This is a genomic window from Gilliamella sp. B2911 (assembly GCF_026536965.1).
In the GTDB taxonomy this organism is placed as follows: Bacteria; Pseudomonadota; Gammaproteobacteria; order Enterobacterales; family Orbaceae; genus Gilliamella; species Gilliamella apicola_E.
This window is the reverse complement of sequence record NZ_JAFNNA010000001.1, coordinates 346,028-403,698: the sequence shown is the minus strand read 5'-3', so window position 1 is coordinate 403,698 and position 57,671 is coordinate 346,028. Positions and strand designations below refer to the sequence as shown.

Here is a 57,671-nt window from a genome sequence, read left to right as displayed (position 1 = left end):
CCTCATCAGTCAACAACAAATTGGTAAAAAAATGGATTTTGACACCGACATAATGGTTCGACTATATTGGCAAGGTACTGATTCTATTTTTGTACCAACACATGTCACTTATCCCGCTGATGGTGTTTCTCACTTTAACGCATTCAAAGATAACCTATTAATTACTTGGATGCATACTCGACTATTTTTTGGCATGTTGCCACGAATTCCAGCATTAATAAAACAAAACCGACGTAAGAAAAATAAAGATAGTCACTGGTCTCAAACTGACGAACGCAAAGGTTTAATGGGGATCAAGTTAATTTTAATGCTTTATCGCCTTCTAGGAAGACGTGTTGCTCAAATGTTCATGTTCCCAGTTATCAGTTATTTCTGGTTAACAGGGAAAAAACAACGACAAGCATCCAAAGCATATTTAGAAAAAATCCTTAAACAATATCCTAATGTGCCATTGATTGAAAAGAAAAAATTAACCTCTTTCCGACACTTTCAACAATTTGGTGAGTCTCTGTTAGATAAACTAGCCAGTTGGCAAGGCGATATTAAGCTTGATGATATCTATTCACCAAACAAAGGCGAATATTTAAGACTAATTTCTGAAAAAAAGGGGATTATCTTAATTTGTTCACATTTAGGTGATATTGAAATGTGTCGAGCACTAGCAGAACTATCCCATAATGTGACAATAAATGCTTTAGTGCATAAAGGTAATGCTGTACGATTTAACAAAGTATTAAAACAGGTTAATCAAAATTCAATAATCAATCTAATAGAAGTTGCTACATTAGGAGCGGATACTGCCATAATACTACAACAAAAGCTAGAAGCTGGTGAATGGGTAGCTATCATTGCTGACAGAACATCAATTAATCCTTACCAAAGAGTGCCAGAAAATGCTATTGTTTGGGCCAATTTCCTTGGTAAACCTGCACCTTTTCCTAAAGGGCCATTTATACTATCTTCTGCATTAAAGTTCCCCGTTTACTTTTGTTGGGGATTAAAACCCAATGGTCGATTCCAAATATATCTAGAACATTTTACTGATGAGCTAAAGTTATCTAGAAAAAATAGACAAGCGGAACTAGAACAAACCATTGAGTATTATGCCAATCGATTAGAATATTATTGTTTACAATCACCACTTGATTGGTTCAATTTTTTCGATTTTTGGCAATTTAATCCACCTGAAATAACGAATAATAAAAATGAATAATTTTAATCACTGTCATATCACCATCGACTATAAACCATCTTTCCATGACACAGACGCCATGGGCGTGGTTTGGCATGGTAATTATCTTAAATTTTTTGAAAAAGCTCGCGAAGCATTATTTCGAAAATTTAATTATGGTTATAAAGAAATGGTTGATTCGGGTTATATTTGGCCTATTGTCGATGCAAGAATAAAATATACAGCACCCGCCCTTGCAGAACAAACTTTAGAAATCTTTGCCAAACTAGAAGAATATGAGCATCGCATAAAAATTAGCTACCTAATAAAAGATAAAAAAACTGGTAAAAAAACAACTTCTGGCTACACAACTCAAGTTGCGGTCTCTACAGATACCAAGGAAATGTGTTTTGTTACACCTGATATATTTTTGAATTGCTTTGGATTAATTAAATGAACAAATGCCTAGTTGCTTTCGCAACAACACTATTATTAACTTTCTCAACAATAACGAGTGCAATCACGCTAAGTGATATACAACTGCTATTTAGCAAAAACCAAGTTGTTCGAGCTGATTTTACCCAAGATCGCCATATTAATGGTTTAACCTCACCCATCCATTCAACGGGAAAGATGATAATATCTAAGGAATTAGGTCTATGGTGGCAACAAAATACACCATTTGCTATGACATTGAAAATGAATCAACAGCGAATGGAACAACGCATAGAAGACCAAACTCCAGAAATAATAACTGCAGAAAAACAACCTCAGCTATTTCAGTTCAATCATTTATTAACGGCAATTTTCACTGCAGATAAAGAGATGCTTGAAAATAATTTTGATATAACAGTCACCGAACAAAATAATATTTGGACATTAACGCTAAAACCTAAATTAGCACCGCTAAATAAAATTTTTAAACAAATTATTCTTAGTGGAGAATCCTATTTAGAAAAAGTCACTATTAATGATATGCAAAATGACAAAACAGAGCTTACATTCAAAAATCATAAAACGACAAAATTAAATCAAGATGAACAATTGCTATTCAGATAATCAATTAACATTAAAAAGAAGAGCAATCTTATGGTTGATGATGGTCGCTTGTCTGATTCTTGCTGCTTATTACCTTTTAGCTAATAGTAAAATCAACAGTAGTGTTTTATCTCTATTACCTAAAGAGCAAACCAACAATGTTCCTACTGAACTTATTGATGGTTTTCAAAATCGATTAGATAGACAACTTGTCTGGTTGATTAAGCCCACTAATGGCGAATTAGAACCAGTTAATTGGTGGTATCAAACCCTAAAAAAACTATCTTTTATTAGCCAAGTGAACGGTTATTTTGATGAAACATTTCAAAAAAATTGGGGAAAATTTGCTTTTCAATATCGTTATCAGCTACTGGACTCAAAAACTAGTGAAAGATTAAAAAATGGCACTCAGCTGAATTGGATAAAAAGCCAGCTATATTCTCCTTTTAGCGGAATAAGTGCAACTGAATTGGAAAATGATCCATTATTATTAACTCGTTCATCTCAATTAAATCAACTGGCTAACTCAGGTGGGTTGACCATTCAAAATAATTGGTTATCAGGACAAGATGACCAAGGCAATCAATGGTACATGATTTTTGCTGAGTTAAATAATTCATCATTTAACATGAGCCAATCTCACCAAATTACCACACAATTAAATGAACTTACCAAACAATTACATGAAAAGTGGCCAAATGTTGAAATTTTAAAACGAGGCGTGCTTTTTTATAGTGATTACGCAAGCAGTGAAGCTATAGATGATATAACAACCATCGGTAGCTTATCAATTATAGGCATTATCATATTGATAATTAGTGTATTTCGATCGATAAGACCAATTATTTTATCGATACTATCAATTTTTGTTGGAATTATTTGTGGTTTAGTGGCTGTTTTAAGCCTATTTGGTGAAATTCACATAATGACAATTGTTATGAGTACTAGTGTAATAGGAATAACTGTCGACTATTCACTGCACTACTTAACTGAACGACTGCTACATGGTAATCAAGAATCACCTTATGCAAGTTTAAAAAAACTCATTTCAACTTTGACGTTAGCGTTATGCACAAGTTTTATTGCTTATCTAATCTTATTAATTGCGCCGTTCCCGGGCTTAAAGCAATTATCAATATTTGCAGTTTTTGGTCTACTCGGTGCTTTTTTAACTGTAATATGCTGGTATCCTCTGCTCGTTAACAAATTACCAGTACGTGAAGATGTTGGTTATAAGTTACTAAGTAGCTGGCTAAATTTATGGAAAAATAAACAGATGCAATTGATAATGGTATCAATCGCTCTATTATTTATCGGTTATGGGTTTATTAATTTAAAAGTTGATGACGATATTGCCAAACTACAAGCATTGCCAGAACAATTACAACTACAAGAACAAAAAATTATCAGTATTACCCGTCAAACAACAGATCAAAAATGGTTTGTTGTTTTTGGTGATACAGCTGAACAAACCTTACAACGACTTGAACAATTTTTACCTAAACTTGAACTTGCAAAATCAGAAGGTTATTTTGAACAATATCAGAGCATAAACTTACCTTCATTCCAAAAACAGCAAGAAAATATCGAATTTGTTAAACAATATAGTCCTGAAATTATATCCTCTTTAACACAAATGGGAATTAAGGCTAACTTACCTACTTTTGAACAACCAATTATTACACCAGAACTATGGCAACAAAGTGAACTTAGCCAAGGTCGAAAACTACTTTGGTTAACCTTACCAACGGGAAAAAGCGCGACTTTAATTCCAATAAATGGAATTAAAAATATCATTGAAATAAAAAAATTATCGGAAGTAGATAAAGGAATCTATTGGCTTGATCGCCGTGAAGAATTTAACACTATGTTTGCCCATTACCGAATACAATTATCCCAGCTGATTGCTGGTGCTGTGATTCTTATTTGCTCTTGCTTTATCTTCTATCATCGCAAATATGGTTTAAAAGCTGCATTAAAAAGCACATTACCTACATTATTATCAACAGGTATAGCATTAGCTATTAATGGCATAACCAATCAAACTCTTAATTTATTTTCAATGTTAGCACTAATTCTTGTTATTGGTATTGGTATCGACTATAGTCTATTTTTGAGCAACAATAAAAGCCAAAACCAAAGTGCATTATTAGCAGTAAGCATGGCGGCATTGACTACTATATTATCTTTTGGGTTATTAATAATAAGCCATACCGTTGCCATAAAAGGATTTGGATTAGTATTAACTGGCGGTATTTTTACAGCATTTTTATTTGCACCACTAGTCATCAATAATAGACAAGAAATATTAGGGACAAAAGGATGAAGAAATATTTATATTTAACTTTTTTATTATTAAGTATGTTGATTTCAGCCTGCTCGTCCCAACCTAAATCAGAAGCTTGGTTAACCAAAGAAACCAAAGTTAACTTGCCTAAGATAAATCTAACTCAAGACTATCACGATCAACAACTATTAACCTTTAAATATAACAATCAAGAAAACTCGGTAATAGTAATCGTTGATATCAAAGATAACCAATTGAAAGTAATTGGGTTATCCACTATAGGTATTCGTTTGTTTGAAATTGAATACGACGGTAGTAAAGTTAAAGCAAAACAACATATATTTGTTAAGCAACTTCCCCCTCCTGAGCAAGTATTATCAGACATAATGCTAAGCATATTACCAACAATTTCATGGCAAAACGTATTACCGGCGAATTGGCAACTCATTGATAACGACTTATTTAGGACCCTTGTCAATGATAAAAAACAAACAATCATTAAGATAACTTATAACCAAAAATCTTCAACAGACATTAGAAAACCAATTAAAATTCAACATACTATATTTGGTTATCAAATTACAATTAAGAGTATGGAATAGATGATTTATGTTGCTGCGCTTGGCGCGATAAACACATTAGGACACGACAAACAACAGATAATCAATAATTTATCCCAAAATTATTGTGCAAAGCACTACTTGACTCAAGAAAAGGGTTGGTTATTAAATGGCCAAAATACTTGGTTAGGTAAAGTAACGGGGGAGCTTCCCTCCATTCCTCACAATTTGACGCAATATGCGACAAGAAATAATCAATTACTTTATGCTGCATATTTACAAATTAAACAGCAGATACAACAAGTTATCGAAAAATATGGACCAAAAAGAATTGCGGTTATAATGGGTACTAGTACTTCTGGAATACACGAAGGCGACGTTAACATTGAGCACTATTTAAAGACACATCATTGTCAACCCCATTTCTATTATCACCAACAAGAACTTGGTAATCCATCGTGTTTTTTAACAGAATTACTCAATTTACAAGGTCCTAGCTATACCATTTCCACTGCTTGTACATCTAGTGCAAAAGCCGTAATAAGTGGCCAACGACTGATTGAATCAGGATTAGTTGATGCTGCCATTGTCGGTGGTGCTGACAGTTTAAGCAGAATGCCAATAAATGGTTTTAATGCGCTTGAAGCACTATCGAATAATCCCTGTATGCCATTTGCACAAGACCGTAACGGCATAAACATTGGTGAAGCCAGTGGGTTGATGTTAATAACTAAAGAAGAATCAAGTGATATTGCATTATTAGGTGTAGGTGAATCATCCGATGCTTATCATATCTCCTCCCCTCATCCAGAAGGAATAGGAGCACAAGTTGCGATGGAAATGGCATTAGAAAATGCAAACTTAAAACCAAATCAGATTGGCTATCTTAATTTACATGGCACGGCAACGGTGCTTAACGACCAAGCTGAAAGTAGAGCTGTTTATCGATTATTTGAGCAAAACTTACCTTATTGTAGTTCAACAAAACATTTAACAGGACATACATTAGGTAGCGCAGCTATTACTGAATTGGCAATTAGTTACTTATTACTTAAACAAAATATTAATTTACCACAGCAAGATTTTTCAGTATCACCTTATGATAAAAATCTAGATAAAATTAATATTGTTACAGAAAAAATGATGCTACAAACACCAATCATTATGTCAAATTCTTTTGCTTTTGGTGGCAATAATGCATCTCTTATTATTGGAAAAGTATAATGCAATATCAATCAGCAAGTTACTATTTGCCACACAGAACTCCCATGATCATGATTGAGAAAGTTCATTTAGTCGATGAAAAACAATGCATTTGCAGTGTTCAAGTTACCAAAGATGGCATACTTTCTCCATTTTTAACTGATAATTATCAGCTACCCAATTTTTATGCTATCGAATTAATGGCACAAACTATTGGTGTTTGGAATGGATATCATGATTCCAAAAAAAATCACTCACCACAATTAGGCATGTTACTTGGAGGGCGAGCAATAAAAACCAATTTACCTTCATTTGAGCTAAATAGTGAATTAATTATAACCGCCAATTTAGTTCTTTTTGATTCTAAACTAGCTAACTTTGATTGTGATATCAGTATAAATCAACAATGTGTTGCATCAGGTAAATTAAATGTTTATGAACCTGATCCTAGTGAATTAGACCAACTTTTTGGTTCCCAGCGATTAAAAGGATAACAATTATGAGTCGAACAGTACTTGTAACTGGAGCAAGCAAAGGAATTGGCAAAGCAATTGCCTGTAAACTAGCGTCCGATGGTTTTGATATCGTCATACATTATCATAGTGACAAAAAAGGGGCGATTGAAACTCAAAAAATTATCGAACAAACCGCCCAAAAAGCTAGACTAATTCAATTTGATGTAAGCAACACTGAGCAATGTCAGCAAATGATAGAAGCAGATACTGAACAATATGGAGCTTATTACGGTGTTGTTAATAATGCAGGTATTATCCGTGATGGTGCTTTCCCTGCTTTAACACAAGATGATTGGAAAGCTGTAATTCATACCGATCTTGATAGTTTTTACAATGTATTACATCCTTGTATTATGCCCATGATTGGACTTCGTAATGGTGGAAGAATTATAGTTATATCATCAGTTTCTGGCATCGTTGGAAATCGTGGTCAAGTCAATTACAGCGCGGCCAAAGCAGGCGTAATTGGTGCAACCAAAGCGTTGGCACTTGAATTAGCTAAACGAAAAATTACCGTCAATTGCATTGCCCCGGGTCTAATAGACACGGGTATTTTAGATATGGAACCAATCGCTTTAAAAGAAGCAATGAACATGATCCCTCTTAAACGAATGGGGCACGTTGACGAAGTCGCAGGACTTGCAAGTTATTTAATGTCAGATAATGCGGGATATATAACAAGACAAGTCATTTCTATTAATGGAGGAATGGTATGACAAAACGAGTAGTCATAACTGGCGCAGGTGGCGTCACCGCATTTGGTAATGAATGGGATGATGTTGAGCTCAAACTAAAACAACTTCAAAATGCTGTTCGATATATGCCAGAATGGGAAATTTACGATGGATTGCATACCAAACTTGGTGCCCCAATTGATGATTTTGTTTTACCAGACCACTATACACGGAAAAAAATTCGTTCAATGGGCAGAGTATCATTACTCTCAACCAAAGCAACTGAAATCGCATTAGAAAAGGCAGGATTACTAGATGAACCTGAACTAACTAATGGAGATACAGGTATTGCATTTGGGTCATCAACAGGTAGTACTCAACCCGTTGCATCATTTGCAACCATGTTAAATGAAAAGCATACTAACAACATCACCGCAACGACCTATATCCAAATGATGCCACATACAACTGCAGTTAATACAGGTTTATTTTTTGGTTTAAAAGGTCGATTAATTACCACATCAAGTGCTTGTACATCTGGAAGTCAAGCTATAGGTTATGCATATGAAGCTATAAAATACGGTATGCAAAAAATCATGGTAGCAGGTGGAGCCGAAGAGTTATGCCCTTCGGAAGCAGCTGTTTTCGATACCTTATTTGCTACAAGCCAACTTAATGACACACCAAAGTTATCACCAAGACCATACGATCGGGATCGCGATGGGTTAGTTATTGGTGAAGGAGCCGGTGCATTAATTTTAGAGGAATATGAACACGCCATGGCTCGAGGAGCAAAAATTTATGGTGAGATTATAGGCTTTAAAACTAACTGTGATGCGAGTCATATTACCCAACCAAGGCAAGAAACAATCCAATATTGCATTGAACAATCACTCAAAGATGCAGGTTTAGATCCAAGCCAAATTGGTTACATCAGTGCTCACGGTACCGCAACTGCTCGTGGAGATATTGCTGAAAGTAATGCTGTTGCCAATATCTACGGTAATAAAACCCCAATATCATCTTTAAAAAGCTATTTTGGTCATACTCTTGGTGCATGTGGCGCGATAGAGGCATGGTTAACATTAGAAATGATGCATACTGGCTGGTTTAATCCAACTATCAACTTAAATAATGTCGATCCTCAATGTGGTGATTTGGATTATATCGTTGGTTCAGGACGAAATTTAGATATTGAATATTTTCAAACTAATAACTTTGCTTTTGGCGGAATTAACACCTCAATTGTGATTAAAAGAATATAATTTGTAATTTCTTGTCATTAAAACAAGGCAAAAAAAGTTGAGGAGAGGGGTTTTTGAGGTTATTTTCAAACCACAAAAAACTTTTAGGGTTTAAAAACCCCGTTCCTCAACTTTTTTGGCTTAATGGTAGATAAAAAAATAGCGCTATATAGCGCTATTTTTGTGAAATTTATTTATTTTTTTCGCGTTCAATAGCTCGATAGCCAATATCATGACGATAGTAACAACCATGCCAATAGATACTTTTAATTTGTTCATACGCACGTTTTTGAGCGTCTGAAACACTATCGCCTAAAGCTGTAACACATAGAACTCTCCCACCATTGGTATAGACTTGACCGTTTTCTAAACAGGTGCCGGCATGGAAGATTTTGCAATTAGTATCCGTTTCAGTAGGTAGACCTAATATAACATCTTTGGTGTTGTAATCGCCTGGATATCCGCCAGCAGCAAGAACTACACCTAAAGCAGGCCTTATATCCCATTTTGATTTTACTGTATTTAGTTCGCCCTTTGTGGCAGCCAAGCAGAGCTCAACTAGATCAGATTGCATTCGCATCATGATTGGTTGAGTTTCAGGATCGCCAAATCGACAATTGAATTCGATTACTTTAGGATTTCCTTGTTTATCAATCATTAATCCGGCATAAAGAAAACCAACATATACATTGCCTTCTTTTGCCATGCCATTGACGGTTGGGTAAATGATTTCTTCCATAACTTTATTGAAGACGTCATCGGTTACTACTGGCGCTGGAGAGTAAGCGCCCATTCCACCAGTATTCAAACCAGTATCACCATCACCAACACGTTTATGATCTTGGCTGGTTGCCATTGGTTCGACATGTTTACCATCGACCATTACGATAAAACTGGCTTCTTCGCCATCAAGGAACTCTTCAATTACGACTCGATGGCCGGCATCACCAAAGGCATTTCCCGCTAACATATCGTGTACTGCCTCTTCGGCTTCCTTTTGTGTCATGGCAACAATCACGCCCTTTCCTGCCGCTAAACCATCAGCTTTTATCACAATTGGTGCGCCTTTTTGACGAATATAAGCAATGGCAGGCTCAATTTCTGTGAAGTTTTGGTATTCAGCAGTTGGGATGTTATGTCGAGCTAAAAAATCTTTAGTGAAAGCTTTTGATCCTTCTAGCTGAGCAGCCGCTTTTGATGGGCCAAAGATAGTTAATCCAGCTTTTTGAAAACTATCGACAATACCAATCACTAATGGCGCTTCTGGTCCAACAATAGTTAAGTCTATTTGTTGCTCTTGAGCAAAGTTGAGTAGACCAGCAATATCTGTTGCTTTGATGTTGATATTTTCTAAATTTGGCTCAAGTGCGGTACCTGCATTACCTGGTGCAACAAACACTTTAGAAACTAATGGCGATTGTGCTGCTTTCCAAGCTAAAGCATGTTCGCGCCCACCATTACCAATTACTAATACTTTCATACAAGGTCCTTTCAATACTTTTATAATTAATGCCTAAAATGACGCATATTGGTGAAGATCATGGCAATATTATGCTCATTAGCGGCTTGAATTACTTCGTCATCACGAATTGAACCACCCGGCTGAATAACACAGGTGACACCAACCGCAGCCGCGGCATCAACACCATCTCTAAACGGGAAGAATGCATCAGAAGCTACAACTGAACCAGCAACTTCTAGATTCTCATCTTGTGCTTTTATTCCAGCAATTTTGGCCGAATAAACACGACTCATTTGCCCTGCACCAATGCCAATAGTCATCTTATCTTTAGCGTAAACAATAGCATTAGATTTCACAAATTTTGCCACTTTCCAACAAAATAGTGCATCAGATAACTCTTTTTCAGTCGGTTGTCGTTTGGTAACTACCGTTAATTGGTCTTTGGTTACCATACCTAAATCACGATCTTGTACAAGCAATCCGCCATTAACGCGTTTTAAATCTAAACTGGCTTTTGTGCTCGCAGACCATTCGCCACATTCTAATACTCGAACATTTTTTTTCGTTTGTGTAATGGCCAAAGCGTTTTGATCAACCGATGGTGCAATAATTACTTCAACAAATTGTTTATCCACAATAGTTTGGGCTGTTTTAGCATCTAATGGACGATTAAAAGCAATAATGCCCCCAAAGGCAGAAGTTGGGTCGGTTTTAAAAGCATTAAGATAGGCATTTAAGATGTTATCACTCACCGCAACACCACATGGGTTAGCGTGTTTAACTATTACACAAGCTGGTTCATCAAATGATTTTACACATTCTAATGCAGCATCGGTATCGGCAATATTGTTATAAGATAGCTCTTTACCTTGTATTTGTTTGGCAGTAGCAATAGAACCTGGCTCAAGATGTTCTTCCACATAAAAAGCTGCATGTTGATGTGAGTTTTCGCCATATCGCATATCTTGTTTTTTAACAAATTGTAGATTTAAAGTGCGAGGGAATTCACCAGCAGGCTTTTCAGTATCGCCATAATATGGAGGTACAAGTTTACCAAAATAGTTAGCGATCATACCGTCATATTGAGCAGTATGTTCAAATGCTTTTATTGCTAAGCTAAATCGATACTTGAAAGATAGGCAATTTTGCTGTTTATCTAACATATCAATGATTGTGCTATAGTCCTGACAATCAACAACAATGGCGACATCTTTATTATTTTTAGCTGCAGATCGCACCATAGTTGGTCCGCCAATATCAATGTTTTCTATCGCATCTTCTAAACTACAATTTGGGTCAGCTACCGTTTTCGCGAAAGGATATAAGTTGACAACCACCATATCAATCGGTGCGATCTGATGTTGTTGCATCACTTCGTCATCAATCCCTCGACGCCCTAAAATGCCACCATGTATTTTAGGATGTAACGTTTTGACTCGACCATCCATCATTTCAGGGAATCCCGTATAATTCGATACTTCGGTAACAGGAATGTGGTTGTCGATTAAAAGTTTGGCGGTGCCACCAGTAGATAGGAGTTCAATATTACGTTCAGATAAAGCTTTAGCAAATTCAATGATTCCTGTTTTATCAGAAACACTGAGTAAAGCACGACGGATAGGACGAAACTGCTGCATGAAAAAGCTCCGAAATTGATATTCTAAATCCAAGTCTGTGAGCGGCTATTATATATAAAACGAGGAGCGATGTTTAGTATTAACTTTCTGAAAAAATAATTACCTAATAATTTGTATTTATTCAATGATATGTTCATTTTGCTTATCATAAAAGTAAAGCGAGTTGACACTTTGGATTTTTCTTTCATTTTGTTCTCGAGTGCTATTGCGGTATTTTTGAGGACATAGACCAATTCTTTTTTTGAAGATTCGCGAAAAATAAAGTTGATCATCAAATCCGATTGAACGGCTAATTTCTGCGATACTCATATTAGTGGTTTGCAATAACAGTTTTGCACGATTTACCCGTTGCTCTTGTCGCCATTCTCCAATAGACATACCAATCTGGTCTTTAAATATATGAGCAATTCGCGATGTCGACAAACACACTTTCTGCGATACGATATCAAGCGTAAAATTATTTTCATCCAGAGTATCAATTAAATAGTTGCAAACTTGTAGTACTCGGGTATCTATTTTAGGAGGATTAGTGCAAGAAGTCTCTTGTGCGCAACGTATCAAGAATTGCTCTAACATGCTCATAGCTAAATTTTCAGAATATATCGTGTTTGATTGCCCTACCTCGACAATTTTTATAAATAGCTGTTCTAGTTCATCTTTTACTTGGGTATTAGGGCGATAAAATCCCGTTTCTTTTAATCGGTTTTCCCAACTTAATAAATATTTCCATGTTGATTTTGGTCTGAAATATACCCAAAAATGAAACCAATTATTCTCATCTTCTTTACGTCCGTATAAATGGGGTTCTTTGGGAGGAAAAAGAACAAAGTCACCGGGATAACAATTAAATGATTCATCATCACGATAAATAGTACCTTGGCCTGCATAAGTGAGGTTAATAATGTAACCATTTAATCCATTAGGACGATCAATGAAAAAATCAAATTTTCCTTCTTTTTCGATCGGTGTTAAACCAGATACAAGATGGACATTAAATGAATAACCAGGTAACAAAGGGTTATTTTGTTGTTTATTGCTCATTTGTTATCACCAATTTTTTGAAACTATTTTATTTTTACATAAAAATTTTTTTTGAATAGTGATAATTGTGAGATCTACATCACAAAACAAATTAGGTGTGCAGAATCGTCTATATTTATAGCAACAACATACCTACTTGTTTTATCGATAATTATTTATTCTTCCAAAAAACTCCATTTAATTAGTCTTTGAGGTGTTAGCGGATGAATAAAAAAATAACCATTGGATTGGATTTTGGTAGTGATTCTGTCAGAGCTTTAGCGGTCGACTGTCAAAATGGGAAAGAGTTAGCTACAGCAGTAGTTTATTACCCACGCTGGTCTAAGGGCCAGTTTTGTGATCCGCAAAAAAATCAGTTCAGGCATCATCCCCTTGATTACATTGAGTCAATGACTCAATCAATACAATCTGTTGTCAATCAACTTAAATCTGATGCACAAAATATAGTTGCTATTGGTGTGGACTCAACAGGTTCTACCCCAGCACCTATTGATGAAAATGGCGATGTGTTAGCTTTAAAACCAGAATTTATGAACAATCCTAATGCAATGTTTATTTTATGGAAAGATCATACCTCGGTACACGAAGCTGAAGAAATTAATAGAGTGTGCAAAACTGAACCATACTCTAAATATTTGGAATATTGTGGTGGAGTTTATTCTTCAGAATGGTTTTGGGCGAAGATTATGCATATTTTTCGTCAAGACAGTGCTGTAAAAAATGCTTCGGCTTCTTGGATTGAACTCTGTGATTGGGTACCCGCTTTACTTTCTGGAACGACAGCGCCAAATGCAATAAAGCGTGGTCGATGCGCTGCCGGTCACAAATGTTTTTGGAGCGAAGAATGGAATGGTTTACCCCCTTATGAGTTTTTTGAAAAACTCGACCCAAGTTTAGTTAATAACTTACCTTATCCTTTATTTGAAAAGACTTATACCGCAAATCATAAAGTGGGCACTATTACCCAAGAGTGGGCAGAAAAATTAGGATTACCAACATCGACCGTAATTTCTGGTGGTGCATTTGATTGTCACATGGGTGCCGTTGGTGCGGGTGCAAAACCTTATACATTAGTTAAAGTAATTGGCACCTCTACCTGCGATATTTTATTGGCAGAACAAAACGTTATAAATAATCGTTCAATTAAAGGCATTTGTGGTCAAGTAGATGGTAGTGTAATACCAAACTTTATAGGTCTTGAAGCCGGGCAATCAGCTTTTGGAGACATCTATGCATGGTATAAAAAACTCTTGTGTTGGCCTCTTGAAAAGTTAGTTTCAATCTCACCAGAATCTCAACCAATAGTAAAGGAGTTAAAGCATAAATTATTAAATGATATTGCTCAAGCTTGGGCAGAAAATCCAAATCTAGACACAATCCCTATAACGCTTGATTGGTTTAATGGTAGACGAACCCCTTATGCCAATCAACGAATCAAAGGTGTTATAACCAATTTAACGATTTCAACGGATGCTGCAACATTATTTGGAAGCTTGGTTTTATCAACAGCCTTTGGCGCTAGAGCAATTATGGAATGCTTTATTAATCAAGATGTGCCTGTTAATGAAATTGTCGCTTTAGGAGGAATAGCTAAAAAATCCCCGGTTATTATGCAAGCTTGTGCAGATGTAATGAATAAACCGCTGACCGTTGTGAGTTCAGAACAATGTTGTGCATTAGGTGCAGCAATCTTTGCGGCTGTAGCGGCCAATGTTTACGCCGATATTTCCACCGCTCAAAGTAGCATGTCAAGTAAGCTAGAAACCACCTTTACCCCTGATGAAAACAGGGTCCCTAAATATGAAGAATTATATAGAAAGTATTTAGTTTGGTCAGCATCTAGTGAACCCAACTATAACGCTTAACTTAAAAAATATGAATAAATTATAAAGGAGTCCATTATGTTTGTTTATTCAGAAGCTGAAATTTGGTTTGTTGCAGGTAGTCAACACCTTTATGGGCCAGAATCACTTGAACAAATTAAAAGAAATATTCAAGAGGTAACAGATTATTTTAATCATGAAGCAAATCTACCCGTTAAAATTGTTCTCAAACCACTCGCAACAAAACCTGAGGATATATATAACCTTTGTCAGGAAGTAAATTATTCTTCAAAATGTGTTGGATTAATCACATGGTTACATACATTTTCGCCAGCTAAGATGTGGATTAATGGATTAACTCATCTGCAAAAACCTCTTCTACAACTTCATACTCAATTTAATAAAGTCGTTCCGTGGGATTCAATGGATATGGATTTTATGAATCTTAACCAAACTGCACATGGAGGACGTGAATTTGGTTTTATCGGTTCTCGTATGCGCCAACCTCATTCTCTGGTAACTGGTTACTGGAAAGATAAAGATGTTCATGAGCAAATTGGGAAATGGATGCGAGTTTGTGTGGCAATTAATGCAGAAAAAACCATGAAAATCGTTAGATTTGGTGACAATATGCGCGAAGTTGCTGTAACAGAAGGAAATAAAGTTTCTGCACAAATTAAATTTGGTTACTCAGTCAACACTCATGCAGTTGGTGATTTGGTTTCGGTCATTAACTCAATTGCTGATGGTGATGTCAACCAGCTAATTGATGAATATGAAACACTTTATAAACTTGCTCCCGTCGCCCAAATTGGTGGAGAGAAAAGACAAAACTTAATTGACGCAGCGAGAATCGAATTAGGTATTGAGCAATTCCTTAAACAAGGTAATTATGGCGGATTTACCACAACGTTTGAAGATCTATACGGTATGGCACAATTACCAGGACTTGCTGTCCAACGATTAATGGCTAAAGGTTATGGCTTTGCAGGTGAAGGTGATTGGAAAACCGCAGCATTACTAAGCACAATGAAATTAATGGCCAAAGGACTTTCTGGCGGCACCGCATTCATGGAAGATTATACCTATGATTTTACTGAAGGTAATGAGTTAGTTGTCGGCTCACATATGTTAGAAGTTTGCCCATCTATCATAGATGATGATGTCAAACCTTTACTTGATATTCAACATTTGGGCATTGGTGGTAAAGCCGATCCTGCTCGACTTATTTTCCCTGCAAAACCTGGTTTAGCAATCAATGCCAGTTTAATAGATATTGGTAACCGCTTTAGATTAGTCGCTAATGAACTTGAGACAATCAAGCAACCTTATGCACTACCAAAATTACCTGTAGCATGTGCAGTTTGGAAACCAAAACCATCGTTAAAAGTATCAGCTGAAGCCTGGATTCTTGCTGGAGCAGCACATCATTCTGTTTATACCCAAGCACTTTCTATGGATTATTTTAAACTTTATGCGCAACTGCATAAAATTGAACTGTTGGTTATTGACGAAAGTACTCGAATCGATGATTTCAGGAATGAGTTACGTTGGAATGAGATTGCGTATTGTAATCCTTATGCTTGATAAATTTATTTTAGTTCAATGATTGGAAATATTTTTTCCAATTATTATCAAAATTACAGAATAAAGGGAATAAAGAGGTGGATATGAATACGTCTTTAACAACGAATAAAATGGAAATAAATTCTGCAAAAAAAATGACCTTTCTAATCGGCTTTTCAGCTGCAATGGCCGGTCTACTATTCGGTCTAGACATAGGTGTAATTGCGGGAGCTTTACCATTTATTACTATTCAGTTTGAACTAACGACTCAGCTACAAGAGTGGGTAGTGAGTTCAATGATGTTAGGAGCTGCTTTGGGGGCTCTATCCAATGGTTGGTTATCTTTTTATTTAGGTAGAAAATATAGCTTATTAGCGGGCGCCTTATTTTTTATTATAAGTTGCTTTGGATCAGCTTTAGCACCTAATGTAGAAGTTCTTTTAGTCTGGCGAGTTATTTTGGGGTTTGCTGTTGGTATTGCATCCTATACCGCGCCACTTTATCTTTCTGAAATGGCGCCAGAAAACATTCGCGGTAAGATGATTGCTGCTTACCAACTTTTAGTCACAATTGGTATTTTAGTTGCATTTTTATCAGATACCTATTTTAGCTACACAGGTGATTGGCGAATGATGCTTGGTATCATTTCTATACCTGCAATCATATTGTTTATAGTAGTGATTTTCCTGCCTAATAGTCCTAGGTGGTTGGCATCAAAAGGACGATTAAATGAAACTGAGAAAGTTTTAAAATCAATTCGTAGCGATCCTGTAAAAATTCAACAAGAATTTAATGATATCAAGGATAGTTTACAGGAAAAACAGGAAGGCTGGACACTGTTTAAAGCAAACAAAAATGTACGAAGAACAGTTTATCTTGGTATGGCATTACAAGCGATGCAACAATTTACCGGTATGAATATTATTATGTACTATGCACCAAAAATCTTTAGCCTTGCAGGATTTGAAAGTACCCAGCAACAAATGATTGCTACAATTATTGTTGGTCTTACTTTTGTGTTAGCTACATTTATTGCAATTTTTACTGTTGATAAGTTAGGACGAAAACCAATTCTAAAAGTTGGTTTTGGTATTATGGCTTTAGGTACATTAGTACTAGGTATTTGTTTGCAACTTATCGAAAATGGTAATCCATCATCATTTACATCCTATGCAGCAGTTGGAATGGCAATTATGTGTATTGGTGGTTATGCAATGAGTGCAGCACCAGTGGTGTGGATTTTATGTTCTGAAATTCAACCTTTAAAAAGCCGTGATTTTGGTGTGACTTGTTCAACTGCGACCAATTGGATTTCAAATATGATAATTGGTGCAACATTCCTTACATTATTAAATCATATAGGTGTTGCTCAAACATTTTGGTTATATACCGGCATGAATGTTTTATTTATCTTCATTGTAATTTTCTTTGTACCTGAAACCAAAAATATTTCATTGGAACGTATCGAAAAAAATCTGATGTTAGGTAAAAAACTTCGTCATATTGGAGATGATCATTGAGGTTTATATTAGAACAATTGATATTGTTTTATGTTTATTCCTGATGTTTTATTTATTATCAAACAGGATGTTAATATGTTTACTGAATTAAAAGAACATGTTTTAGCAGCAAATTTATTATTACCTTATTATCAGCTTGTGACATTTACTTGGGGGAATGTATCTGCAATTGACAGAAGTAACGGTGTTATTGCTATCAAACCGTCAGGAGTCGCTTATGATAAGTTGCAAGTGAATGATATTGTTATTGTCGATCTTGATGGTAAAAAAGTCGAAGGTAAACTTAATCCTTCAAGCGACACACAAACGCATATTGAGCTTTATAAGGCTTTTGAACAAATTGGTGGAGTTATTCATACTCATTCAAGAAACGCTACAATTTGGTCTCAAGCAGGGTTAGATATTCCAGCTTTAGGTACAACTCATGCAGATTATTTTTATGGAGATATTCCTTGCACTCGCCAGTTAACACCAACTGAAATAATTAACAATTATGAACTCAATACAGGTAAAGTGATTATTGAAGAGTTTACTAAACGATCCATTGATGTATTGGCAATACCTAGTGTATTGGTATCCGGACATGGTCCTTTTAGTTGGGGAAAAAATGCAGATGATGCTGTTCATAATGCTGTTGTCTTAGAAGAAGTCGCTGCTATGGCATTAGCTACACGCAATCTAAATGTCGGCATAAAAATCCAACAAGAATTATTGGATAAACACTATTTCCGTAAGCATGGACAAAATGCTTATTATGGGCAGGATTAGATATTTTTGGATAATATCAATCTACTGCAAGTAGATAAAAAAATCAGGCAAACTTTTGCCTGATTTTTTAGAGAGTTAGATTAATCGTCACTATAACCTAAACTACGTAATGCTCGCTCATCATCAGCCCAACCAGCTTTGACTTTAACCCATAATTCTAAATGCACCTTGTTATCAAAGAAAAGTTGCATATCTTTACGGGCTTCAATACCGATTTTTTTGATTTTTTCACCTTTGTTGCCAATGACCATTTTCTTTTGTCCATCGCGTTCAACTAGGATTAAGCCATTAATGCGGTACATGCCAGTACGTTCATCAACTTTAAATTGTTCAATTTCAACCGTAACCGAGTAAGGTAATTCATCACCTAAAAAACGCATTAGTTTTTCTCGAATGATTTCTGAAGCCATAAATCGTTGTGATCGGTCAGTGATATAATCTTCAGGAAAGTGGTGTTCACCAACGGGTAAATGTTTTTTGACAATATCTTTGATGATGTCAATCCCTTCACCTTTTTCTGCACTAATTGGCACAACATCTAAAAAGTTAATTTTTTGACTAATTTCTTGGATATGCGGTAACAGTTGGGTTTTATCTGCTACATTATCAATTTTGTTGATAACTAACAGTATAGGTGCCTTGCAATCTTTGAGTTTGCCTGCAACCATTTCGTCATCTTCAGTCCAGTGGGTTCCTTCCACGACAAAAATAACTAATTCAACATCACCAATTGAACTGCTAGCGGCACGATTCATTAAGCGATTAATCGCCCTTTTTTCTTCAATATGTAAACCGGGTGTATCAATATAGATAATTTGATCATCGCCTTGGGTATCAATTCCGACAATACGGTGACGCGTTGTTTGCGCTTTACGTGAGGTGATTGATACTTTTTGACCAAGTAGTTGGTTTAATAGTGTTGATTTGCCGACATTTGGTCTTCCGACTATGGCAACAAATCCACAATGTTGTTTTGATTCTGTCATTTTATTCCTAATTGGTTTAATGCTTCTTGAGCTGCGGCTTGTTCAGCCTTGCGACGGCTTAAACCTCGCCCTAAGTATTGGTGATCATCGTTTTCAATTTTACATTGAATTAAGAACTCTTGCTCATGATTGTCGCCAGTAACTTCAAGAATTAAATAACATGGTCTTTCATGTCGTATACCTTGCAAATATTCTTGTAAACGTGTCTTAGCATCTTTTTGCTTAATACCAGGTTGAATTTCATCTAAGCGTTTTTGATACCAAGATAAAATTATGCGGCGAATGTTTTCAATTTCACTATCTAGATAAATAGCGCCAATGATAGCTTCTACTGCATCAGAGATAATGGATTCACGGCGAAAACCACCACTTTTTAATTCACCTTGACCTAAAATTAGGTAATCACCTAATTTGAATTCTTTTCCCATTTCAGCAAGTGTCTGTCCACATACTAAACTTGCTCGCATTTGACTAAGATCACCCTCATCTTGCTTGAGAAATCGATGATAAAGTTCATCAGCAATGACAAAACTTAATATCGAATCACCTAAAAATTCAAGGCGTTCATTATGCATTTTATTAGCACTACGATGAGTTAGTGCTAACTGAAGTAAAGATGTGTTTTTAAACTGATATCCAATAGCTTGTTGTAGTTGATTCAAATTTTTCATCACAGTTAGTGGATTCCACCTATACGGCTAAAACGAATTCCTGTTGGCCATTGATCAGGTTGTTTTTCAAAACTGATCCAAATAGTTGTAGCTCGACCAACAAAGTTTTTTTCCGGAACAAAGCCAAAATATCGACTGTCACCGCTGTTATCACGGTTATCACCCATCATAAAATAGTTATCTTGTGGAACAACCCATGTTCCGATCGGTTGACCATTTTGATGATAAAAATAACTTGTATCATCCATTTTTCCAGGCGTTGTTAGAACATCGTGAGTAATTTCACCTAAGGTTTCTTGTTGAATTTTCATATCTAATGTAATTCTAGAGTTAGAATCAACAATACCCTTATCTTTATATTGTTCTATTGTATAGAAGTCTGGGTTTTTCCCCATTTCCTTCACTTCTTTCCAATTACTTGCTTGGGGTTGAGTATAATGTAAATCTAATGGTTCAGAACGCTGACCAACACAATTATTATCGGTTGATTGACAAGCTGGATAAATGAGAATTTTCTTTTCATTAGACAAATAGACAATTTTATCGCCAGGTAAACCTACAACGCGTTTAATAATATCTCTATTTGATCCATCGGGGTGTTTGAAAACCGCAATTTCACCGCGTTTTGGGTGGCCAGTTGAAATTAAGACAGTATTGGTGATCGGATCACGTAATCCATATGAAAACTTTTGTACAGCAATAAAATCACCAACTAATAGTGTTTGCATCATCGACCCTGAAGGAATTTGAAATGGTTCATATATAAATGATCGAATAACAAAAACCACAAAAAGAACAGGGAAAAACGAAGCTAAATTTTCAATCCAGCCTTTAGGTTTTCCAACTTCTGCCAAAATTTTACCATCAATTTCACCATTAGCTTGCTTACGAATCTCTTCAACTTTACGTTGTCTAGCAGGTTTCCATCGGTACTTCTCTAAAAACCAAAAGATCGCAGTAATGAATGTTGCTATTGTTAATATGATGGCGAATAAGTTAGCCATTTTTTATCCTCTTTAACTGATTAATCTTTACCAACATGTAGAATAGCTAAAAACGCTTCTTGCGGTAATTCTACATTACCTACTTGTTTCATGCGCTTTTTACCTTCTTTTTGTTTTTGTAAAAGTTTTTTCTTACGACTTACATCACCACCATAGCATTTAGCTAAAACATTTTTACGAAGTTGTTTAACTGTTGAACGAGCTATGACGTGGTTGCCAATTGCAGCTTGAATCGCGATATCAAATTGCTGACGCGGAATAAGATCTTTCATCTTTTCGACTAGTTCACGCCCACGATATGGTGCATTGTCTTTATGGGTAATGAGTGCTAATGCATCAACACGTTCACCATTAATTAATACATCAAGCCTAACCATGTCAGCGACTTGGAAACGTTTGAAGCTGTAATCTAAAGAGGCATAACCACGTGAAGTTGATTTCAGTTTGTCGAAGAAATCTAAAACAACTTCAGTCATTGGAATTTCGTAAGTTAATGCAACTTGATTACCATGATAAACCATATTGGTTTGTACACCGCGCTTTTCAACACATAGAGTAATTACATTACCTAAATACGTTTGTGGAACTAATATGTTACATTCAGCTATAGGTTCACGAAGTTCTTGAATGTTATTCACTGCAGGTAATTTTGCAGGGCTATCAACATAGATAATTTCATTTTGAGTAGTCAAAACCTCATAAACTACTGTTGGTGCAGTAGTAATTAAATCAAGATTATACTCTCTTTCTAATCGTTCTTGAATGATTTCCATATGCAATAAGCCAAGGAAACCACAACGGAAACCAAATCCTAACGCACCAGAATTTTCAGGTTCATAAAAAAGCGAGGCATCGTTAAGGCTTAGTTTTCCTAATGCATCACGAAATGCTTCGTAATCATCAGAACTGGTTGGAAATAATCCTGCATATACTTGAGGTTTAACTTTTTTAAATCCTGGTAGTGGCTTGTCTGCTGGAGATTTTGCTAAAGTTAACGTGTCCCCTACAGGTGCTCCTAATATATCTTTGATTGCACAAACAACCCAACCTACTTCACCACAATGCAAGCAGTCTTTATCTATTTGTTTTGGAGTAAAGATCCCTAGGCGATCAACATTATAAGTCATTCCTGTACTCATAACTTTGATTTTATCACCTTTATTTAACTCACCATTCTTGATACGAATTAGTGATACAACACCTAAATAGTTATCAAACCATGAATCAATAATTAGTGCTTGTAGTGGTGCATTCGAATCACCTTCTGGCGCAGGGATATCATGAACGAGTTGTTCAAGCACATCAACCACACCTACTCCGGTTTTAGCCGAGCATCTTACTGCATTGCTAGCATCAATACCAACAATGTCTTCAATCTCTTCTGCCACTCTTTCAGGTTCGGCTGCCGGTAAGTCGATTTTATTAAGTACTGGTACAACCTCAAGGTCCATATCAAGTGCTGTATAACAGTTTGCAAGAGTTTGCGCTTCAACACCTTGCCCTGCATCAACAACAAGTAATGCACCTTCACATGCAGCAAGTGAACGAGAAACTTCATATGAAAAATCCACATGTCCTGGTGTATCGATGAAGTTTAGCTGATATGTTTGGCCATCTTTAGCATGATAATCTAAAGTAACACTTTGTGCTTTAATTGTAATACCACGTTCACGTTCCAGATCCATTGAGTCTAAAACTTGAGCTTCCATTTCACGATCAGAAAGTCCTCCACAGATTTGGATAATACGATCAGAAAGCGTTGATTTACCATGGTCAATATGAGCAATAATTGAAAAATTGCGGATATTTTTATTCATATCAATAAGTTATATTTTAGTTATGTACTGTTAATTATCGTTAGTGTTATTGGCTATAAATAACAAGTCAAATAATCACGAAAATAGAAGCAAACATTCTACACATTAATGGTCAGTAAGCATAGTGTTATCGAGAGGTTTACGGCGATTTCTCAACAATATTTTGGGCAATTCTTTCAATTGTCCCTTCAGGTAAATTACCAATAATAATAATATTTTTGTTACCCAGATTGGTTGAGAATATTGTTCTTCCGCCCTGCTGAATAAGTTGATTAGGTTGACTTGCTTGCTCTAAAGAGACATTCACTGTAAAAGAAAATACGCCATCAGAAAACAATTTAGTTGCAATATCAGAACTATAAAAATTGACATTATACGCCGCTATTTCTTTAAATCCTTTTGGCAACCATGCTAAGCGCCAAGCATCAAGTAAATTATTCTGTTTTTCAATTGATAATAAAATTGGGTAAGTTCGATTATCAATATAATTTTTGAATTTTTTAACATCGAAATCAACATCGATATCAACAACTTTTAATTGATTAACAATGTCATTATCATCATCAATTAAGTCTATTCGTAATGGTAAGAAAGTCTCATCATCGATCCATATAACATAGCTATAGCGATCTTTGTCTTTTGAAATTATTTTAACTAATTGAGCACCACGATTTGCCGTTCTAGTTTTACCTAATAAAATAAAATCATAAATATTCGCTAATGAATTAAAGTCATTATAAATTACATCAGGAAATGCCTCTGTTATGCGAGAACTAGCAATCGAAAATGAAGGGCTATCAGGTTGAAAATAACTGGTGGTGTTGCTATGCAAGATAATCTCTTTTGCTGGACCTTCAAGATAAAGCAATTGCGCATTAATATTTTCTTTTTTAGCTGCGCCTAAGTGATTATATTCAAAAGTTGAGCCAAATTGTTCTCTATCTTGTGATACAAAATGAATTTGATAATCATTGATTTGTACCGCTTTACTCATTTTATTTAACAAATTTAACGCTTCATTTGTTTCTGTTGCCATGGTTGAGGCAGAAAACAATATAAAAAACAGAGTAATAATAAAATTATTACTCTGTTTTAGCTTTATTTTTATTAAAGAAAATAGAAAATTCATTTTTATTTAACGGGCATTTAACCTTTTTTGTAATTCATAATCTTGAACGAGCAATCTAATTTTATCGTATTGTCTTTTTTCAAGTAATTGCTTGTCATTATGTTGTATTCCACCAACAGGAGCTACATTAACACCCATAGGAACAGTATTAAGCGTTGGAGCACCACTTGCATCGTCCGATTGACCTTGATGATATTGAACACCAGCAATAATTGCTAATGTAACACAAGCAGCAAGTCCAACTTGGCTAACTTTAGCCACAACATCTTTAATTCGCACCCAAAATAGATTTTCAGCTTTAGGAATTGAAATCTCATCTTGAGAAGGTTGCTCTGTTAATTGTGGGTATAAATCATCATCCGCAATCGCCATAGCAACTTGATTGCTAATATCTAATGTTAATGAACTACCGTGCAATTCTCCTCGCATTGCTTCTCTTGCGATATGATAGCGATGCCAGCAGGATTGCAAACTTTCATCATGGCTAACGACATCAACAAAGTTATCGTCTGTAAACTCACCATCCATCAATAATGAAAGTTGCTGCTTCTGTTCTATTTGCATAGTAGATACCTTAATTTCTTGCTACCTATTTTAATTTGTTCAAACCACTAACTAATTAATGGTTTTATTTTTTCATCAATAGCATCACGTGCTCTAAAAATACGTGATCTCACAGTTCCGACTGGTGTACCCATAATTTCAGCTATTTCCTCATAACTTAATCCATCAATTTCACGTAGTGTGATGGCGGTTCTTAAATCATCAGGTAATGCTTCAATTGCTTCAAATACTACTCTTTCAACTTCTTTAGAAAGAACTAAACTTTCAGGGTTATCGACATCTCTTAATGAGTCTGCACCTTCGTAACTTTCCGCTTCACTTGCATCAATATCCGAAGATGGTGGTCGTCTGCCTTGCGAAGTTAAGTAATTCTTTGCAGTATTAACCGCGATTCGATACAACCAAGTATAAAAAATACTTTCACCTTTAAAAGAGCTTAATGAACGATAAGCTTTAATAAAAGTTTCTTGCACAACATCAGGTATTTCAGAAGGTAAAACATAACGTGATACCAAATGAGCTAGCTTATTTTGATAACGTACCACAAGTAAATTAAACGCATTTTTATCTCCGTTTAAAACGCGATCTACTAAAACTTGGTCTGTTATTTGCTCCCCCATTAAAGGCCATCCCTCATTATATTATCACTATTAGTGTGGCCCAAAATTGTGCACTCTAACAGTTAGATTCATAAATTTAAAAAAAGTTCCCATTATTTTAATAGAAATTTCATTTTCATTGCTAATTCTTTTATTTTTTATCATGTTGCATACTAAAAAAGTACGTTCCTCAACTTTTTTAATATACTTTTTGAACAAAACTAATTAAGTAAGAAGATTTCGCGTTCACCAGCATCGTTGTATGTAATTTGGTAAAATTGCGGTAAATTAAAATTAACAGAGCTACTGGTGGTAAACGTAAAGCGGTCATCAGATAATACATAAAAATCATTAATATCCTTGACCATGTTCTCTTTGGTACCGTTACAATTACGGTAAATTTCGATCTGATTATGCTCGTTTAAAATGTATAAATCAAATCCATTTGCGGTATCTTCAAAAAAGAATTGAATAATACCTTCATAAGCGACGCTATCTATCTCTTTAGGTAATTCATTACTTTCATCTAAAATATTTAGCGGTCTACCTTGAACTTTGTTGTTTGATACTGCACCATAAAAATCAATAGCACTTTCAAATTGATGGAATGAAACGCCAAACCGTTCGAAGAATAGATACCAAGACGCCCCATCAATTCTCAATGGCTTAACTTGTGTTGAATTATTTTTAGTTGTCGATAATCTCAAATCAACACAATTGTACATCAGCCTTTTCATTTGATTTTTAATTTCATTACTTAGCTGGTTACTATAACAAAAAATTTCGACCGAATTAGGTAAATCAGCATCTTTGTGCATACGATTGAGTAAAGCTTTTATAGCTTCTAGCACGCACAAAGTACCACTAAAATGCAAGACCCGAATTTCATTCCATGAATTACGATAAAGCAAATCAATTGAGCTAACCAAACTTAATTCTTGCTTACCATAGTTTAGAACATTAGTGCTGATTTCATCTTCTAACTTTAAATTAACCGTTGGATCGTTTTCTAAATTCAATATGATTGCTAAATGGCGTATTTCACACGGACCATATAATTGTTCTTCTGTTGCTGTTGGAACATCAATTGGAAAGTAATTTTTCAGATCTTCAATCAGTTTGGTGATTTTTTTGTTATCACGGTCATCACCATCATAATAGTAAAATTGAGTTGAATCTGAAATCAAACCATTAAAGTAACACCAACCAACTAATTTGACTAAGTATTTACTATATTCTAGATATTGATGTCCAACAATCGAATTGAGTTTAGGTTTTTGGTTATAAACATACCAACCAGCTCGGTTAATCCGGTCTTCTTTAACATGGATAAAAGTTAAAACATCTTCCTGTAAATTATCAGAAATATTTAATTTCAATGTAGAGATTTTACCAGGAAGAACTTCAAAAGAGGCATATAATTTGCGAGTCAGTATTGCTAGATCTTGTGGGCTAATCAATGAATCTAAATTGTTACGACGGCCAAAATTGAGCAAATTTCGATAACCCGTCATCATAGTATGTAGTAATATTTCGTGTATTTCACGAACTTGTTCTATTTTCCAAGTTTTACTAGCATCTAATTTTTCCAATAATGATTGTTGCCACCCCCAATTTTGCACAAATTCATTTAATATGTCACGTCGCCATGACGATGAATTAGCTTTTTGTGACAATTTTTCATTCACTTTTAAATAAAAGCAATGTCTAACTAATTCCAGTCGTTGAAAATCTCTAATCTTTGTTAAATAGTTTGAGATCCTATCCAATAACATCGAGTATGAATCAAGATAGTGATGGGAATGGATTTCTCCTTTTTGAATTAATTCACGCATATCAAACGCGATAGGCCTATTTTTTGGATAGATCGAAGAATAAGCTTCAAGTAATAATGTTTTTAATACTGCTTTGAATGGTGAATCGATACTTTTATACAGTTGCCATAAACTTGCACCAAAGTACTCTTCAGCAGATAACCCCGTCAAAGGTCCAAAATCAATCCATTCTTCGCGTTTGATGATATTCGATACAACTAATGCCTGGACACATTTTTCATAGGTTGGATAAGTGACGTCATTGACTGTAAAATTAGAAGGAATCGCAAACCATAACAGTCGTTTACCTGCTAAAAGGTTGGCTGAACGGTAGAATTCTTCGAGTAGTAATATGTGCTGTGCAGATCCACAGTTTTCCCCCATTAGACATTCATGATGTTGGTTAATAAACCGATCGACGTCAACAACAAATAAAGTAAGTTTAATGCCGAGATCTTCAGCCCAAGTTTCTATTAATCTGCATTTCTTTATTAATGCTTGCTTTTTAACATCAGATAAACTATTTTCGATACAGATCCATATATCAAGATCTGATGAGGTAGATTGCCCGATGGAACATGTGCTACCCATTGAATATAATGCTGAAATATTGGCGTGATTTTTTTTATTTACCTCACTGAAATTGAACTCATTTTTTAACTGTTCAACAATTTCATTGGATGGTTGATAATACGCAATACCTAATGGAGTTTCTTCGCCCGCATAACCTGGCAGATTGGGATGGTTAAAATGAAAAAGAACTGGCAATAATGAAAAGACACACTGAAATTCCAGAGACATACCACTTTGAGCACGTTCGTGTTTTAGTATTGCAAGATCATCAAGTTCTTTTTTTATATTATTTATATCGTATTGCATAGCATTATTCAGGTGAAACAGATGTACTATTGACGAACAATTTCTCCAATAATTTTCTATTATAGCGTAAAAAGAATGTAAATTTACAAATAAATGAAATAAATATTATGATCACCCTAGAAAAAATATCACAATCTTTGAAAAATACCAAAAACCAATTTCAATTCATGAATAAAGCTGCCGTGTTAATCCCTATTATCACTATTGAAAACCAATTGCACCTGCTTTTTCAGGTACGTTCAAAAAAACTTAAATGGCAACCAGGGGATATTTGTTTTCCTGGAGGACGAGTTGAGTTATCGGATATCAGCCCTGAATATACCGCCAAACGTGAAACTTTCGAGGAGTTGGGTATTACGCTTGATCAAATTACCCTATTAGGACAATTACCTAAATTTTATGCCTCATTAGGCATGATAATTTATCCTTTTGTTGCAAAAATTGAGCATGTAGATAAATTGGATAATTTACAAATTAATCATGATGAAGTTGAGTCGGTTTTTACGGTTCCATTAGAATGGTTTATTGAGCATTCCCCCAAAAAAGCAACTATGTTTGTTGGCTTTAAACCTGATGATAATTTCCCTTTTGAATTAGTTCCAAATCGCACAGCAAATTGGCAAAAGAAATCGCAACATGATGTACACTTTTATCAGTATGGTGATTATGTCATTTGGGGATTAACTGCACAGATAATTAATTGTTTTATAAGCACCATAAATATAAATGCTTAGCTATAATATGATGATTTATTACAAAAATAATATTATTTAATATCGTAATATTTCTTTAGCATAAAATGCTTAAAAATATATTCTTTACAAAAATTTAAAGTGATACCTACACAAATATTCTAATTGATATATACTATTTAACGGTTATTTTTCTTTTCCACAATTTCCACATTGTTTTATCTAGCTGTTTGAAAGAATTAGTAAAAGATAGATCCCGAGAGCGTTTTTCGTTTTCATACTCTCATGCAATACCCTCATAGAATAAGCGTTACAGATTGTTTTTTTATTTTTATAACATAAATACAAAGGACATTATTATGAAACGTTATAATAAATCATCTATTGCATTAGCTTTACTATTATCTCTACCTATTGCCAATATTTATGCGGCTTTACCATTAACAGCAGAAGAAAGTAATAACTTAATTCCCTTCAAAGAAATCTCTGTAACCGGTAGCTACTTACAAGCACAAAATGCAGCAGATGATATATCAAAAGCTGCAGACGAAGTTGGTGCTAAATATTATCATATAACTGGTATTGAACAACCTTCTACAGGCACATCAACTGATCGTGCAATTGTTTATGCCGATGTTTATAAATCAAATGCACCTATTGCGGTAAGCAAAGAAGAAGTTACTCACAACGGTGTTGTGCTTTATCCTCGTTCAAAAGCCCTTTATTATTTACCATTTGCAGTCGTAAAATTTAAAGGCGATTATAATAACACTTCTGAAATTTTAGATGCAGCGAGTAAAATCGCTTCTGAAAAAGATGCCTATGCGTTTTATGTTTACTCAATTATTGCTGATGATGTAAAAAATCGTGAACAAGATGTTGATGTTGCATTATACAAAAAAGAGGCGCCAGTTCGTGACTTTATCATTTCTAAAGCAATCGCAGGCCAAGATGCTTATGAAATTACGAGCGAAGCCTTCAAAATCATGAAGCCATATAAAACAATCGTTTTCCATGGAACATTTAACAATACCAGCGAAGTTAGCGCAGCAGCACAAAAATATGCTATCGCTAACGATGCACACTTCTACTATGTAAAAGAAATATCTAATAACCGTGCTGAAACAGCGCAAACTGTTTATGTAAATTTATATAGATAATCATTTTTTCAAGGCTGTCCATGCGTAAAAACTCTTTTTTCCGCATGGATAGTTTTTATTCAATTTTTGCATGTCAGTAATAAAAAATATCTTTATCAATAAATTAATTTTCCCACATTTTTAACATTGAAATAAGTATCAACTTAATTGAAACGTAATGATTGTATCTTTCTATTAAATTTAAGAATTAAAAGGTAAGGTAACATGATGTTATTGAAAGGATTTAAATTTAAAAAGTTTTCTCAATTTTCAATAAGGTTTATTGTTTTATTAACAAGTTCGATATTTTTAATGAGTAATTTAGCTTTTGCACTGGTAGCAGTCACAGCACAATCTATTAATGGCAATCGCCCATATTTTATCGATCCTGATGCGGTTGGTGTTAATGGTTCCCGAGAGTATGATCAACAAAACTTCCAATATTTTGGGATAAAATTCCAATCTCAGGTTTTTACGGGAATCAATGACCTAAATCGTCAACTAAAAAATATCAATTTCCCTCAAGTTGATCCCAATGCCACCACACCTAATCAATTAATGACATCGTTAAAATCTAATTATGGTCTTGACGGTACAATGATACCTTTTTCCATGTCTAATCCAGTTGACAGTCAATTAGTTGCTGATGATGATGGAGATAGTATAACTCAAATAACCCCACCCGATGGGGGATTTAAAATAGATTGGTTCTATCGCTATGATAATAAATCCTATTTATTACTTGAATCAGATAGAAACAGAACTTTTTGTGAGTTGGCAAGATTAGGTTGGAGTCCTTATATTAGAATTTCAGGCTCTATTGCTTTAGTAACGCAATATGGTGTTCCAAATTATAAAGTTTATCCAGGAGCTAAAAAAGATTTTTTGATTTACAATGCAATCAAACCAACTGTTTGTGCCAATCGTCCATCAATTGTGCATTCATTCCTCTTCGAAAATCGGGATTATACTGGTGATTGGGTCTATTTAACTTGGGGGGATGCTAATCAACACGTTATTGATTCTGGTTTCGTCAATAAAGTAAGTTCTGGTGGGTTTCCAACAACGGGATTTGATCAAGCCCGATTCCTTATGTTTATAGCTGGAGCACCATTTGATTTATCGACGATAACATCATCAAATAGTTCAAAAGGCGTGAATATAGAAATAAACCAAATTACTGTTGGCGATATAGATAGTCATCTAATTAATACAGGGCTTCAAGTAAAATTGACAGGTGAAGCAACGGATGTAAATCCTACCTTTACCATAAAATCTGATGGCGAAGATATATACACGTTTACGATTAAGAAATGGTTCACATCGCCAAGCCAAGATGTTTACCATTACAACCAAAGCGCAAGTGTTTGCAATGGTAAATATGTTGTTCCTACTATTGAGGATTTGACCAATAGCGACCAAAACCTTATAACCAATGGCCCATGTAAGTCAGATAATAATTCTGATAACTGTTTGGCTATTACAACTAATCACTATTATCGTAGGATTGGTAATAGCCTTCTAGGAGAATGGGGTAATATAACAAACGAAGGAAAACTTTATCACCACACCTACCCGGGTAACCATTTTCCTAAAGGTCATCTATATTGGACATCTGATGAACGAGATGCTACCAATCAATATACTGTTGGTACGACTATAGGAGCGATTGAGTGGCAACCAAAAAATAATGAATTATATTTCGTCTGTGTACTTAAATAATAATTGTTCTAATCATTGCGCTTGTAGATTTAAGTGCGATGATTATTACTTTTAAGTTTGACTGCACATTAATTCATTTCTCGACAGCAAACTAAAGTATTAAATTAGGTCTTAATGGCTGGGGTACCAGGATTCGAACCTGGGCATGGCGGGATCAAAACCCGCTGCCTTACCGCTTGGCTATACCCCAATTATAAAGGAGAAAAGATATCTGGTACGGGTAGTGAGATTTGAACTCGCACACCTTTCGGAACTAGAATCTGAATCTAGCGCGTCTACCAATTCCGCCATACCCGTGAAAGGAATAACTAAGAATGTAAAAAGCAAAACAGATTAGCTAATAGATATCAAAATTTGCAGATTGGAATGGCTGGGGTACCAGGATTCGAACCTGGGCGTGGCGGGATCAAAACCCGCTGCCTTACCGCTTGGCTATACCCCAATAAAGGATAGATATTAAGATTAAATGGTGCGGGTGAAGGGACTTGAACCCCCACGCCTCGCGGCGCCAGAACCTAAATCTGGTGCGTCTACCAATTTCGCCACACCCGCATAATATACTTTCGGTTAAAGTATAACTTAATCTTAATGGTGGCTACGACGGGATTCGAACCTGTGACCCCATCATTATGAGTGATGTGCTCTAACCAACTGAGCTACGTAGCCATTTCATTCGCAACGTCATAACCAACACTGCGAGGCGCATTATGCTTGTGTTACGGCAAATCGTCAACCCTTTTTTTTAGATATTTTGAAAAAAAGTGACAATTGATTAAGATGCAATCAAATACCGTTTAATAACGCTTCAATTCGCCTTTTTTGTAACTCATCTTGAATCAACTTTCCTTTATAACCTTCAGCAATAATATTTTGAACATTGACGCCATGAGCTAATTTATATGCCTTTTCTAGGTACTTTGCTTGTGGAAATGATTCTGTTTTAGCATAAGATTGGCTAGCAATAATTAATTGATTAAGATGATGAGGATTACGCCAAACATCTATTCGATTGAATAAATCAATAATTTGTTCAGTTGTTAATTGTGTCACGTTTTCAACTTTAAGATGGTATTGCTGCACCATTATCGCTAATTTTGTATATTGATTTGGTGCTTTAATTTGTGAACAAAGTTTCTCTGCTTCAGTTGCTAATTCACCAAATAATACTGCAAAACGAACCGTTAAATCATCGGTTAATAAAGTAGATTTCTTTAATGCATCTGCAACAGTATTAGAAAGAATTAATGATGGAAATAATATCGCCAAAGCACCACATTGTTTTAACACTTGAAAATAAACTTGTGGATCGGCACTTGCTAATGCCTTCTCGGTCTCTTTCCAAACACGCTCTGGAGTAAGAGTATTTATTTCTCCAGCTAAAACCATTTCTTCCATTAACTTTTGTGTTTCAGATGCGATTCTAAAACCTAAATGATAATAACGAGCAGCAAATCGAGCAACTCGTAACACTCGTAAAGGATCTTCTCTAAACGCAGGGGAAACATGACGCAATAATTTAAGTTTGATATCATCAATACCATGATAAGGATCGACAAGATTACCATCTTCATCCATGGCGATAGCATTAATAGTCAGGTCTCGGCGGATAAGATCTTGCTCTAAGGTAATATCCTTACTAAAGTCACAAATAAATCCAGTATAGCCTTTACCCGATTTTCGCTCGGTTCGAGCTAAGGCATATTCTTCTTTTGTTATGGGATGTAAAAAGACTGGGAAGTCTTTACCAACTTGTTGATAACCTAGAGCTAAAAGCTCATCGGGTGTAGAACCAACTACAACCCAATCTCGATCAACAAGAGGAAGATGTAATAATCTATCTCGAACAGAACCGCCAACAAGATAGAATTTGCTCATTTAGCGCATCCAGCGATCTTTTTTGCGGCGACCCGGCATAATAGCTGGCAAAATTAAACCTAATAGGAATCCACCACCAGCTACTAAGCCACCATAAGTAAACCAAGTAACAATAAGGTCTCGTCGCTTGTCATCAACTTGATTTAGCATTGATTCAAGTTTAGTGTCTTGTGATTTATTGATTTGTTCTAATTCTTTATTTCTAGCTTGTAGGCTTTCAATTGTTTGTTCGGCTTGTTTTAATTTTTCGGAATAATCATTGATAGCATTTTGTCTATACTGCTCTGCGTTATCAACCTTATCTTTATATTCCGCAAGTTTTGACTCTAACGTTGGGACAAGTACTTTAAGGCTAGGTTGATCTTTTAGTTTATTTGATTCAATCCAAGCCGAGCTACCGTTAGGAAGTTGTATCCGGGTGTATTTACCGTCAGCGCTTTTCTCTAGTTCTGCAACTTTTTCCCCTGCTTTAACAGCATTCGTATAGGCATATTGGGAACCTGGACCGCGGCGAAGATAAATATCAACATTTTCAGTCACATATTTATCTGCTGCTTCAACACTAAAAACCAGCGTAATTAAAGAAAATAAAGTAATAATATTTTTCATAATATTTTAAAATTTCACCCATGATTAAAAATCATAATAACATAAAATACTGCCTTTTCGCACAACCATTTGCAATAAAAATTGCTTAATTAACCATTTTAGAAAAATAAAATGGAAACGATTACATTAATTGAGATCTTAATCACAAAATTAAAAATTAATCATATTAATTAATGAAAATTATTATTATTCTATATCGGAAAAGTGATTAACCTTTGGAGAGAATATGAATTGCCATCTTAGAACCCGCGATATAGATATTATCTTACGCACCCAACCTTATGCTGAACTCTGCTATTTTGGTAAACGATTACAAACCGTAAATCTTGATGATATCGATATGCTTATACCTGCCGTACCCAATTCACGTATTGATATCGATGTCCCGTTCACCCTTTGTCCTGAGGAAGGAGTAGGAAACTTTAGCACTCCAGGACTAGAAGGTCATCGAAATGGTAAAGATTGGTCACCAGTTTTTGTTACCAAAAAAGTAACCAAGAAAAAAAATGATATAACTATAATTAGTGAAGATAGTATTGCAAAACTTCGTTTGACTAGTAAGCTGATTTTAGACGAAACCGGTGTATTACAATGCCAAAATAGTCTGACTAATCTAGGTAAAGAACCATATCAAGTCAATCGTTTATCTGTAACATTACCAATTCCTGAACGTGCACAAGAATTAATGGCATTTAGTGGTCGTTGGATTAAAGAGTTCTTTCCTCACAGAACAAAAATCGAACATTGTGGATACCTGCAAGAAAACCGCCGTGGTCGTACTTCACACGAATACTTTCCGGGTATGGTAGTTGGTACCGATGGATTTAAAGAACAAACTGGTGAAGTTTGGGGTATCCATTTAGGTTGGAGTGGTAATCATCGTATCCAAGTTGCAGTGAAAAGTAATGGTAAGCGCTTCATCCAAGCCGAAGCGCTTTATCTTGCTGGAGAAATATCATTAGCTAAAGGTGAAACTTTAAGTACTCCTTGGCTTTATGCAACCTATAGTAATGAAGGCTTAAATAAGATGAGCCAGCATTTCCATCAATTTTTACGCCAAAATATTATTCATTTCGCAAGCGATAAACCTCGTCCTGTCCATCTTAATACTTGGGAAGGAATCTTCTTCGATCACAACCCAGATTACATCATGAAAATGGCGACAAAAGCAGCACAACTGGGTGTTGAACGTTTTATCATTGATGATGGTTGGTTTGGCAAACGTGATGATGATTATCAAGCATTAGGCGATTGGTATTTAGATAAACGCAAATATCCAAAAGGACTTGAACCAGTTATCAAACATGTAAAAAAACAAGGAATGGAATTTGGTATCTGGGTTGAGCCAGAAATGATCAGTAAAAACTCTGATCTTTATCGAGCACATCCTGATTGGTTACTTGAATTACCTGGCTACAATCAACCTGAAGGCCGTCATCAATACTTACTTGATTTACAAAATCCAGCGGTATTTGATTATCTACTCGAAAGATTAAATTGGTTACTCGGTAGTTATGATATTGACTATATTAAATGGGATATGAATAGAGAAATTGTTCAGGCAGGCCACGAAGGTCACCCAGCTGTAGTTGGACAAACTAATGCGGTTTATCGTTTAATGGATATTCTGCAAGAAAAATATCCTAATGTTGAAATTGAATCATGTTCTTCTGGTGGTGGTCGTATAGATTTTGAAGTGTTAAAACGTACTCAACGTTTTTGGGCCTCAGATTCGAATGATGCATTAGATAGACAAATCATACAACGAGGTATGAGCTACTTCTTCCCACCTGAGGTAATGGGTGCTCATATCGGTGGCAAAACTTGTCACACCACCTATCGTGAATTAGATATGAATTTACGAGGTTTAACAGCATTATTTGGACATATGGGTGTTGAGCTCGATCCAGTGAAAGAATCGGCAGAAGAACAAAAAGGTTTTACTCATTATATCCGTTTACATAAACAGCTACGCCCATTATTGCATAGTGGTAATAGTGTTCGTTTAGATGTTGATGATAGCGCAGCTATGCAAAGCTATGGTGTGGTCAGTCAGGATAAAAAAGAAGCAGCATTTATTATAGCGCAATTGGCATTACCGACTTATGCATTAAGTGGTAACTTACGCTTAGTTGGATTATTAGCTGATAAGCAATACAAAATCGAAATTCTAGATCTACCTGATCACATTGATCCGAAAGTAAATGGTCACGCCATGAAATCATTTCCAAAATGGATGACAACAGATACCACACTGTCAGGAGATTGGTTAATGAATATCGGCTTACCATTACCTGTACTCGATCCTGCTACCGCAATGTTAATAAAAGTTACGGCAAAATAGTACGAACTGGTTAAAATTTAACTAATTTGAGGGGAATTTAGTCAATTAATCATTCCCCTTATTAATAAATTACAACTGAAACGATTCAGGCGTCAATGCTTTGTTGGCAAAGCCAAAATTTTGCTTTATTATCATACATTAAGTCATAAAAGTGAGCAGATATCTGTATCAGCTATTTAAGATAAGTAAGAACGTATTCTGTAATATTTCATAACTTCATTATGAATCATTTTTGGCTTAGTTATTAACAGTTCTACTTAACTTGATACCAACACCAAACTAATAATAAACTTTAAAAAAGTTACGGTAATAATTTAAAAGGTTTTTTTATGGCGACAATAAAAGATGTTGCACATTTAGCTAAAGTTTCTGTTGCGACAGTCTCGCGAGTGATTAACAACGCCGAAAACGTTAGTGATACCACACGCGAAACCGTAAAAAAAGCCATGGAAAAATTAAGTTATTATCCTGATGCTAATGCTCGTGCATTATCACAACAAAACTCTAATACTATTGGAATTGTTGTGGCTGACGTATCCGATCCTTTTTTTGGCGCTATGGTTAGCACGGTAGAAAAAGTTGCATCCAAAACAGGACATTTTTTGCTAATTGGTAATGGTTACCATAATGAACAACAAGAATATAATGCAATAACTCACTTAATAGAGCATCGCTGCTCATCACTAGTTGTTCATGCAAAAATGTTACCCGATAGCAGATTGATAAAATTAATGGAGCAAGTGCCAGGGATGGTATTAATCAATCGGCTATTGAAAGGTTTTGAAAAGCGTTGTATTGCTCTAGATGACCGTTATGGTTCATATCTAGCCGTAAAACATTTAATCCAGCATGGACATACTAAAATTGGATATTTATGCTCTAACCATGAAATTTCTGACTCGTCCGATCGGTTACAAGGCTATAAAGATGCATTAATTGAACACAATATTGATGTTAATGAAAACTTTATTGCCTTCTCCTCACCTAATGAAGAAGGAGGAGAACAAGCAATGATGTCACTATTAGAACGTAATCGAGAAATTACCGCAATTGCCTGTTATAACGACTCAATGGCCGCTGGTGCAATGTCAGTGTTATATGATAACGACATAAAAATTCCAGCAGAAATTTCCATTATTGGATTTGATGATTTGCTACTTGCGCGCTATTTACATCCAAAATTAACCACCATCCGTTACCCACTTCATACAATGGCTGAACAAGCTGCGGAACTGGCATTATGCTTGGCAAAAGGCGAATCACCTTCAGCAAATTTAATTAATATATATACGCCCACCCTCTCTAAACGGTATTCAGTCTATCCAATTGAATAATTGATACAAAGTATAAATTAATCAAAGTATACCTACCAATGTAATCGCATACATAAAAAATTAAAATTATAAAAATAAAGTCAATCAAATAAAAATGTATTCGATTACACAAATGTTAACTTGATCACTGTTTTCAATAATTGAATCATTATAATTAAAAAGTCAAAAAAGATTTTAGACATTATCAGATATACTTGAACAAATGGAGAGGCTTATGAATCCGTCCCTAGATGATATTATCAACAGACAAGATTGGAATAATCTATCTGTATTAAGCATGAACAAACTTGATACCCATCCAAAATTTCATAGTTGGCGAAACAAGCAAAGTGCTAAAAATAATGCTGATTCAAGTGCCATTATTTCACTTAATGGTGACTGGTTTTTTAGTTATTATCAAAATCCTAAACAAGTACCTGTATCATGGTTAAAAAAAGAAATAGATAAAAATACTATTCCAGTTCCATCAAATTGGCAATTACATGGCTATGATGCGCCTGTTTATACTAATATCCGATATCCATTTCCTTATAATCCCCCATTTGTTCCTGAAGATAACCCAACTGGTTGCTATTCTCGCTATTTTAAAATTGATAAAAAATGGTTAAATAAAGGGGACACAAGAATTATATTTGATGGTGTCAGCTCAGCATTTCATCTTTGGTGTAACGGCAATTGGGTTGGCTATTCACAAGACAGTCGCATCGCTGCTGAATTTGATTTAACGCCTTTTTTAAAAGAAGGTGAAAATCGAATTGCTGTATTAGTATTGAAATGGTGTGATGGTAGTTATTTAGAAGATCAAGATATGTGGCGATTAAGTGGTATTTTCCGTGGAGTTTCACTACTTAACAAACCAAAATCACATTTAAGTGATATCCATGTTAAAACAGAGCTTGACGCTTGCTATCAAAATGCAATATTAACATTGCAAGTTAACGTAAAGCATGACAGTGAAATGGACATGCTAAATGTCGGTATTGAGTTATGGCAAAAAGACAAACTCATTCTTGAACAAACGCAACCAATCGGAGTATCTTTTGTTGATGAAAAAGGTGGATATAATGACCGAATGACATGCCATATTCCCGTCAATAAACCACAATTGTGGAGTGCCGAAACCCCAAATCTTTACCGATTAGTTGTTAGCTTAAATCATAAGAAAACCGGCTTGATTGAATCAGAGGCTTATAATATTGGTTTCCGAACTGTTGAAATCAAACATGGGCAACTCTGTTTAAACGGTAAACCACTTCTTATTAAAGGAACTAACCGTCACGAATTTTATCCTGATATGGGCTATGCTGTTACCGAACAAGCCATGTTGCACGATATCAAGTTAATTAAACAGCACAACTTCAACGCTGTACGTTGCAGCCATTACCCTAACGATCCTCGTTGGTATGAACTTTGTGATGAATTTGGACTATACGTAGTTGATGAAGCCAATATTGAATCGCACGGCATGTTCCCAATGTCTCGATTATCTGACGATCCTCGTTGGTTAGCAGCTTATAGTGAACGAGTAACTCGCATGGTTCAACGTGACCGAAATCATCCTGCCATAATTATTTGGTCATTAGGAAATGAATCAGGGCACGGGGCAAATCATGATGCACTATATTCATGGATAAAAAGCAATGACCCAACTCGTCCAGTACAATATGAAGGTGGTGGTGCCAATACTAAAGCTACTGACATTATTTGCCCTATGTATGCCCGAGTTGAACAAGATCAACCTCATCCTAATGTGGCTAAATGGGCGATAAAAAAATGGATATCCATGCCTGATGAAGAACGACCACTTATTTTATGTGAATATGCTCATGCAATGGGAAACAGTCTAGGTGCATTCTATAAATATTGGCAAGCCTTTAGACAATATCCTCGATTACAAGGAGGATTTATTTGGGAATGGGCTGATCATGGTATTCGTTGCCATACCAAATCTGGCGAAAGTTATTGGGCTTACGGTGGTGATTTTGGTGAAGCGTATCATGATAGACAATTTTGTTTAGACGGTTTAGTGTTTCCTGATCGCCAAGCACACCCAAGTTTAATTGAAGCTAAAAAAGTACAACAACCTTTCCAATTTAAACTTGTAAACCAAAAACCATTAGTTATTGAAGTAAAGAGTGAGTATTTATTTTATACTACTAACAATGAAACATTAGAATGGGAATTGTTGGTTGATGGTAAAATCCAACTGAGTGGTAAAGTTAAACTGACTATTTCACCTAATAACCCTATTGAACTCAAACTTATAGATGACATTGATAATAACTTTGATGGTGAAGAATTACACTTATCACTCAGAGTCATCCAAAATAGAGCTACTACTTGGTCTCCAGCAAAACACGTTGTGGCTTGGGAACAATTTAAATTAACCAATAGGTTTATTCCACAATTAGCATTTAGTAACAATAAAACATCACTAAAATTAACTGAAAATAAAAACGAATTTGTTGTTAATTGGAAGAACCAAAGTTGGCAAATCAACAAAAAAACTGGCCAACTTAGTCAATGGAGCAAAAACAAAAAACCACTATTAGCCAGCGCTATTGCTGATCAGTTTATACGAGCACCAATCGATAATGATATTGGAATTAGTGGTGACTTTGACAGTAATAACAATCCATATGCATGGGTCGAACAGTGGAAGGCGGCGGGTTACTTTGATTTAAGCCACAAATGTTTAGCAATAAGAGCATCACAAACTGAGAATTATGTGATCATTGAAGTTTTGCACAGCTACTCAGTGAAAAAACGCAAAGTTATTCAAAGTAAGTGGGTACATCAGTTTGATCAAGATGGTATCTTAACTATCTCAGTTGAAGTGGACATTGCCAATGACATGCCAGCACCAGCTCGTATAGGTTTGACGTATCAATTAAAAGGGATACCAAAACAGGTGAAATGGCTTGGCTTAGGACCACATGAAAATTATCCAGATCGAAAAACTTCAGCGATTTTTGGTGATTGGTCATTACCATTTTCTGAACTTTACACACCTTACATTTATCCATGTGAAAACGGCCTACGCTGTGATGTAAAACAATTAACACTTAATGAGATGACGATTACTGGTCATCAATTTAAATTTAACATCAATCAATATGGAACAAAACAGTTGATGGAAAAAAGCCATAGACACTTATTAGAACCACAACAAGACGCCTATGTCAGTATTGATGCTTATCATATGGGAATAGGCGGTGATGATTCTTGGACACCAAATGTTCACAGTGAATATTTACTAACCGATAAACATTATCGATATCAACTAAAATTTAAATGTTGATTCACATAATTTCTTCAAAAAATTAAAGGCACAACTATTTGTGCCTTTTTATTTAAGCTAAATTCTCACCATCAAACAATTTATCAAGTTTCTCAATAAACTCTTGTTTTGGTAGATGGTAAAAAACGCCTTTATCCGGAAGTCCACGTAAGAATAAATAGTAAACTCCGCCAAAATAAGTTTCATATCGATAGTCGGGTAAACGACTTCGCAAAAATCGATGCAACGCCAAACAATAAAGTTGATATTGCAATTCATAACGATGCTCACACATTACTTGATTTAATGCTTGCTCAGTATAGGCCTCTATACCATCACCTAACCAATTTGATTTATAGTCAACAATATAATATTTACCTTGATACTCAAACACTAAATCGATAAATCCCTTTAACATGCCTTGTACCGTTTCAAAATCTAAAGGTGGACACTGTTTAGATAAATCATCGTATTGTTTGCATAAACTATCTAGTTGCGAGCTAGTCACGGCATGGCGAATAGGAAAATAGAATTGTAGTTCATTAATGCATTTGCTATTTAAAATACTGGCTAATGTCGAACAATCTTGATGTAGTTTAGTTGTTAATACTTGTTGAAGCCAATCATTTAGTACCCTTAACCAAGGTTCATCCAAACCCAATTTTTTAATCGTAGTTGTACATAATTCATCGGCATTACTTGGCGTTAAATTTTCCATAATGGAATGTAACAATGTACCAACATAAGCACCTTTTGGAAAATGATGAATATCATATTGCACCTCAGATAATAAAGAAGCATCTGGCGGTACACGACTCTCACTCCAATCACTAGCTAAATTAAAACCATTGTTATGTTTTTGTAACTCGGTATAGCTTGTCACTCGCCAACTATTAGATAATTTACGTTTAAATTCATTAGCAGCCAGTAACATATTAGGAGCTTCTGTGGCAGTATACTGCTCCCCCAATATAGGTAATTGTAGTTCAACCAAATCTGCAAATTTACCAATCGAGCGTAATTGGCCTTTTAATAAATAATCAATTGCTGATTGACTCTTTTTCAATGATGCTAAGCCAACACTACAATGATAGATTGAGCGCGTCATCGCCACATAAAGTAATCGTAGATCTTCAGCTAAACGTTCATCTTCAATTTGTTGTTTGACATCATCGGTTAATAACCAAGCATAAGTGGGTTGATAATCATTATTTTTATCATGATAAAACTGACTATCTGAATTACGAAATTGGGCAGCAAATGGTAACCATACAATAGGAAACTCTAAACCTTTTGATTTATGGATCGTAATAATTTTTACTAAATTTTCATCGCTTTCTAAGCGTTGTTCATGATTTTCTATATTAGAGTCAGGGCTGACAATTTGCCTAGATAACCAACGAACCAAAGCATGTGGGCTATCTAGTTCATCAGCGGCTTCTTGCAACAATTCGCCTAAATGCATAAAGTTAGTTAATGTACGCTCACCATTTGGGCTAGCTAGGATATTTTCAGCTAACTTACGCTTTTTCATCATCCGCCGCAACATTACTAATACACCATAATATTGCCAAATAATCTGGTACTGTTTGAACTCCTCTATCAACCCTTCCCATTTATCTTGATCATCGATAATTTGCTCCAGCTCAGCCATTGTTTGCCCTAATAGGGTCGTCATTAAAGCTAAACGCAAAGCCGCTTCATTTTCGGGCATTAAAACAGCTTGTAATAGATAAAGAATCTCTTGTGCTTCTTTAGATAGAAATACGCTATTACGATTGGATAAATAAACGCTTTTAACCCCAAAAGCAGCCAATTTTTGTTGGATGATTTCGGCTTCGCGCCCAGTTCGGACTAAAATCGCAATATCTGCAGTGGTGATTGAACGATGCTCATCTTTATCTTTTATCAAAATTGTTGGATCTGTCAACCAAGTCACAATTTGCTTAGCGCAACAGCTAGCAATATGTTCTTGATAATCTGTTTTTGTGGTAACTTCATCAGGTAATAAATAGGCTGTTAACGCATTAACTTCATGTTGATTGACGATCAATCCTTTATGCTGATTTCTTTCAGCACTTTCCATTGGAAAAAAAGAAATATTTTCAAAAATAAAAGGATTATCATGATTGCTAAATAGTGCATTGACTGCATCAACCATAGACGATGAGGAGCGATGATTAACCTGCATAGTAAAATTATTTTCACCGGTTGATAATTTCGCTTTTAGATAAGTAAAAATATCCGCACCACGAAAACTATAAATAGCTTGCTTCGGATCACCAATAAACAGTAAACCGGTTGATTCAGGATAACGACCATAGATACGATCAAAGATTTTATATTGCACAGGATCAGTATCTTGAAATTCATCAATCAAAGCCACGCAATATTTTTGCGCAATACTTTGTGCTAATCGCTTTCCATTTCTAGCTCGTAAGGCGCGATTTAACTGGCTTAATGAATCGTCAAAACTCATCTTACCAAGTTTAACTTTTTGCGCATAAATACCTTTTTGAATGACGCTAACGATATCCATTAAAATTTCGCTACGTAAATCAATAGCACTATTGCATAACCGATCGATCTTTTCAAAAACAACATGAACAGGAGGATCTTTATCTTGCTTAGTTTTTTCAATTAAAATCGATTGGCTAAATTTAGTTAATTCACTAGGTATTTTGAATGATTGGGTGGGTAATTGGGCCCAAGCAGTCACTTTAGCAAACCAATTCGGTAAAAAGCGGTTATTATAAGATTGTTTATTAACTCCTGATCGAGCAATGATTTCAGGAAGATCTGCAACAGAATCTAACCACAGTTTTTTAACTAATTCGATCTGCTCAAGATGTTTTCGATAAAACTGCTCGATCTTTTTAGTAATGTCAAAATTCTCTTCTTGCGATTGATCAAATTCAAAATTTAAATAAGGATTAATATCTGATAATAACGATTTTGGATCTTGCCAATAATCAAGAATTAAATAAACTAACGCTCTATCAAGCGGAACAAAATAGTGACGCCAAAAATCTTGGACAACTTGTAACTTTAGGTCTTGCTCATCAGTAATTAGCGTCTGCTCAAACAGTACCCCAGATTCAAAAGCATGGCTAGTTAAAATGCGTTGACAAAAACCATGGATAGTATAAATCGCTGCATCATCCATTGATTGTTGAGCTTGAGTTAGTCTTTGGATAGCATCATCTGTATCTTCAACTAAATCAATTAGCTGTTGATAGATAGGATCTTCATGACGACCTTGTAAAAGTCCTAAACGCAGTTCTTGGATATTTTGTCTTATTCGCGATCTAAGTTCTTGAGTTGCAGCTTTTGTAAAAGTCACAACTAAAATTTGATTAACCTCGAGCGGTGTAGGATAGTTATTTTTACCAATCCCAAGTAATAACCGGAGATAAATGAATGCGAGCGAATAGGTTTTACCAGTCCCAGCCGACGCTTCGATCAGCGTTCGACCTGTTAACGGTAAATCAAAAAGATTAAGTTTTTTTATTCCACTACATGAAACCATTCTAACTTTCCTGCCGCATTGGGTGATAGTTCAACACAAGCAATAGCAGCTGTAGGAAACATTGGTGGTGAAACATCTGGACATAATTCATTAACCAAATAACCAACTAAAGGAAGATGGGAAACAATAATTACATTCTCGATCCCACGAGCGGGAAGTGTCATTAATAAATCGGCAATATAGGAAGGACTTCCACCTGGCACCAAAAAATTATCAGTTTCAACTTTAGGTATGTGGCAGTATGAAGACAATTCAGAGAAAGTCTGTTGTGCTCTTAGATAAGGACTAACTAACCCTAAATCAAATTTGAAATCTTGCTGATTAAGCCATATACCAGCCAAACTGGCTTGTTTTCTACCAAAATCAGTCAATGATCGACTTGCATCAGATGAAGCAGAAAAACCTGCTTCACCATGCCTCATAATACAAATCTTCATAAAACAGGGATTAACGTAATTTTAATTGGAAGATCATACATTCTGCACCACAACAGAAAGTGAATTTAGCTGTCAATTTATAGCCATTTTCTACTTTATCGATGCTGCTATTGATTTCGCAAGGTTCTGTTTCAACATCTTTAGCTGCTTGTGTCAAAGAGGCTAATTTTGCTTTTGCTTCTGATTCAGTTGTGAAAATATTTTCATATTCTGCACTACAATCTTCATTATCAATAATTGTGCCGACATCAACACAACAACAAGCTGGTGTTTCATTAGCTTTACATTTATTTAGAGAATCTGTCATCCTATACCTCTGTTCACCGATTGAATTGGTATTAGTATACTCTGAATAAACACCAAGGGCAAAATGTAAAAAAGCTTTACCACGGCAAAAATTTTTAGCGTATATTAGTTCCTAATTTTTATATTTTTGAATTAATTTGTAATATTATGGAACAGTATAATCACGTTCGTAAAATGGCTATTTTAGTAGCGGCAACCTTCTTCATGGAAAATCTAGACGCTACGGTGATAACCACAGCAATTCCCGCAATGGCGAAATCATTTTTAACTAATCCACAAGATTTATCTATCGGTATTAGCGCCTATATGTTAGCACTTACAATTGGCCTTCCCGCGAGTGGCTGGATCGCAAATCGATTTACAGCTTATCGTGTCTTCTCGATTTCAATTATATTATTTATGTTGGCATCAATATTGTGTGCTTTATCGACTAACCTAACCATGTTTACTATCGCAAGATTGATTCAAGGTTTAGGGGGATCATTAATGGTGCCAGTAGGTAGAACAGTAGTACTAAGTCGAACTGAAAAACAGCATCTTGTTAGCACAATATCAATTCTCGTTTGGCCAGGTTTAATTGCACCATTGATGGGACCAATTATTGGTGGATTCTTTGCCCAATATCTCACTTGGCATTGGATATTTATCCTCAATATTCCATTAGGCTTTATTGCATTATTTTTCGCTCATCACCTATTACCTAAAGAACTACCTGAAAAACGCTCATTTGATATTGTTGGATTTATCGCTTGTGGCTTAGGCTTATTATTGTTTGTGTATGGACTTGAAATGGTTTCCCACTCAAATAGTCGTTTATGGCTAGCTCTCGGCACTTCCTTTGCAGGTTGCCTAATATTAATCTTCGCCTATTATCATCTCACGCATACACAATACCCATTAATTAGCCTATACGCATTTTCAAAACGCACATTTAGAATGACCTTCTTTGGAGGTTCACTAATACGGATGGGTTTAAACAGTGCTCCATTTATTTTACCACTAATGTTTCAAGTCGGTTTTGGATGGTCACCATTAACAGCTGGTTCCTTATTACTTTCACTATTCGCAGGAAATATCATTTTCAAAACCATTAATACACCTTTAATTCACAAGTTTGGGTTTCGTAAAATTCTAATCGTTAATGGTCTATTATTGTCATTTAGTTTTGTATTGTGTGCGCTCTTCACGCCAAAAACACCAATCATTTGGATTATATTGGTTCTATTCTTTTCTGGCGGTGCACGTTCGATCCAATTTACTACAATAACAACCTTAAGTTTTTCAGAAATTGAAAAAAACGAAATGCAAAGCGCTAATATTTTATCAACCCTTTTTCAACAACTAAACAACGTGCTAGGCATTGTTTTAAGTGCCTTATTTCTATTTATTGCGTCAAGCTATAATGGACATAATCAGATAATGGTTGAAGATTTTCGGTTAGCATTATTTATGGTGGCAGGAATGACTTTATTGGCGATGATTGATTTTATCACGTTACCCAAAAATGCTGGCAACAATTTAAATGAAAAAAAACCTCTGCCATAAGATGCAGAGGTTTAAGATGAATTAAAGTCCTAAAACTTAGGTGCTGATGGGCGACCCCGTTTTTTCGCAAAACCTTTATCCTTAGACTCAGGTTTACTACTTCTACTTCCACGCTTAGCTTCAGATGGTTTACCTGTAACTAAACTCATTTTCATCGGTTGATTTAGCACTTTAACGCGCTCAAAGTGCTTAAGGATATCTTTAGGCATACCTTTTGGTAATTCTACTGTTGAATAAGTCTCGTAAAGTTTGATATTACCAATATAGCGACTACTAATATCAGCTTCATTGGCAATTGCACCAACAATATGGCGCACTTCAACACCGTTTTCTTTACCAATTTCAATACGGTACATATCCATCTCGCCAACATCTCGACGCTCACGACGTTTTGGAGACTCACGATTATCGCCTCGTAAACGACGCTCACCACTTCGACCATCACGATACTCTCTTGTTGGTTTAAAGACCGGATCAGGAGGAAGAATTAACGGACGATCACTTTGTGCTAAACGTAACAGTGCAGTTGCAATCGTTTCAAGATCTGCACCACTATCAGCTTGGATTTGAGTTAATAACGATTGATACTGATCTAAATCCGCACTCTCAAGTTGTTGTTGAACTTGCTGAGTAAATTTAACCAAACGACGTTTTTCAAGCAATTCTTTAGATGGTAGTGCCACTTCCGGAATGGGTTTCTTGATAGTTTGCTCAATATTTTTAAGCAAACGACGCTCACGACTATCCACAAACAAAATCGCTCGCCCTGCTCGTCCAGCGCGTCCAGTTCGTCCGATACGATGAACGTACGATTCAGAATCAAGTGTAATATCATAGTTAATTACTAAACTAATACGCTCAACATCTAACCCACGTGCTGCAACATCGGTTGCAATTAAAATATCTAACCGACCATTACGTAAACGATCGAGTGTTTGTTCTCGTAGTTGTTGCGTCATATCACCATTTAAGGCTGCACAACTATAACCGTGTTTTTCTAATACTTCTGCTACTTCTAAAGTTGCTGTTTTAGTACGCACAAAAACAATCGCAGCATCAAAATCTTCAGCTTCTAAAAAGCGCACAATTGCTTCATTCTTACGCATACCACGTACTAACCAATAGCTTTGATCAATATCAGGAGCCGTTTGATTAGTCCCTTTGATTTGCACTTCTTTTGGATTATGCATAAAACGTTTAGTAATCCGACGAATTGGGGCTGGCATAGTTGCTGAAAACAGCGCCGTTTGATGATCTTCTGGAATTGAAGCCATAATGCTTTCAACATCATCAATAAAGCCCATTCTTAGCATTTCATCAGCTTCATCTAATACTAAACCTTTAAGATTAGAAAGATCTAAAGTCTTACGATTTAAATGATCTAATAAACGACCAGGCGTCCCCACAACAATTTGAGGACCTTGTTTTAATGCACGCAATTGCACATCATAACGTTGACCACCATAAAGAGCTAATACTTTAACCCCTTTTACATATTTAGAATACTCAGCACAAGCATCAGCAACTTGAATAGCTAGCTCACGTGTTGGTGCTAAAACCAATAATTGTGGCGCTTTCAAATTAGCATCAATATTCATTAAAAAAGGGATTGAAAAGGCTGCAGTCTTACCACTACCTGTTTGAGCCATACCTAATACATCATTACCCTCTAAGAGTAAGGGAATACATTCAGCTTGGATTGGTGATGGTTTCGTAAAACCAAGATCATTTAATGCATTAAGGATTTCCTCAGATAAACCAAGGTCAATAAAAGATATTTCTTTTGTCATGTAAACTCGCTTATAAATTTGCCTATATACGCTTAATATTTGGTTAGGATTACATTTGATCGTTATTAATCAAGATAATTCATGAGGATTACTGCATACATCACAAATTATGACTATACCAAAATAAAGAAGCCTATATAAATTTATGCCAGCTCACTAAATTGAAAATTTACAACTCACCCCAATAACTAACAACCAATACTTACTCAATCAAATAGCCATTTATTCTAATGCAATTGATATTTGAAAAAATACAATTGATAAGAAACATGTAAAGAATCGAGAATATATTTTGGGCAAATCAGAACTACGCTATAACAATATTTTCACTTTTAAACTGGCATGACCCTTGTTACTTTTCGTCAAGTAACTTAATTTCATAGAGCGCCTGTTGATGTTCAACAAAGTTATAAATATTATTTGCTAAAGCATATTTAAATAACATTTTGGCACGCTCATTGTTACCTTTACTTTGGTAATATTTACCTAAATAAAAGTAAGCTTCACAAAGGCGCTCGGCTAATTGCCGATCATTTTCAACACCTTGTTGAAGGTTTTGCATTAATTTAGATTCGCTTATCTTACCTAAATAAAATGCAATGATATTACTGCCATAACTCGATTTATCGTTAATAAGATCGTAACGTTTTTGTAGCTGAGTTAAGGCAGCTTGTTTATCTATTTCTTTTTCAATCAAATAAAGCCATAAAATTCGAATAGGCTCATTGACATCATATTTATAAAATTTTTCTGCATCAAGCTTTGCAGCTTGATAATGCCCTGTACGATACAGAGTTACTGCACGATTAAAATAGGCATAAGCATAAGAAGAATCCAGCTCTAATGTTGTATTAAACGCCATCATCGCATTATCGAAATCACCGTCTCTTAACGCATAAGTACCCAGAAAATTATATACATCTGGAATTTCAGGGTTAAAGCTTAAAAGATGGTTAAAATCACTTTGTGCAAATGCTTTAAAACCTAATGAATCGTAAATAATTCCTCGTTCAAAAATAAGCTGCATCCTAGATGGGGTATCAAGATCGCGACTTGATAACTGCTGACTAATTTGCGCTATTTTCAATTCATCGTCATAGGTAACTTGCTCAGGAGCAACAAGTAACGGCTGAGAATTTGAACAACCTGACAAAATAATGACTGCAAGAATACAGCACAACATCCTCAGGTTGAATAATCTCATTTTTTAACTCCTGGTGAATAATATCTTATTCAGCTGCTGGCTCAACATCAGAATTCGGCTCAACAGCATCTTTCATACTTAAACGAATTCGACCTTGGCGATCAATTTCAAGTACTTTAACATTCACTTCTTGACCTACTTTCAAGTAGTCTGCAACTTTCTCAACACGGTGATCAGCAATTTGAGAAACATGAACAAGTCCCTCTTTACCACCAATAATTGATACAAAAGCACCGAAATCAACAATACGGGTTACCTTACCAGTATAGATTTTACCAATTTCAACATCAGCAACTAAATTATTAATACGTTCGATTGCATCTTTAGCCTTATTGCCATCAGTTGCAGCAATTTTAACAGTACCATCATCAGTAATTTCAATGGTAGTACCAGTCTCTTCAGTTAGTGCACGAATTGTAGCACCACCTTTACCGATAATATCGCGTATTTTATCTGGATTAACATTCATCGTATAGATACGGGGAGCAAATTCAGAAATTTCCTGACGAGGTTTATTAATTGCTTGTTCCATCACCCCTAAAATATGCAAGCGAGCACCTTTAGCTTGATTTAATGCAACTTGCATAATTTCTTTAGTGATACCTTCAATTTTGATATCCATTTGAAGCGCACTCACACCTTCACGGGTACCGGCTACTTTGAAGTCCATATCACCTAGATGATCTTCATCACCTAAAATATCAGATAACACCACAAAGTTATCGCCTTCTTTCACAAGCCCCATTGCGATACCTGCAACAGAAGACTTAATTGGCACACCTGCATCCATAAGCGCTAATGAAGCACCACAAACTGATGCCATTGAAGAAGAACCATTAGATTCAGTAATCTCTGAAACCACACGAACAGTATATGGGAACTCTTCTTTACTTGGCATTACAGCAGCAACACCACGCTTAGCTAAACGACCATGACCAATTTCACGACGTTTTGGCGAACCAACCATGCCAGTTTCACCTACTGAGTATGGAGGGAAGTTGTAGTGTAATAAGAATCGCTCAGTATACTCACCAGTTAACTCATCAATAATCTGAGCATCACGTTCAGTTCCTAATGTTGCTGTCACTAGTGCTTGAGTTTCACCACGCGTAAATAAAGCACTACCATGCGTTCTTGGCAATACATTGGTACGAATATCAAGCGCACGAATCATATCTTTTTCGCGACCATCAATACGTGGCTCACCAGCAATAACACGTTGACGAACGATTTGACTTTCTAAATCAACAATAATATTGATAACTTCGTTTTCATCAAGCTCTTCGTCTTTCTCTTTAAGTGCCGCTAATACTTCTTCTTTAATCAAATCGATTTGTGCATAACGAGCTTGTTTTTCAGTGATACGATAAGCTTCACCTAAACGAGCTTTAGCTAACTCAGATACGGCATTAAACAGCTCTTCATTTTTAGCTGGTGCAACCCAATCCCATTTTTCACAGTTCGCTTTCGCTACAAACTCATTAATATTATCAATAACAACTTGTTGTTGATCATGACCAAAAACCACCGCAGCTAACATCTGATCTTCAGTTAACAAATCAGCTTCTGATTCAACCATTAACACGGCACTTTTGGTACCTGCAACAACCAAATCTAAACGGCTTGATGCTAGCTCTTTAACTGATGGATTTAGCACAAACTCATCATTGATAAAACCAACACGTGCTGCGCCAATTGGACCATGGAACGGTACACCAGATAAACAAAGCGCAGCCGATGCACCAATCATCGCCACCAAATCAGGGCTAACATCTGGATTTACAGACACCACAGTTGCAATGATTTGAATCTCATTAACAAAACCTTCTGGGAATAAAGGACGAAGTGGACGGTCAATTAAACGAGCAATTAACGTTTCGCCTTCGCTCGGACGACCTTCTCGTTTAAAGAAACCACCTGGAATACGGCCTGCTGCATAAGTACGTTCTTGATAGTTAACGGTTAAAGGAAAGAAGTCTTGCCCTTCTTTCACTTTCTTATTAGCTACTACAGTCACAAAAACCGCAGTATCGTCCATATTGACCATAACCGCAGCTGTTGCTTGACGCGCCATAATACCCGTTTCTAATGTAACTGTATGACGACCATATTGAAATTTTTGATATGTCGGATTAAACAAAATAAATTCCTCTTGTTATAAATCATGTTGAAGTTTGATATTTCGACAGGAAGCAGCGCAATGCTGGAACATATTGATACACACTTCAACCATGTGGGGGATACTCAACAAAAGATTATTTCACTGTCACGACTAATGACAAATCTATAAATTATAGAGCTCTCATTAGTCGCGCGAAACATGAGACATAATCTTCTATTTTTATTAATTTTTCTCTACAAAGCAATTAAACATGCTTTTCGAGCTCAGCATTATAGCAAAGCCCTAAATTTATACAACGAAAAAGAGGCCTAAGCCTCTTTTCAAGTAGATAAATATTAGCGACGTAAACCTAGTTTTTGAATCAACTGGTTATAACGGTCAAAGTCTGTACGACGTAAATAATCTAATAATTTACGACGGCTAGAAACCATACGTAATAAACCACGACGGCTATGGTGATCTTTCTTATGCTCAGAAAAATGACCTTGTAAATCATTAATACGCGCAGTTAAAAGAGCGACTTGAACTTCAGTTGAACCAGTGTCGTTAGTACCACGACCATATTCAGCAACGATTTTCGCTTTTGCTTCTACAGTTAGAGACATAATAAACCTCTTAAAATAAATAAAAAAATGGAATGACCGATCTCTAATTCAGACATTCCTCGGTATTCATATAATCAATATATGAATTGTGCGCAATTATACTGGAATTTATTGAAATAGCAATTTGATTTAGTAATTTAAAACGCTTATTTAAGTTTAAAACCATATTCTTCTTGGATAAGCTTTTTCAACGCTTCAATATAATTTTGCGCCGACAAACTTAATTGCGCTTTTTGCGAAGTTATCCAACCGATTAAAATCTTCTCATCAACGGCCAAAGGAATAGACAAAATATCCGAACCATTCAAATCAGTACTGAGCACGCCAGTACTAATTGTATAACCATTTAACCCATGCAATAAATTAAACAACGTCGCTCTATCACTTACATGAATACTTTTCTTATGATAGACGGTACTTAAAATCTCTTCCGAAAAATAAAAAGAGTTATATTCACCCTGTTCAAAAGAGAGATATGGAAAATCCTCCAAATCTTCAAGCGTCAACGACTTCATAGCAGCTAAAGGATGATGGGTGCTAATAAACACATGAGGATCGGCTTCAAACAAAGGATTAAAAGTAAGACGATGCTCTTTAAGCAGTCGCAAAATCACCTTTTGATTAAAATCGGTCAGATACAAAATACCCACTTCACTACGCAAATTGGCAACATCAGTAATAATGTCGTAAGTCCGCGTTTCTCGTAAGGTGAACTCATATTCATCTGTATGATTCTTCTTGATTAAATTAACAAACGCATTAACTGCAAACGCATAATGCTGCGTTGAAATACTGCATAACTGCTTAGAGGGTTCTTTTTTTGAAAAATGTTGCTCCAACAATTGAGCTTGATCTAAAACCTGCTTAGCATACCCCAAAAATTCCACACCATCAGCCGAGAGTGAAACCCCTTTTGATGTTCTTACAAAAATCTCGATACCGAATTCGGCTTCCAAATCCTTAACCGCAGTGGAAAGACTAGGCTGAGTAATATAAAGATTCTTAGCAGCCTCATTAATCGAGCCTGAGCGAGCTATTTCTAAAATGTAACGTAATTGTTGAAGTTTCATGGCATCACTTAATGGATTGTTATAAGCAAATCATTTTGCAATATAAATTTAACTATATATTAAATATAATTATATGTGCAGTAAAAACTATAGCTCAAAAAACCAATTTAACAAAATAGATAGACTAGTTTAATTTAATATAGCACTTTGTTTACAGTATAATTCATTGCTGTTATTCACCTTTGGCTCGTCGATAATTATCATACTCATCAATTATCTAGTATCAATATATCTTACCAGTTTCCTATATAGATACCACAATGATAACAAATCACTTCTTCAATTTAGTAATTAAATAAATTTTTACTGAATTTTGTACGATTTATCCCTATGTATATAGGGAACACTAAAAATTGTTTTAATACTAGTGCAATCAGGGCGGTTTATCCCTATGTATATAGGGAACACGATCCGCCATATTTGACAAAGCACAAAGACAGCGGTTTATCCCTATGTATATAGGGAACACAGTAGACGAGCGAGAAAACTATTGAATAATTACGGTTTATCCCTATGTATATAGGGAACACAAAACGTAACTCTAAGATTATTAATAACAATGCGGTTTATCCCTATGTATATAGGGAACACTCTTATTATAACCAATTGTTTTATAATTAAAATATTAACCTGGATTTTTCTACCAACTTTTTTGTGTTTTTTTATATCTAAGATAATAATCATAACAACAAAGATATAGTACTACAGTTTTGTACAAGAAATTTAAGAAATATTTATGGTTTATAAGAAGATAGTTAATATGAAATTATTCAATATCAAATAATTTTTGTAAAAAAGATTGAGGAGTGTATACCGTTTCATTTTTGTAGTCTTTTAACTTCAACTACAAAACAACAACAAGTTTGTTATGAAAACCCTACTTATTAGTATAAAACGGAATAACTAAAAGAAGTTTTCATAGATGAGTTTGATACTCATAATGGTGGAAACGGTAATAAGCATTGGCCTTATCAATTTTCGCCCTTTAGCGATAACCATTTTTGCCCCTAATCTTGCGCCAATAAATTGACCAACAAGCATAACAAGACCAATTGACCATACCACTTCTCCACCAACAATAAAAAAGATTAAGCCCGCTAAGTTAGAGGTAAAATTGAGTACTTTGGTATGTGCAGTGGCTTTGGTTAAATTAAAACCGGCAAGGGTGATATAGGCTACTGCATAAAATGAGCCAGCTCCGGGCCCAAAAAAACCGTCATAAAATCCGATAGCTAATGCTGGTAATAAGGCGAATTGGATTATGGTTAGGCGACTTTTACGGTCATTTTCCCCAATGGTCGGGGAGAGTAAAAAATAGAGCCCAACACTAATAGTTAAGATCGGTAAGAGTAATTTTAAGAAGTCAGCTTGTATATGCATGACGGATAATGTGCCAAGCGCCGAGCCAATAAAGGCACAGGTAATTGCGAATTTTTGCTGTTTTAAATCAACCATGCGTTCACGAATAAAGTAAAGGCTGGCAGAGAAAGATCCCCCAGTACTTTGTAATTTATTGGTGGCTAAAGCGCTAGCTGGCGGTAAGCCAACCGCCAAAAGAGCCGGTACCGTTAATAGCCCACCGCCACCAGCGATAGAATCAATAAAACCAGCCAACATGGCAATAAAAAAAAGTAAAGCCAGTAATTCGTAACTCATGATTATTTTACATCACTACATTGTGCAAGGTGTCGAAGATAATGATCCATTAAAACAATTGCAACCATTGCTTCAGCAATTGGTACTGCTCGGATCCCCACACAAGGATCATGTCGACCATGCGTCGATACTTCAACGCTATCACCATTAACATTAATCGACTGCCCGGCAATTTCAATACTTGGCGTAGGTTTTAAAGCAATACTTGCCAAAATGGTTTGCCCGGAGCTAATACCGCCCAAAATACCGCCAGCGTGATTAGATAAAAAACCTTCAGGGGTAATTTCATCACGATTTTCACTTCCGCGTTTGTTGACAGTAGCAAATCCGTCACCTATTTCTACCCCTTTGACGGCATTGATGCTCATTAGGGCATGGGCAAGATCGGCGTCGAGTTTGTCAAAGACTGGTTCACCTAATCCTACTGGCACATGCTCAGCCACTATACAAACTTTAGCACCGATAGAATCACCCTCTTTTTTTAGTTTTCTTAGTAATTCATCAAGAGCTTCCAATTTGCTTTCATCAGGGCAAAAGAAAGGATTTTGGTCTACTTGTTGCCAATTTTTTAGTTGGCACTCGATATCACCCATTTGAGCTAGATAACCGCGAATAGTGATACCCAGTTTTTCATGTAAATATTTTTTAGCAATAGCACCTGCAGCAACTCGCATGGCGGTTTCACGAGCTGATGATCGACCGCCACCACGATAATCACGAATTCCGTATTTTTTTTGGTAGGTGTAGTCAGCATGACTAGGTCTGAAGATATCTTTTATTTTGCTATAATCTTGCGAACGTTGGTCAGTATTTTCAATAAGTAATCCAATGCTGGTTCCTGTAGTTACCCCTTCAAATACGCCTGAAAGAATTTTTACTTGATCCGCTTCGCGACGCTGAGTTGTGTAGCGAGATGATCCTGGGCGACGACGATCAAGGTCATGTTGCATATCGGATTCGTTTAAACTCAGTCCTGGTGGTACACCATCGACAATGCATCCTAATGCAATGCCATGTGATTCACCAAAGGTAGTGACTTTAAATAATTTACCAATTGAATTTCCTGCCATAGTTCTCTATTCCGATTTTATTTTTTATATTTAATTTATTTAAAATAATGTTGATAAGCTTTAAGGTCATTATAGGTCAGTGAAAATACACCTAGTCCACCATGTTCAAAAGTTATCCAGTTAAATGGTACGTCTGGATACTGTTCTTGTAAAGATACCCAGCTGTTGCCGACTTCGCAAATTAATAAGCCTTCTGGTGTTAAATAGTTACTTGCATCATGTAAAATTCTTTTCACTAAATCTAACCCATCAAGCCCAGCTTCAAGCGCCAATTTTGGTTCATATAAAAATTCATCTGGAAGATCATTCATGTCTTCATCATCGACATAAGGCGGATTAGTGACGATTAAGTCATATTTGTTATCAGGTAATCCATTAAACAGATCAGATAGAATTGGGGTAACTTGATATTGCATATCATGCATTTCAACATTGGTTTGAGCAACATCAAGAGCTTCAAGTGAGATATCGGTAATATCAACTTGTGCCTCAGGGAAGGCATAAGCACAGGCAATCCCAATACAGCCACTACCGGTACAAAGATCTAAGATTTTCTTTGGTTGACTAATAATTAAGTCTTTAAATTGATTGTTAATCAATTCGCCTATCGGAGAGCGAGGTATTAATACTCTTTCATCAACATAAAAGCAGTGACCACAAAACCATGCTTGATTGGTTAAGTAAGGTGTTGGTAAGCGATCAGTAAGTCGTTTATTGATGATCGCATTTAATTGTTGTTTTTCATCGCTAGTTAGATTTGATGCATAAAACTCAGGGGGAATAAATAATGATAAGCCTAACGTTGCTAAGATAAGTTGTTTAGCTTCATCTATAGGATTATCTGTTCCATGCCCTAGAAAGATATCTGATTGACTAAGTTGTGACGTGGTCCAGCGTATATAATCCTGAACGGTGCGTAAATTTTCCATATTAACTCCGGAAGATCAAGGAGAAGATGAGGTTACTCGTCAGGTCATTAACCTTGTGCGAATATGTCACCAGTAATGAGATAGAACCTCTGGGTTCTTTGCTGCAATGACTAAATAAATTTTAATGGCGGTGAGGAAGGGATTCGAACCCTTGATACGTTGCCGTATACACACTTTCCAGGCGTGCTCCTTCAACCACTCGGACACCTCACCTTAATTTAGCACCCGCTTTAAAAAAGCAGGGTGCATACTATAATTATCTGGACCAAATTAATCAAGTCTTAATTCATGCAAACAACAACGCCAAAAGCTGCAATAATGGATAAAATTAATACGGTTGCAACTAAAGCATATTTTAAGTCAGTACACATAGTCTTTTCTCCTTACTTTTGTTTTAACACTATTCAATTGGTGTATCTAAAGATAAAAATCCACCTAAGT

General features: G+C 35.6%; 45 protein-coding genes, 6 tRNA genes, 1 pseudogene and 1 CRISPR repeat array (2 of these 53 running past the window's edge). Of the genes and pseudogenes, 20 read left to right on the top strand and 32 right to left on the bottom strand.

What is annotated here, in order from left to right; genetic code table 11:
- The 9 genes in view from J3U27_RS01775 to J3U27_RS01735 are tightly spaced (at most 5 nt apart) and all read left to right on the top strand, a layout consistent with a single transcriptional unit that may run on beyond the window.
- On the top strand, positions 1-1,213 hold the 3' portion of the coding sequence (locus tag J3U27_RS01775) for a glycosyltransferase family 2 protein (RefSeq protein ID WP_267376679.1). The gene continues 521 nt to the left of window position 1, outside the view; 1,213 of the gene's 1,734 nt are visible here — the last part of the coding sequence; its start codon lies off the left edge, out of view; it ends in the stop codon at positions 1,211-1,213.
- Positions 1,206-1,628, top strand: a complete 423-nt coding sequence (locus J3U27_RS01770; protein WP_065562165.1) for an acyl-CoA thioesterase — start codon at positions 1,206-1,208, stop codon at positions 1,626-1,628. Before J3U27_RS01775 ends, J3U27_RS01770 begins: the two co-directional genes overlap by 8 nt.
- Positions 1,625-2,230, top strand: coding sequence for an outer membrane lipoprotein carrier protein LolA (locus J3U27_RS01765; protein ID WP_267376676.1), 606 nt, complete (start codon positions 1,625-1,627; stop codon positions 2,228-2,230). Before J3U27_RS01770 ends, J3U27_RS01765 begins: the two co-directional genes overlap by 4 nt.
- A complete protein-coding gene (locus tag J3U27_RS01760; protein ID WP_267376674.1) occupies positions 2,208-4,535 on the top strand; it encodes an MMPL family transporter in 2,328 nt (775 codons plus the stop codon). The genes J3U27_RS01765 and J3U27_RS01760 overlap by 23 nt, the downstream gene beginning before the upstream one ends.
- Positions 4,532-5,098: a DUF3261 domain-containing protein gene (locus J3U27_RS01755; protein WP_267376672.1), complete on the top strand. Its 567-nt coding sequence runs from the start codon at positions 4,532-4,534 to the stop codon at positions 5,096-5,098. Before J3U27_RS01760 ends, J3U27_RS01755 begins: the two co-directional genes overlap by 4 nt.
- Positions 5,099-6,280 (top strand): beta-ketoacyl-[acyl-carrier-protein] synthase family protein, encoded by a 1,182-nt coding sequence (locus tag J3U27_RS01750; RefSeq protein WP_267376671.1) that lies wholly within the window; start codon positions 5,099-5,101, stop codon positions 6,278-6,280.
- A complete protein-coding gene (locus J3U27_RS01745) occupies positions 6,280-6,753 on the top strand; it encodes a 3-hydroxy-fatty acyl-ACP dehydratase (RefSeq protein ID WP_267330130.1) in 474 nt (157 codons plus the stop codon). The genes J3U27_RS01750 and J3U27_RS01745 overlap by 1 nt, the downstream gene beginning before the upstream one ends.
- Positions 6,754-6,758: 5 nt before the next feature.
- Positions 6,759-7,490: a 3-ketoacyl-ACP reductase FabG2 gene (locus tag J3U27_RS01740; RefSeq protein WP_065562171.1), complete on the top strand. Its 732-nt coding sequence runs from the start codon at positions 6,759-6,761 to the stop codon at positions 7,488-7,490.
- Positions 7,487-8,713, top strand: a complete 1,227-nt coding sequence (locus J3U27_RS01735; protein WP_220225028.1) for a beta-ketoacyl-ACP synthase — start codon at positions 7,487-7,489, stop codon at positions 8,711-8,713. Before J3U27_RS01740 ends, J3U27_RS01735 begins: the two co-directional genes overlap by 4 nt.
- Before the next feature lie 169 nt (positions 8,714-8,882).
- On the opposite strand, the gene purD is transcribed toward J3U27_RS01735, so the two are convergent.
- The 3 genes and pseudogenes from purD to araC all read right to left on the bottom strand — a co-directional run.
- On the bottom strand, positions 8,883-10,172 hold the full coding sequence (gene purD, locus J3U27_RS01730) for a phosphoribosylamine--glycine ligase (RefSeq protein ID WP_065562173.1): 1,290 nt from the start codon (positions 10,170-10,172) through the stop codon (positions 8,883-8,885).
- 26 nt (positions 10,173-10,198) lie between these two features.
- Positions 10,199-11,791: a bifunctional phosphoribosylaminoimidazolecarboxamide formyltransferase/IMP cyclohydrolase gene (gene purH, locus J3U27_RS01725; RefSeq protein ID WP_267376669.1), complete on the bottom strand. Its 1,593-nt coding sequence runs from the start codon at positions 11,789-11,791 to the stop codon at positions 10,199-10,201.
- 195 nt (positions 11,792-11,986) lie between these two features.
- Positions 11,987-12,832, bottom strand: a pseudogene (gene araC / locus J3U27_RS01720) (arabinose operon transcriptional regulator AraC); the annotation flags it as partial.
- A gap of 203 nt (positions 12,833-13,035) precedes the next feature.
- Here araC and J3U27_RS01715 point away from each other — a divergent pair.
- The 4 genes from J3U27_RS01715 (at position 13,036) to J3U27_RS01700 (ending at position 18,509) form a co-directional block, all read left to right on the top strand.
- Positions 13,036-14,697, top strand: a complete 1,662-nt coding sequence (locus tag J3U27_RS01715) for a ribulokinase (RefSeq protein ID WP_065734318.1) — start codon at positions 13,036-13,038, stop codon at positions 14,695-14,697.
- A gap of 36 nt (positions 14,698-14,733) precedes the next feature.
- Positions 14,734-16,242 (top strand): L-arabinose isomerase, encoded by a 1,509-nt coding sequence (gene araA, locus J3U27_RS01710; RefSeq protein WP_267330127.1) that lies wholly within the window; start codon positions 14,734-14,736, stop codon positions 16,240-16,242.
- A gap of 83 nt (positions 16,243-16,325) precedes the next feature.
- Entirely contained in the window at positions 16,326-17,741 is a 1,416-nt protein-coding gene (locus J3U27_RS01705) for a sugar porter family MFS transporter (protein ID WP_065734316.1), read from the top strand.
- Between the two features lie 75 nt (positions 17,742-17,816).
- Entirely contained in the window at positions 17,817-18,509 is a 693-nt protein-coding gene (locus tag J3U27_RS01700) for an L-ribulose-5-phosphate 4-epimerase (protein WP_267376667.1), read from the top strand.
- A gap of 80 nt (positions 18,510-18,589) precedes the next feature.
- On the opposite strand, the gene era is transcribed toward J3U27_RS01700, so the two are convergent.
- The 8 genes from era to J3U27_RS01660 form a co-directional block, all read right to left on the bottom strand.
- Positions 18,590-19,495: a GTPase Era gene (gene era / locus J3U27_RS01695; protein ID WP_324169834.1), complete on the bottom strand. Its 906-nt coding sequence runs from the start codon at positions 19,493-19,495 to the stop codon at positions 18,590-18,592.
- A complete protein-coding gene (gene rnc, locus J3U27_RS01690; RefSeq protein ID WP_370632544.1) occupies positions 19,492-20,169 on the bottom strand; it encodes a ribonuclease III in 678 nt (225 codons plus the stop codon). The genes era and rnc overlap by 4 nt, the downstream gene beginning before the upstream one ends.
- Before the next feature lie 2 nt (positions 20,170-20,171).
- On the bottom strand, positions 20,172-21,170 hold the full coding sequence (lepB, locus tag J3U27_RS01685; protein WP_267331249.1) for a signal peptidase I: 999 nt from the start codon (positions 21,168-21,170) through the stop codon (positions 20,172-20,174).
- A gap of 20 nt (positions 21,171-21,190) precedes the next feature.
- Positions 21,191-22,987, bottom strand: a complete 1,797-nt coding sequence (gene lepA, locus J3U27_RS01680; RefSeq protein ID WP_065562181.1) for a translation elongation factor 4 — start codon at positions 22,985-22,987, stop codon at positions 21,191-21,193.
- Between the two features lie 139 nt (positions 22,988-23,126).
- On the bottom strand, positions 23,127-24,023 hold the full coding sequence (locus tag J3U27_RS01675; RefSeq protein ID WP_267376665.1) for a MucB/RseB C-terminal domain-containing protein: 897 nt from the start codon (positions 24,021-24,023) through the stop codon (positions 23,127-23,129).
- Between the two features lie 99 nt (positions 24,024-24,122).
- A complete protein-coding gene (locus J3U27_RS01670; RefSeq protein ID WP_065562183.1) occupies positions 24,123-24,680 on the bottom strand; it encodes an RseA family anti-sigma factor in 558 nt (185 codons plus the stop codon).
- 47 nt (positions 24,681-24,727) lie between these two features.
- The gene (rpoE, locus tag J3U27_RS01665) at positions 24,728-25,300 is read right to left on the bottom strand and encodes an RNA polymerase sigma factor RpoE (protein ID WP_065562184.1); all 573 of its coding nucleotides are present in this window, start codon (positions 25,298-25,300) and stop codon (positions 24,728-24,730) included.
- A gap of 200 nt (positions 25,301-25,500) precedes the next feature.
- Positions 25,501-27,972, bottom strand: coding sequence for a class I adenylate cyclase (locus tag J3U27_RS01660; RefSeq protein ID WP_267376663.1), 2,472 nt, complete (start codon positions 27,970-27,972; stop codon positions 25,501-25,503).
- A 107-nt stretch (positions 27,973-28,079) separates the two neighbouring features.
- On the opposite strand from J3U27_RS01660, the gene J3U27_RS01655 reads away from it, so the two are divergent.
- The 3 genes from J3U27_RS01655 to J3U27_RS01645 all read left to right on the top strand — a co-directional run bounded on the left by J3U27_RS01655 (position 28,080) and on the right by J3U27_RS01645 (position 31,525).
- Positions 28,080-28,706, top strand: coding sequence for an NUDIX hydrolase (locus J3U27_RS01655; protein ID WP_065562186.1), 627 nt, complete (start codon positions 28,080-28,082; stop codon positions 28,704-28,706).
- A 317-nt stretch (positions 28,707-29,023) separates the two neighbouring features.
- The gene (locus J3U27_RS01650) at positions 29,024-29,824 is read left to right on the top strand and encodes a YdgH/BhsA/McbA-like domain containing protein (RefSeq protein WP_065734310.1); all 801 of its coding nucleotides are present in this window, start codon (positions 29,024-29,026) and stop codon (positions 29,822-29,824) included.
- Between the two features lie 291 nt (positions 29,825-30,115).
- Entirely contained in the window at positions 30,116-31,525 is a 1,410-nt protein-coding gene (locus J3U27_RS01645) for a hypothetical protein (protein ID WP_141677476.1), read from the top strand.
- Positions 31,526-31,640: 115 nt separating this feature from the next.
- On the opposite strand, the gene J3U27_RS01640 is transcribed toward J3U27_RS01645, so the two are convergent.
- From J3U27_RS01640 to J3U27_RS01610, 7 genes are all read right to left on the bottom strand, one after another.
- Positions 31,641-31,715: transfer RNA gene (locus tag J3U27_RS01640), tRNA-Gln, on the bottom strand.
- Positions 31,716-31,737: 22 nt separating this feature from the next.
- Positions 31,738-31,822, bottom strand: a tRNA-Leu gene (locus J3U27_RS01635).
- Between the two features lie 70 nt (positions 31,823-31,892).
- Positions 31,893-31,967: transfer RNA gene (locus J3U27_RS01630), tRNA-Gln, on the bottom strand.
- Positions 31,968-31,992: 25 nt separating this feature from the next.
- A tRNA-Leu gene (locus J3U27_RS01625) sits at positions 31,993-32,077 on the bottom strand.
- A gap of 37 nt (positions 32,078-32,114) precedes the next feature.
- A tRNA-Met gene (locus J3U27_RS01620) sits at positions 32,115-32,191 on the bottom strand.
- A gap of 117 nt (positions 32,192-32,308) precedes the next feature.
- Positions 32,309-33,400, bottom strand: a complete 1,092-nt coding sequence (locus J3U27_RS01615; RefSeq protein ID WP_267376661.1) for a multifunctional CCA tRNA nucleotidyl transferase/2'3'-cyclic phosphodiesterase/2'nucleotidase/phosphatase — start codon at positions 33,398-33,400, stop codon at positions 32,309-32,311.
- On the bottom strand, positions 33,401-34,009 hold the full coding sequence (locus J3U27_RS01610; RefSeq protein ID WP_065562190.1) for a TIGR04211 family SH3 domain-containing protein: 609 nt from the start codon (positions 34,007-34,009) through the stop codon (positions 33,401-33,403).
- A gap of 226 nt (positions 34,010-34,235) precedes the next feature.
- Between J3U27_RS01610 and J3U27_RS01605 the strand changes: the two genes are divergently transcribed.
- From J3U27_RS01605 to J3U27_RS01595, 3 genes are all read left to right on the top strand, one after another.
- On the top strand, positions 34,236-36,353 hold the full coding sequence (locus J3U27_RS01605; protein ID WP_267376660.1) for an alpha-galactosidase: 2,118 nt from the start codon (positions 34,236-34,238) through the stop codon (positions 36,351-36,353).
- A gap of 329 nt (positions 36,354-36,682) precedes the next feature.
- Entirely contained in the window at positions 36,683-37,687 is a 1,005-nt protein-coding gene (locus tag J3U27_RS01600; protein ID WP_065734305.1) for a substrate-binding domain-containing protein, read from the top strand.
- Positions 37,688-37,889: 202 nt separating this feature from the next.
- Positions 37,890-40,988 (top strand): beta-galactosidase, encoded by a 3,099-nt coding sequence (locus J3U27_RS01595; RefSeq protein ID WP_416380519.1) that lies wholly within the window; start codon positions 37,890-37,892, stop codon positions 40,986-40,988.
- 52 nt (positions 40,989-41,040) lie between these two features.
- Here J3U27_RS01595 and recB read toward each other — a convergent pair whose 3' ends face one another.
- Genes recB through J3U27_RS01580 form a run of 3 tightly spaced genes read right to left on the bottom strand, consistent with a single transcriptional unit; the run spans position 41,041 to position 45,240 of the window.
- The gene (gene recB, locus J3U27_RS01590) at positions 41,041-44,496 is read right to left on the bottom strand and encodes an exodeoxyribonuclease V subunit beta (RefSeq protein WP_267376656.1); all 3,456 of its coding nucleotides are present in this window, start codon (positions 44,494-44,496) and stop codon (positions 41,041-41,043) included.
- Positions 44,475-44,918, bottom strand: a complete 444-nt coding sequence (gene sixA / locus J3U27_RS01585) for a phosphohistidine phosphatase SixA (RefSeq protein ID WP_267376654.1) — start codon at positions 44,916-44,918, stop codon at positions 44,475-44,477. The genes recB and sixA overlap by 22 nt, the downstream gene beginning before the upstream one ends.
- 25 nt (positions 44,919-44,943) lie before the next feature.
- On the bottom strand, positions 44,944-45,240 hold the full coding sequence (locus tag J3U27_RS01580; protein ID WP_065562196.1) for a YfcZ/YiiS family protein: 297 nt from the start codon (positions 45,238-45,240) through the stop codon (positions 44,944-44,946).
- A 146-nt stretch (positions 45,241-45,386) separates the two neighbouring features.
- Here J3U27_RS01580 and J3U27_RS01575 point away from each other — a divergent pair, with 146 nt between their 5' ends.
- Entirely contained in the window at positions 45,387-46,784 is a 1,398-nt protein-coding gene (locus tag J3U27_RS01575; RefSeq protein ID WP_267330121.1) for an MFS transporter, read from the top strand.
- A gap of 29 nt (positions 46,785-46,813) precedes the next feature.
- Here J3U27_RS01575 and J3U27_RS01570 read toward each other — a convergent pair whose 3' ends face one another.
- The 11 genes from J3U27_RS01570 to prc all read right to left on the bottom strand — a co-directional run.
- The gene (locus tag J3U27_RS01570) at positions 46,814-48,574 is read right to left on the bottom strand and encodes a DEAD/DEAH family ATP-dependent RNA helicase (RefSeq protein WP_267376652.1); all 1,761 of its coding nucleotides are present in this window, start codon (positions 48,572-48,574) and stop codon (positions 46,814-46,816) included.
- Between the two features lie 352 nt (positions 48,575-48,926).
- Positions 48,927-49,778 (bottom strand): lipoprotein NlpI, encoded by an 852-nt coding sequence (nlpI, locus tag J3U27_RS01565; protein ID WP_065734300.1) that lies wholly within the window; start codon positions 49,776-49,778, stop codon positions 48,927-48,929.
- 25 nt (positions 49,779-49,803) lie between these two features.
- Positions 49,804-51,918, bottom strand: a complete 2,115-nt coding sequence (gene pnp / locus J3U27_RS01560) for a polyribonucleotide nucleotidyltransferase (protein WP_267376650.1) — start codon at positions 51,916-51,918, stop codon at positions 49,804-49,806.
- A gap of 317 nt (positions 51,919-52,235) precedes the next feature.
- Positions 52,236-52,505, bottom strand: a complete 270-nt coding sequence (gene rpsO / locus J3U27_RS01555) for a 30S ribosomal protein S15 (RefSeq protein ID WP_065562200.1) — start codon at positions 52,503-52,505, stop codon at positions 52,236-52,238.
- A gap of 146 nt (positions 52,506-52,651) precedes the next feature.
- Positions 52,652-53,575, bottom strand: a complete 924-nt coding sequence (locus tag J3U27_RS01550; RefSeq protein WP_065562201.1) for a LysR family transcriptional regulator — start codon at positions 53,573-53,575, stop codon at positions 52,652-52,654.
- Between the two features lie 318 nt (positions 53,576-53,893).
- Positions 53,894-54,166: direct repeats of the CRISPR family, unit length 29 nt; unit sequence CGGTTTATCCCTATGTATATAGGGAACAC.
- A 312-nt stretch (positions 54,167-54,478) separates the two neighbouring features.
- Positions 54,479-55,231, bottom strand: coding sequence for a TSUP family transporter (locus J3U27_RS01545; RefSeq protein WP_267357572.1), 753 nt, complete (start codon positions 55,229-55,231; stop codon positions 54,479-54,481).
- Between the two features lie 2 nt (positions 55,232-55,233).
- Positions 55,234-56,301 carry a chorismate synthase gene (aroC, locus tag J3U27_RS01540; RefSeq protein ID WP_267330114.1) on the bottom strand — a complete coding sequence of 356 codons (1,068 nt, stop codon included), beginning with the start codon at positions 56,299-56,301 and terminating at the stop codon, positions 55,234-55,236.
- 35 nt (positions 56,302-56,336) lie between these two features.
- On the bottom strand, positions 56,337-57,230 hold the full coding sequence (gene prmB, locus J3U27_RS01535) for a 50S ribosomal protein L3 N(5)-glutamine methyltransferase (protein ID WP_267376647.1): 894 nt from the start codon (positions 57,228-57,230) through the stop codon (positions 56,337-56,339).
- Positions 57,231-57,355: 125 nt separating this feature from the next.
- Positions 57,356-57,443: transfer RNA gene (locus J3U27_RS01530), tRNA-Ser, on the bottom strand.
- A gap of 68 nt (positions 57,444-57,511) precedes the next feature.
- Complete coding sequence (locus tag J3U27_RS01525; protein ID WP_141673908.1) at positions 57,512-57,601, bottom strand: YnhF family membrane protein; 90 nt, start codon at positions 57,599-57,601, stop codon at positions 57,512-57,514.
- Between the two features lie 29 nt (positions 57,602-57,630).
- Positions 57,631-57,671: the 3' portion of a carboxy terminal-processing peptidase gene (gene prc / locus J3U27_RS01520; RefSeq protein ID WP_267376646.1), read on the bottom strand. The gene runs 2,032 nt beyond the window's last position; the window shows 41 of its 2,073 coding nt (coding positions 2,033-2,073); its start codon lies off the right edge, out of view; it ends in the stop codon at positions 57,631-57,633.

What these genes read in the sequence shown, in the direction of transcription:
- J3U27_RS01575 (WP_267330121.1), top strand. Translation starts at nt 45,387, where the DNA reads ATGGAACAGTATAATCACGTTCGTAAAATGGCTATTTTAGTAGCGGCA.
- purH (WP_267376669.1), bottom strand. Translation starts at nt 11,791, where the DNA reads ATGCAGCAGTTTCGTCCTATCCGTCGTGCTTTACTCAGTGTTTCTGAT.
- aroC (WP_267330114.1), bottom strand. Translation starts at nt 56,301, where the DNA reads ATGGCAGGAAATTCAATTGGTAAATTATTTAAAGTCACTACCTTTGGT.
- lepB (WP_267331249.1), bottom strand. Translation starts at nt 21,170, where the DNA reads ATGGCTAACTTATTCGCCATCATATTAACAATAGCAACATTCATTACT.
- J3U27_RS01765 (WP_267376676.1), top strand. Translation starts at nt 1,625, where the DNA reads ATGAACAAATGCCTAGTTGCTTTCGCAACAACACTATTATTAACTTTC.
- J3U27_RS01660 (WP_267376663.1), bottom strand. Translation starts at nt 27,972, where the DNA reads ATGCAATACGATATAAATAATATAAAAAAAGAACTTGATGATCTTGCA.
- J3U27_RS01740 (WP_065562171.1), top strand. Translation starts at nt 6,759, where the DNA reads ATGAGTCGAACAGTACTTGTAACTGGAGCAAGCAAAGGAATTGGCAAA.
- J3U27_RS01580 (WP_065562196.1), bottom strand. Translation starts at nt 45,240, where the DNA reads ATGACAGATTCTCTAAATAAATGTAAAGCTAATGAAACACCAGCTTGT.
- J3U27_RS01750 (WP_267376671.1), top strand. Translation starts at nt 5,099, where the DNA reads ATGATTTATGTTGCTGCGCTTGGCGCGATAAACACATTAGGACACGAC.
- purD (WP_065562173.1), bottom strand. Translation starts at nt 10,172, where the DNA reads ATGAAAGTATTAGTAATTGGTAATGGTGGGCGCGAACATGCTTTAGCT.
- J3U27_RS01570 (WP_267376652.1), bottom strand. Translation starts at nt 48,574, where the DNA reads ATGACAAAAGAAATATCTTTTATTGACCTTGGTTTATCTGAGGAAATC.
- rpoE (WP_065562184.1), bottom strand. Translation starts at nt 25,300, where the DNA reads ATGGGGGAGCAAATAACAGACCAAGTTTTAGTAGATCGCGTTTTAAAC.
- J3U27_RS01745 (WP_267330130.1), top strand. Translation starts at nt 6,280, where the DNA reads ATGCAATATCAATCAGCAAGTTACTATTTGCCACACAGAACTCCCATG.
- J3U27_RS01705 (WP_065734316.1), top strand. Translation starts at nt 16,326, where the DNA reads ATGAATACGTCTTTAACAACGAATAAAATGGAAATAAATTCTGCAAAA.
- J3U27_RS01715 (WP_065734318.1), top strand. Translation starts at nt 13,036, where the DNA reads ATGAATAAAAAAATAACCATTGGATTGGATTTTGGTAGTGATTCTGTC.
- J3U27_RS01755 (WP_267376672.1), top strand. Translation starts at nt 4,532, where the DNA reads ATGAAGAAATATTTATATTTAACTTTTTTATTATTAAGTATGTTGATT.
- J3U27_RS01545 (WP_267357572.1), bottom strand. Translation starts at nt 55,231, where the DNA reads ATGAGTTACGAATTACTGGCTTTACTTTTTTTTATTGCCATGTTGGCT.
- rpsO (WP_065562200.1), bottom strand. Translation starts at nt 52,505, where the DNA reads ATGTCTCTAACTGTAGAAGCAAAAGCGAAAATCGTTGCTGAATATGGT.
- sixA (WP_267376654.1), bottom strand. Translation starts at nt 44,918, where the DNA reads ATGAGGCATGGTGAAGCAGGTTTTTCTGCTTCATCTGATGCAAGTCGA.
- J3U27_RS01605 (WP_267376660.1), top strand. Translation starts at nt 34,236, where the DNA reads ATGAATTGCCATCTTAGAACCCGCGATATAGATATTATCTTACGCACC.
- J3U27_RS01595 (WP_416380519.1), top strand. Translation starts at nt 37,890, where the DNA reads ATGGAGAGGCTTATGAATCCGTCCCTAGATGATATTATCAACAGACAA.
- J3U27_RS01525 (WP_141673908.1), bottom strand. Translation starts at nt 57,601, where the DNA reads ATGTGTACTGACTTAAAATATGCTTTAGTTGCAACCGTATTAATTTTA.
- lepA (WP_065562181.1), bottom strand. Translation starts at nt 22,987, where the DNA reads ATGAATAAAAATATCCGCAATTTTTCAATTATTGCTCATATTGACCAT.
- araA (WP_267330127.1), top strand. Translation starts at nt 14,734, where the DNA reads ATGTTTGTTTATTCAGAAGCTGAAATTTGGTTTGTTGCAGGTAGTCAA.
- J3U27_RS01550 (WP_065562201.1), bottom strand. Translation starts at nt 53,575, where the DNA reads ATGAAACTTCAACAATTACGTTACATTTTAGAAATAGCTCGCTCAGGC.
- J3U27_RS01645 (WP_141677476.1), top strand. Translation starts at nt 30,116, where the DNA reads ATGAGTAATTTAGCTTTTGCACTGGTAGCAGTCACAGCACAATCTATT.
- J3U27_RS01760 (WP_267376674.1), top strand. Translation starts at nt 2,208, where the DNA reads ATGAACAATTGCTATTCAGATAATCAATTAACATTAAAAAGAAGAGCA.
- J3U27_RS01610 (WP_065562190.1), bottom strand. Translation starts at nt 34,009, where the DNA reads ATGAAAAATATTATTACTTTATTTTCTTTAATTACGCTGGTTTTTAGT.
- J3U27_RS01675 (WP_267376665.1), bottom strand. Translation starts at nt 24,023, where the DNA reads ATGGCAACAGAAACAAATGAAGCGTTAAATTTGTTAAATAAAATGAGT.
- nlpI (WP_065734300.1), bottom strand. Translation starts at nt 49,778, where the DNA reads ATGAGATTATTCAACCTGAGGATGTTGTGCTGTATTCTTGCAGTCATT.
- J3U27_RS01700 (WP_267376667.1), top strand. Translation starts at nt 17,817, where the DNA reads ATGTTTACTGAATTAAAAGAACATGTTTTAGCAGCAAATTTATTATTA.
- J3U27_RS01670 (WP_065562183.1), bottom strand. Translation starts at nt 24,680, where the DNA reads ATGCAAATAGAACAGAAGCAGCAACTTTCATTATTGATGGATGGTGAG.
- J3U27_RS01735 (WP_220225028.1), top strand. Translation starts at nt 7,487, where the DNA reads ATGACAAAACGAGTAGTCATAACTGGCGCAGGTGGCGTCACCGCATTT.
- recB (WP_267376656.1), bottom strand. Translation starts at nt 44,496, where the DNA reads ATGGTTTCATGTAGTGGAATAAAAAAACTTAATCTTTTTGATTTACCG.
- J3U27_RS01770 (WP_065562165.1), top strand. Translation starts at nt 1,206, where the DNA reads ATGAATAATTTTAATCACTGTCATATCACCATCGACTATAAACCATCT.
- J3U27_RS01600 (WP_065734305.1), top strand. Translation starts at nt 36,683, where the DNA reads ATGGCGACAATAAAAGATGTTGCACATTTAGCTAAAGTTTCTGTTGCG.
- J3U27_RS01655 (WP_065562186.1), top strand. Translation starts at nt 28,080, where the DNA reads ATGATCACCCTAGAAAAAATATCACAATCTTTGAAAAATACCAAAAAC.
- prmB (WP_267376647.1), bottom strand. Translation starts at nt 57,230, where the DNA reads ATGGAAAATTTACGCACCGTTCAGGATTATATACGCTGGACCACGTCA.
- era (WP_324169834.1), bottom strand. Translation starts at nt 19,495, where the DNA reads ATGACAGAATCAAAACAACATTGTGGATTTGTTGCCATAGTCGGAAGA.
- J3U27_RS01615 (WP_267376661.1), bottom strand. Translation starts at nt 33,400, where the DNA reads ATGAGCAAATTCTATCTTGTTGGCGGTTCTGTTCGAGATAGATTATTA.
- J3U27_RS01650 (WP_065734310.1), top strand. Translation starts at nt 29,024, where the DNA reads ATGAAACGTTATAATAAATCATCTATTGCATTAGCTTTACTATTATCT.